Raw genomic sequence first — 57,671 nt, forward strand, 5'->3', positions numbered from 1 at the left:
GCGACTTTAACAAACTGGCCGAGCCGAGTGAAAACAACCCGGTTGAGTACTTCTCCAGTGTCAAACCGAATTTGTTCAAAGAGACTATTGCCAAATTCATGGGTGATATGCACATGCACAAGGGCGCAGAAGCTTCGGCGCACAAGGGCATGGACATGAGCCAGGGTATGGACATGGGTGAACATGCTCACGCCGGAGCCGAGGAATAAACAGATGTTGGGAAAATTAACACTTGATGCGGTTCCGATTCATGAACCTATTGTCATGGTCACCGTTGCTGCCATTATCGTTGGTGGCTTGGCGCTGCTGGCGCTGATCACCTATCTCGGCAAATGGAAGTGGCTGTGGAGCGAATGGCTGACTTCTGTCGACCATAAAAAAATCGGTATCATGTACATCATCGTGGCTATGGTTATGCTGCTACGTGGTTTTGCTGATGCCATCATGATGCGTAGTCAGCAGGCGCTTGCGTCTGCCGGTGAGGCCGGATTCCTGCCGCCGCACCACTACGATCAGATCTTTACCGCGCACGGCGTTATCATGATCTTCTTCATGGCGATGCCTTTCGTGGTAGGTCTGATGAACGTGGTGGTGCCGTTGCAAATCGGTGCGCGCGACGTTGCCTTCCCGTTCCTGAACTCCCTGAGCTTCTGGTTCTTCGTGGTCGGCGTGGTCTTGATCAACATCTCTCTGGGTGTCGGTGAATTCGCACAAACCGGCTGGTTGGCCTATCCACCGTTGTCGGGTAAGGAATACAGCCCTGGCGTCGGGGTCGATTACTGGATCTGGAGTCTGCAGATTTCCGGTCTGGGTACCCTGTTGACCGGTGTGAACTTCTTCGCCACCATCCTGAAGATGCGTGCCCCTGGCATGCCGATGATGAAGATGCCTGTATTCACCTGGGCAGCACTGTGTACCAACGTGCTGATCATTGTCTCCTTCCCAATTCTGACCGTCACCATCGCGTTGCTGACCCTGGATCGCTATCTGGGTACCCATTTCTTTACCAATGATATGGGCGGCAACATGATGATGTACATCAACCTGATTTGGGCCTGGGGTCACCCAGAGGTGTATATCCTGGTCCTGCCAGTGTTCGGTGTGTTCTCTGAAGTCACCGCCACCTTCTCGAAGAAGCGCCTGTTCGGCTATACCTCACTGGTATGGGCAACCATTGCGATCACCGTCCTGTCGTTTATCGTTTGGCTGCACCACTTCTTTACCATGGGGTCCGGTGCCAACGTTAACGCCTTCTTCGGTATTGCCACGATGATCATTTCCATCCCGACCGGGGTGAAAATCTTCAACTGGTTGTTCACCATGTATCAGGGCCGTATTCAGTTCACTTCGCCAATGCTGTGGACCGTGGGCTTCATCATCACCTTCTCCATCGGTGGGATGACCGGCGTACTGCTGGCGGTACCGGGTGCCAACTTCGTGCTGCACAACAGCCTGTTCCTGATTGCCCACTTCCATAACGTGATTATCGGCGGTGTGGTGTTCGGTTGCTTCGCTGGCCTGACCTACTGGTTTCCAAAAGCCTTTGGCTTCCGTCTGAATGAGACCTGGGGTATCCGCGCATTCTGGTTCTGGATCATCGGTTTCTTCGTCGCCTTTATGCCGCTGTACGTATTGGGCTTTATGGGGATGACCCGTCGTATCAGTCAGAATATCGACCCTGAGTTCCACACGTTGCTGCTGGTTGCGGCTGGCGGTGCAGCGCTGATTGCCTGCGGTATCCTGTGCCAAGTGATCCAGGTTTACGTCAGTATCCGCGACCGCGAGCAGAATCGCGATCTGACCGGTGACCCGTGGGGTGCACGTACGCTGGAGTGGTCAACCTCTTCACCACCTCCGTTCTATAACTTCGCCGTAGTGCCGGAAATTCACGATCGTGATGCGTTCTGGGACATGAAAGAAAAAGGTGAAGCCTATAAGAAACCCGCGAAATACGAGCCGATTCATATGCCGAAGAATACCGGCGCCGGTGTGATTATTGCTGGCTTCAGCCTGGTATTTGGTTTCGCGATGATCTGGGATATCTGGTGGATGGCGATTGCTGGCTTCGTCGGCATGATCGTGACCTGGATCGTCAAGAGCTTCGATGAAGATGTTGATTACTATGTGCCGGTTGATGAGATCGAGCGCATTGAAAACCAACACTATGAACAAATCAGCAAAGCAGGCGTGAAACATGTCAACTGATACTCTGACCAACCATAGCGCAGCCCATGCCGAGCATGGGCACCACGATGCAGGAGAAACCAAGGTCTTCGGATTCTGGGTTTACCTGATGAGCGACTGTATTTTGTTTGCGAGCTTGTTCGCAACCTATGCAGTACTGGTGAACGGGACCGCTGGCGGTCCCACTGGGAAAGATATCTTCGACCTGAATTTTGTACTGGTTGAAACTTTCCTCCTGCTGTTCAGCTCCATCACCTACGGTATGGCGATGATCGGCATGAACAAGGGCAAGGTCAGCAGCGTTAACACCTGGCTGTTCCTGACCTTCCTGTTTGGCCTCGGCTTCGTGGCGATGGAGATCTATGAATTCCATCACCTGATCGCCGAAGGTTACGGCCCAGACCGCAGTGCGTTCCTCTCCAGCTTCTTTGCGCTGGTGGGGACTCACGGTCTGCACGTAACCACCGGCCTGATCTGGATCATCATCATGATGATTCAGGTGAGCAAGCGTGGCCTGAACCCAACCAATAAAACCCGTCTGATGTGTCTGAGCCTGTTCTGGCACTTCCTGGACGTGGTCTGGATCTGCGTATTTACCGTTGTCTACCTGCTGGGGGTAATGTAAATGAGCCATTCATCCCATGATACCTCTCACGGCGGCGCAAGCCACGGTAGCGTGAAGTCATATCTGACCGGCTTTATCCTGTCGGTCATCCTGACGGTAATTCCATTTGCGATGGTGATGAGCGGCAGCGCCTCTCACTCCACCATCCTGGCGGTCGTGGTCGGCATGGCGGTTATCCAGGTGATCGTTCACCTGGTTTACTTCCTGCATATGAACACCTCATCGGAAGAGCGCTGGAACCTGGTGGCATTGCTGTTCACCGTTATGATCATCGGTATCGTTGTTGTGGGTTCACTCTGGATTATGTACAACCTCAACATCAACATGATGGTCGATTAAGAGCAGAGCTGGACGTGATGATTAAGCAATACCTGCAAGTAACTAAACCAGGAATTATTTTCGGTAATTTAATTTCTGTCGTCGGGGGATTCCTGCTCGCTTCCAAAGGGAGCATCGACTATCCCCTGTTTCTCGCCACCCTGTTAGGGGTCTCGTTGGTGGTTGCCTCGGGCTGTGTATTTAACAACTACATTGACCGCGACATCGACAAGAAAATGGAGAGAACGAAGAACCGGGTGCTGGTAAAAGGCCTGATCGCGCCGAGTGTGAGCCTGGTTTACGCTACCTTGCTGGGTATTGCTGGTTTTGCACTGCTGTATATCGCAGCCAACCCGCTGGCCATGTGGCTGGCGGTGATGGGCTTTGTGGTTTATGTCGGCGTTTACAGCCTGTACATGAAACGCCACTCGGTATATGGCACGCTTATCGGCAGCCTGTCTGGGGCCGCGCCACCGGTTATTGGCTACTGCGCGGTCACTAACGAGTTTGACGCTGGTGCGTTGATCCTGCTGGCTATCTTTAGCCTGTGGCAGATGCCGCATTCTTATGCGATTGCCATCTTCCGCTTTAAAGATTACCAGGCAGCCAATATCCCGGTGCTGCCGGTGGTGAAAGGCATCTCCGTTGCCAAAAACCATATTACGCTCTACATCCTGGCGTTTATGATCGCCACGCTGATGCTGACCCTGGGCGGTTATGCTGGCTACAAATACCTGATCGTCGCAGCGGCGGTGAGCGTGTGGTGGCTGGGCATGGCGTTACGCGGCTACAAAGCGGAAAATGACAGCGTCTGGGCGCGCAAACTGTTTGTGTTCTCAATCGTGGCCATTACTTCACTTAGCGTAATGATGTCGATCGATTTCAGTGCCAGTGCTACACCAGAAACCCTGTTAACCTACGCTTGGTAAACAGCGGATGCCTGCGAATGGGCCGCTTAGCGGCCCATTTTATTTGTTTCAGAGAAAAGCACGCCAACTGTAATATCTGTTAAACAACATTCGATTTACCCCCCCCTGCCCTTCGCACTAGAATGACGCAACTTTGCCGAGGCTATTCCAACGGGCTAAGTCCCCCCTACTTAGCCCGTTGGAATAGGCTTTACTGAGGTCAAGATGAACGACAATATAATGACGCCCCAAGAACGCCGTGCGACCTGGGGCTTGGGAACCGTATTCTCACTGCGCATGCTTGGCATGTTTATGGTGTTACCGGTACTGACCACCTATGGGATGGCGCTGCACGGTGCCAGCGAGGCACTGATCGGCCTGGCTATCGGTATTTATGGCCTGGCGCAGGCGGTATTCCAGATCCCCTTCGGCCTGATTTCGGACCGCGTTGGCCGTAAGCCACTGATCGTCGGCGGGCTGCTGATCTTCGCCCTTGGCAGCGTGATCGCAGCCTTAAGCGACTCTATCTGGGGCATCATTCTTGGCCGTGCATTGCAGGGTTCCGGGGCGATAGCCGCTGCGGTAATGGCGCTGCTGTCGGATTTAACCCGCGAACAGAACCGTACCAAGGCGATGGCGTTTATCGGCATCAGCTTCGGTATCACCTTTGCTATCGCCATGGTGGTGGGCCCGATAGTGACCCATGCTTTCGGTTTGCATGCGCTGTTCTGGATGATTGCCGTGCTGTCACTGGCTGGTATCGCGATTACCTTACTGGTCGTCCCTTCTGCCGACGAACACGTGCTGAACCGGGAATCGAGCATCGTGCGGGGCAGTTTTAGCAAGGTGCTGAACAATTCGCGGCTGTTGAAACTCAACTTTGGCATCCTGTGCCTGCATATCTTGCTGATGTCCAGCTTCGTTGCCTTACCGTTGGCGATGGAAAAAGCTGGGCTGGCCGCTGCGGACCACTGGAAAGTCTATCTGGTCACCATGCTGGTTTCCTTCATTGCCGTAGTGCCGTTTATCATCTATGCGGAAAAATACCGCCGTATGAAGCAGGTCTTTATGGGCTGCGTGGCGGTACTGTTTTGCGCCGAGGTGGTGCTGTGGTTTTCTGGCCAGCATCTATGGGGCATCATTGCCGGAGTGCAGCTGTTCTTTATGGCGTTTAACGTCATGGAAGCCATCCTGCCTTCGCTGATCAGCAAAGAGTCCCCGGCGGGTTATAAAGGCACGGCGATGGGGGTTTACTCTACCAGCCAGTTTATTGGCGTGGCCATCGGCGGCAGCGTGGGCGGCTGGTTATATGGTTTTCAGGGAGCAGGGTTGGTCTTTATCGCCGGTGCGGTACTAGCCGCCGTCTGGTTTGTGGTCAGCAGCACCATGAAAGAGCCGCCTTACGTCAGCAGCCTGCGTATCACGTTGTCTGAACTGGCGGTAAAAGATTCGGCGTTGCAAAGCCGTTTGCTGGCTCAGCCGGGGGTAGCGGAAGCGGTCGTAGTTCCCGAGGAACGCAGCGCTTACGTGAAGGTAGATACCAAACAGACCAATCGCGGTCAGTTGGAAGCCCTGATCGCAGCGCTTTAAAACAATAGGGCCGGTTTACCGGCCCTGCACAACTTAATCGCGGAAGTTTTTAAACTGGAACGGCTGTCCCAGATCGGCACCACGGATCAGCGCCATCACGCTTTGCAGATCGTCGCGTGCCTTACCGGTAACGCGGATTTCATCACCCTGGATCTGCGCCTGTACCTTCAGCTTGCTGTCTTTGATCAGCTTGACGATCTTCTTCGCCATTGAGCTTTCGATCCCCTGCTTGAGCTTGGCATCCACGCTGTAGGTTTTGCCACTGTGGGTCAGTTCTTCCGGGATTTCCAGCGCACCGCCTTCAATGCTGCGTTTCATCAGTTTTTCGCGCAGGATATCGAGCAATTGCTGCACCTGGAAGTCAGACTCGCTGGCGACCTTAATGCTTTGGTCTTTCTCGTTCAGCTCAAAGCTTGCCGGTACGTTACGGAAATCCCAACGGGTGCTGAGATCGCGGGTAGCGTTATCAACGGCGTTGCGAACTTCCTGCATATCAATTTCGGAAACGATGTCGAAAGATGGCATACTTCTCTTCCTCCTGAATGGGTGCTGTATGATTTCGTTGCCGTGCATGATACCCGCTTTGCGGTTTCAGGCAAAATTCAGATATACGCCTGAACAAGACGTTCAACAACAGAAAAGCCTATAATCAAAAGGATGCATCAGTGGTCTTTCCGAAAACCAGGGAGATGAAATGAAAATAACCATTCTTGGTTGCGGCGCGCTCGGACAACTGTGGCTAGCCAAACTCTATCAGCAGGGCCACGATGTACAGGGATGGTTACGGGTGCCCCAGCCATTTTGTGCGGTCAACGTCATTGAACCCGACGGCACCTCGTTTAACCGTAATTTACCCACCAACGATCCTGAACACCTGCGGCAAAGTGAGTTGCTGCTGGTCACGCTGAAAGCCTGGCAGGTTTCCAGCGCGGTGACGGCATTGCTGCCCAAATTAAACCCTCGCTGTGCCATTTTGCTGCTGCATAACGGCATAGGGACTCAAGAGGAATTGCCACCGCACAGCCAGCCGGTGCTTCAGGGAATTACCACCCATGCCTCACGCCACGATGGTAACACCATTGTGCACGTCGCCAACGGCACCACCCACATCGGCCCAACGACCCAGCAAGCCACCCATCTCAGCCATCTGGCAGAGATCCTGCACCAGGCTCTGCCCGACGTTGCCTGGCATAACAATATTGCTTCTGCCAGTTGGCGCAAGCTGGCGGTCAACTGCGTCATTAACCCGCTAACCGTGCTGTATGACTGCCGTAATGGCGATCTGCAACGCTATCCTGAGCAGATAGAGCTTATCTGTCGTGAAGTGGCTAGCGTGATGGAGATGGAAGGTCACCACACCTCGTGCGAAAGCCTGGTGTTCTATGTGATGCAGGTGATCCAGTCAACGGCGGACAACATCTCCTCAATGCTCCAGGATATCCGTTCTCAAAGGCACACCGAGATCGACTACATTACCGGTTATTTGCTGCGTCGCGGACGCAGCCACGGCATTCCGCTGCCAGAAAATACCCGGCTGTTTGAAATCATTAAACGCAAGGAAAATAGCTATGAGCGCATCGGTATTGGTCTGCCTGGCACCTGGTAGTGAAGAAACCGAGGCCGTAACCACCATCGACCTGCTGGTTCGCGCCGGTGTCAAAGTAACGACCGCCAGCGTTGCCAGTGATGGTGGCCTGACCATCGTCTGCTCACGCGGCGTCAAGCTGCTGGCAGACGCCCCCTTGGTGGCAATTGTTGATGACCACTTTGACGCCATCGTCTTACCTGGCGGTATCAAGGGAGCAGAGTGTTTTCGCGATAGCCCGTTGCTGGTGGAAAAAGTTCGCCAGATGCATCTGCAAGGCAATATTGTCGCCGCCATCTGTGCGGCACCGGCCTTGGTATTGCAGCATCACCAACTGTTCCCGATCGGCAATATGACCGGCTTCCCTGGCCTGAAAGAGCAAATCCCGGAAGAGCAGTGGATGGAAAGACGCGTCGTGTTCGACCCACGCGTCAACCTGCTCACCAGTCAAGGGCCAGGCACCTCGATGGAGTTTGCCCTGAAACTGATCGATTTGCTGTTGGGTAAGGCCAAAGCGGCTGAGATAGCGGCACAGCTGGTACTGATCCCCGGCATGTACGACTTCCGCGATTGAAGCAATATTGGCAGGCCGGCTGGCCTGCCAAGCCAATGGCTTATTCGCTGATGGTAAAGGTCAGCGTTGAAAGCAACACGGATTCATCACATTTCGCCTTATCCACATAAGGCAGTTTATGTTCGGTTTCGACTACCCAATATCCTGCCTTCAGCGGGTAAACGTTGACTTTGCCCTTGCCGTCGGTCTGATTCAAAAAGGCTTTGGCATGACTATGCGTATGCCCGTGGTGCTCGTGTTGGTCGCCAAATCCGGCAAACGTCGCCGTCACATCGGCATTCTTTAGCGGTTTCCCGTCATACAATACCTGTATTGGCAACGGCTGCCCTGGCTTGATGGTGGCCGGGTTGGCTAACGGGATAATCTCCAGCTGCAACCCCTGCGGCTGGCTGATGACTGCGGTCTCTGTCGCCCCATCGATGTTCACAATGGTTTTGCCAAACATGGAAGCCCGCTCGCAATAAAGCGCGTCTGGCATTTCCGTTCTGCTCTGCTGTTGCCATCCCGATTTATTTTTCGACCAATAGGTGGGGTTATAGATAGCGATAGCGGCATAGCTGCCCTTGGCTAACGGTTTTTCCGTCACGAACTGGTAATTCTCTTTACCAGGCTTCAGCATCAGATCCCCATTCTTCCCGATCAGCTGCGCCGGTGCGAAAATGTGCAGGCGATCTTCAGGGATCGCTTCTGCGGTAGGGAACTCATCTCCATAACCAAGCTCTATCGTGCTCTGCCCGCCCGCAGCGGGTAACGCATTAACCCATAACGAATGGGCCTGCGAATGGCTGACAAACCAAAAAGGCAGTATCGCCACCAACTTTTTCAACTGCATTAACCTGCTCCTTTCCCAATCCACACAAAAGATATGTTATAACATAACAACAAATAAACCAAAGTAAGCCACTATGTCAAAGTTATTCGAGGGGAAAGAGAAAAAAAGAGGATCAAGCAGAGGAAGTGGTCAAGGATAGCAACACCAGAGAAACGGCATTGCTACCCTGCAACGCAGATTACGGGCGGTAGACTTTAACGTTAGCGTAGCCCTGCTCCAGCAGGTACAGCGCTTGCAAACGGCTCATTACGCCACGCTCACAGTACAGCAGATAGGTTTTGCTCTGATCGAGATCGGCAAACTGCGTGCCTAACTTGTAGAACGGCAGCTGTTTGACTTCCACCTGCGCCAATTGCAGCGGCTTCTCTTCCTGCTCGTCCACCGAGCGGATATCCAGGATCACTTCGTTAGCGCTGAATTCAGCCACGGTTTCTACTTCGGCGACCTGCTGACTGGTTTCTTCTGCGATAGTGCGGATATCGACGTTACGCGCTTCGCGCACCACGCGATTGAGGATCTCGAAGTCAAAGTGCCCTTCTTCCTCTTCAATCCTGGTTTTGATTGCCTTGACCGTCGGGCTTTTTGAGATCACACCACAATATTCCGGCATGGTCTTGGCAAAGTCTTCAGTGCCGATTTCACGCGCCACGTTGATGATGTGCTCTTTATCATGCGAGATCAGCGGGCGCAGGATCAGGGTATCGGAGGCGTTATCGATCAGACGCAGGTTGGTCAGAGTCTGGCTGGAAACCTGGCCCAGCGCTTCGCCGGTCACCAAAGCCTGCACATCATAACGTTCAGCAACCTGGGAAGCGGCACGTACCATCATGCGTTTGAGCACCACACCCATTTGACCATCGTCGACCTTTTCCAGGATCTCACCGACCACCGGTTCGAAATCGATCGCCACAAAGCGCACCTTGTGTGAGCTGCCGAAGCGGTTCCACAGATAGTAGGCAACCTGCTTGACGCCAATTTCGTGCGCCGCGCCACCCAGATTAAAGAAGCAATAATGTACACGGCAGCCACGGCGCATCAGCATATAACTGGAAACACCAGAGTCAAAACCGCCGGAAATCAGTGACAGCACATCTTCCTGAGTGCCAATCGGGTAGCCGCCAATGCCTTCGCGGCGCGCCTTGACCAACATCAGCTTGTCGTCATCGATCTCCAGATTTACCGTCACCTGAGGGCGAGAAAGTTTGACGCGCGCGCTTTCAATATGCTGGTTCAAACCGCCACCAACGTAACGCTCTACATCCTGCGAGCTGAACTCATGCTTGCCGCGGCGTTTCACCCGCACGCAGAAGGTCTTGCCTTCCAGTTGCTCGCGGTAGGTTTCCAGCGTCTGCTCAAAGATGTGGTGGACATCGGTATAGGCGCGATCTTCCACTTCCAGGATATGGTGAATGCCGGGAATACGCGTCAGGGCATCGGCAATCACCGGGCGCTGATCTTCGTTTTTGGCACGCACCTCGATAAAATCCCAGTGACGGACAACCGCCAGAGTTTCATCATACTGCTTCAGGACGTTACGGATGTTGGTAGTCAGGATCTTAATGAAGCGCAAGCGCACAGATTGACTCTTGATGGTGATTTCCGGGAACAATTTAATGATAAACTTCATGGCGGTCTTTATAGTCTGATGAAAATTAGGCAATACCTCTGCCCTATGGGTTTCAGCGGCCGTGGTTAGCTGCCACTGCAAGGCTATTAGGTATACAATGGCGATAAGATTGATAAAATCGCGGGCTGGCCGAGCTTTTATCAATCTTATCTGGGCGCGAAGTATATCACTATCTGCATGCGCGCCGTGCACAAAACCACATAGACGTGCCATGATTTGCTAATCAAGATCCGCTAGGATAGGCTCGGGCCCCACTGTTCACATGATGATGTAAAAAGAAAACTATGGCGAAAAAACCTGCACAATCAGACAGTAAAGAGCAAAGCATCAGCTTTGAGAATTCTCTGAGCGAACTCGAGAGTATCGTAACCCGGCTGGAATCTGGGGAGTTGCCTCTGGAAGATGCGCTTAATGAGTTTGAGCGTGGCGTCCAATTGGCTCGCCAGGGCCAACAGAAGCTGCAACAGGCGGAGCAGCGAGTACAGATCCTGCTCAACGACCAGAACGACGATGCCGCACTGACCCCTTTTACCCCGGACGCTGAGTAATTACGATGTCTGAGTTCCACGATCAGTTACAGGCCTTCCATCAGCGCAGCGATCGCGCACTGCTTGGCTATATCGCTCCGCTGCCGTTCAATGATGGCAAAATGGTTGAGGCGATGCGTCACGGCGCCTTACTGGGCGGTAAACGACTACGGCCTTTCCTGGTTTACGCCACCGGGCAAATGTTTGGCCTGAGCCTGGAGAATCTGGATGCCCCAGCGGCGGCGGTGGAATGCATCCATGCCTATTCGCTGATCCATGACGATCTGCCAGCGATGGATGACGACGATCTGCGCCGCGGCCAACCAACCTGCCATATCAAATTTGGGGAAGCTAACGCGATTCTGGCGGGCGATGCCCTGCAAACGCTGGCTTTCTCGATCCTGGCTGACGCCGACATGCCCGATGTAACCCTGCGCGATCGGCTGGCGATGATTTCCGAACTGGCCAAAGCCAGCGGCGTTGCCGGTATGTGCGGTGGCCAGTCGCTGGATCTGGAAGCCGAAGGTAAGCAGATCGATCTACAGGCACTAGAACAGATCCACCGCCATAAAACCGGCGCGCTGATCCGTGCCGCGGTTCGCTTGGGGGCTTTGGCCGCCGGTGAGCCGGGCCGTGCTGCACTCCCTGAACTTGACCGTTACGCGGCCGCCATAGGGCTGGCGTTTCAGGTGCAGGACGATATTCTCGACGTCGTGGGCGAAACCGAAAAAATCGGTAAGCGCCAAGGCTCCGACCAACAGCTTGGCAAGAGTACCTACCCTGCACTACTTGGGCTTGACAGCGCCAAGTTAAAAGCGTGGGATCTCTATCAGGAAGCCTTGGCCGCATTAGACTCGTTGGCCACACAATCTTATAACACCGCACCGTTACGTGCATTGGCCAACTTCATTATTGAACGCGACAATTAACTCCTCTGATATGAGTACTGAATGAGTCTTGATATAGCCAAATACCCGACCTTGGCCTTAGCGGAAAATCCTGAAGAGCTCCGCTCATTGCCAAAAGAAAGCCTGCCGAAGTTGTGTGATGAACTGCGGCAATATCTGCTGGACAGCGTCAGCCGCTCCAGTGGCCACTTTGCGTCTGGGCTGGGTACCGTCGAGCTGACGGTGGCACTGCATTACGTCTACAACACTCCTTTCGATCACCTGGTTTGGGACGTTGGCCATCAGGCTTACCCACACAAGATCCTGACCGGTCGGCGTGACCGCATCTCGACCATCCGCCAGAAAAACGGCCTGCACCCTTTCCCGTGGCGCGCCGAAAGTGAATATGACGTGTTGTCCGTTGGCCACTCTTCAACCTCGATCAGCGCGGGTCTTGGTATGGCCGTGGCCGCCGTGCGTGAGGGCAAAAACCGCCGTACCGTCTGCGTGATAGGCGACGGTGCCATCACCGCAGGCATGGCGTTCGAAGCCATGAACCACGCTGGCGACATCACCCCGGATATGCTGGTGGTGCTGAACGATAATGAAATGTCGATCTCCGAAAACGTCGGAGCGTTGAATAATCATCTGGCGCAGCTGCTGTCTGGCAAGCTCTACTCCACGCTACGCGAAGGCGGCAAGAAGGTACTCTCCGGCGTACCGCCGATCAAAGAACTGCTCAAGCGTACCGAAGAACACCTCAAAGGCATGGTGGTCCCCGGCACGCTGTTTGAAGAGCTGGGCTTTAACTACATTGGCCCGGTAGACGGGCATGACGTGCAGGGATTGGCCGCTACGCTAAAAAACATGCGTGACCTGAAAGGCCCGCAGTTACTGCATATCATGACCAAGAAAGGCCGTGGCTATGCTCCGGCAGAAAAGGATCCGATCAGCTTCCACGCGGTGCCAAAATTCGATCCGGCCAGCGGCACCCTGCCAAAAAGCGCTGGCGGCCTGCCAACCTATTCCAAGATCTTTGGTGAATGGCTGTGTGAAACGGCGGCCAAAGACAGCCAACTGATGGCGATCACGCCAGCCATGCGCGAAGGTTCCGGCATGGTGCAGTTCTCTCGTGACTATCCGCAGCAATATTTCGACGTGGCGATCGCCGAGCAGCATGCGGTGACTTTCGCCGCCGGATTGGCGATCGGCGGTTACAAGCCGGTGGTGGCGATTTACTCTACCTTCCTGCAGCGCGCCTACGATCAGGTGATCCACGACGTAGCGATCCAGGAGCTGCCGGTGATGTTTGCCATCGACCGCGGTGGGATTGTCGGTGCAGATGGCCAGACCCACCAGGGCGCCTTTGATCTTTCGTTCCTGCGCTGCATCCCTAACATGGTGATCATGACGCCAAGTGATGAAAACGAATGCCGCCAGATGCTGTACACCGGTTATCACCATAACACGGGCCCAAGTGCGGTACGCTACCCACGGGGCAACGGTACGGGTGTAACGCTGGAACCTCTGGCCCCATTGCCGCTCGGTAAGGGCATCGTGCGTCGCGAAGGGGAAAAGATTGCCATCCTCAACTTTGGTACCCTGTTGGCGGAAGCCGCTCAGGTCGCCGAAGCGATGAACGCTACGCTGGTAGACATGCGTTTTGTCAAACCACTGGACGAACAGCTGGTGCTGGAAATGGCCGCCAGCCACGAAGTGTTGGTGACGCTGGAAGAGAACGCCATTATGGGCGGCGCTGGCAGCGGGGTTAACGAACTGCTGATGGCCAAACGTCGTGTCGTGCCCGTACTGAATATTGGCCTGCCGGATGAATTTATCCCACAGGGCGGCCAGGAAGAGATCCGCAGCGATCTGGGCCTGGATGCGGCCGGTATTCAGCGCCAGATCGAAACCTGGTTGGCATGATTTAACCAAAAGGGCGTCCCACTGGGCGCCCTTATCAATCCCACCCTTCAACGCCACGCCCATCATTTCTGCATCATTTTCCGCTACAGTTATTTTTTGAACGGTACACAGGAGAGAGGCATGAAATATCTAAAGTTAGGTAACACCGATCTCAACATTTCCCGCATCTGTTTGGGTTGTATGACCTATGGAGAACCCTCACGTGGCAACCACGCCTGGACGCTGCCAGAGGAAAGCAGCCGCCCGTTGATCAAGCAGGCGCTGGATGCGGGCATCAACTTCTTTGATACCTCCAACAACTATTCCGATGGTAGCAGCGAGGAGATCGTTGGCCGGGCAATGCGCGACTTTGCTCGCCGCGACGAGGTGGTGATTGCCACCAAAGTCTATAACGCCATGAGCAACCTGGAGCGCGGCCTGTCACGCCCCAAGATCATGCAGTCGATCGACGACAGCCTGCGGCGTTTGGGTACCGACTACGTCGATTTACTGCAAATCCACCGTTGGGACTATGAAACCCCGATCGAAGAAACGCTGGAAGCCCTGCATGACGTAGTAAAAGCGGGTAAAGCACGCTATATCGGGGCCTCTTCGATGTACGCCTGGCAGTTTGCCAAGGCGCTGTACACCGCCGATCTGCACGGCTGGACACGTTTTGTCAGCATGCAGGATCAGTACAACCTGATCCAACGGGAAGAAGAGCGCGAAATGCACCCGCTATGCGCCGCCGAAGGGATTGCCGTACTTCCCTGGAGCCCGCTGGCTCGTGGCAGACTCACACGCCCCTGGGGCGAAACTACAGCGCGTCTGGTCAGCGACCTATATGGCAAAACCTTGTATGACGCTACCGAAGGGGTTGATGCCCTGATTGCCGAGCGCGTAGCCACTATTGCTGAAGAGCGCAGCGTTTCGCGAGCGCAAATCGCCCTGGCATGGCTGCTGAGTAAACCAGTGGTTACCGCGCCGATTATTGGTGCCTCACGCAGCGAACACTTGGTCGATGCCTTAGCCGCCGTTGATCTGGAGCTAACATCGCAAGAGATTGCAGAGTTAGAAACGGCCTATGTGCCGCATCATGTGGTCGGCTTTGAATAGCAGCAGAGGCGTAAACCAAAATGCAAAAACCCGACTGGTGAGGTCGGGTTTTTGCGTTTCGGCCGATACTCTGACCAGGGTAGAACTATCCCTAACTAACAGTCTCAGTATGAGACCAAAGAGACTCATACCGCAATACTAATGGCTATTGAGCGGCACCGAAGTGATCGTAACCACTCCAAGGCAGTTCAACCTCTTGCTGATCGCGGTAGAACTTCATCCCTTCAGACTGCGGGCCGATCTGGCCAATACAGGTGTAATCCGCACCTAAATGGCTTAATGCCACTTCCAGCGCACCCCGATTGATCTCTGGCACGGTGAAGCACAGTTCATAATCTTCACCGCCGGTCAGCGCCCAGCGCAACGCCTGATCTTCATCGGTATTGCTGGTCAGCGTCTGCGACAGCGGCAACTCATCCAACTCGATACGGGCACCGCACTCAGAGGCGTTCAGCACGTGTCTCAGATCGGAAATCAGACCGTCGGAGATATCGATCGCCGAGCTGGCCAAATCACGCAGCGCCTGGCCTTGCAGCACACGCGGATGCGGGCGCAGATGGCGCGCCAACAGATATTGTTGAGCAGCCCGATCGCTCACTTGCAAACGATCCTGCAGGATTGCCAGCCCGGCGGCGCTGTCGCCCAGCGTACCGGTCACGTAAATCCAGTCGCCAATACGCGCGCCGCTGCGGGTTAGCGCCCGCCCGACCGGGATATGGCCGTGGATCGTCAACGTCATGCTCAGCGGGCCACGGGTAGTGTCGCCGCCAATCAGTTGCATGCCGTAGTAATTCATCTGTTCGAACAGGCTATCGCTGAACGCCTTGAGCCACTCTTCGTTCACTTCCGGCAACGTCAACGCCAGCGATAGCCACGCGGGATCGGCGCCCATTGCTGCCAGGTCACTCAGGTTAACCGCCAGGGCTTTATAACCGAGATCGGCGGGATCGATATCCGCCAGGAAGTGAATACCCGAAACCAGGGTATCGGTACTGATGGCTAAAAGCTGTTTTTCCGGCACTGTAAGCAGTGCGCAGTCATCGCCGATGCCGAGCTGTACGTCGCGACGCACACTTTTGAACCGGTCAAAATAGCGGGCAATGAGATCAAATTCGCCACATGCCATAATTCGTCTTCCAAAGAAGTAAGGCCGGTTTCCCGGCCTTATATTTTATTTTTTCCTACGGATGCTGGGGGCTGCTTTATCCAGCACGCCATTGACAAACTTGTGGCTATCTTCTGCGCCGAAGGTTTTCGCAAGTTCGATCGCTTCGTTGATGGCCACTTTGTAAGGGACGTCTTCACGCATTTTCAGCTCGAACAGCGCAATGCGCAGTACGGCTCTTTCCACCTGGCCCAATTCTTCGAGCTGGCGCGACAGGAAGGGGGCCATCAGGCCATCCAGCATACCTGCGTTGACTGCCACACCGGACAGCAGCTCACGAAAATAGGCGACGTCAACATCTTTGACATCCTGCTCCGTCAGGAACTGGTGTTCAACATCGGCAATGTCATTTTTAGACAACTGCCAAGAGTAAATCGCTTGAACAGCGCACTCACGAGCGCGACGACGAGCAGCAGGTTTCACGGAATTCCCCTTAAACTAAATTCAGGCTTTAATAGCTTTGATTACATTAATCATTTCAAGTGCGGTCAGGGCGGCTTCTGCGCCTTTGTTGCCCGCTTTGGTGCCGGCACGCTCGATCGCTTGTTCGATGCTTTCGGTGGTCAACACGCCAAAGGCAACCGGGATCTCGGTATTCATAGAGACTTGGCCCAGACCGGAGCTGGCTTCGCCCGCCACATATTCGAAGTGCGCGGTGCCCCCACGGATCACCGTACCCAGAGCAATCACCGCATCATATTTGCCGGTGTTAGCCAGCACGCGTGCGGTTAATGGCAGCTCGTAAGCGCCTGGGACCCAAACAACGGTGATGTTGTCATCAGCAACCTGGCCGATACGCTTCAGTGCATCAATGGCACCTTGCAATAGGCTGTCGTTGATGAAATTGTTAAAACGTGCAATTGCGATCGCCACACGGGCATTTGGAGTAGCAACAACACCTTCGATAACTTTCATGGGCTTTCCTTAAAAATGGGTTCAATACCCCGCAGGGGGGCGGATTCTATCATATTCTTTGCCCGCCTGCGCGGCGCTTTTGTAAAACGCGGCTGCACCGGCAGGTAAAGGTTATATTCTCTATTTGGCGGTTAAGCGCAGGCGCAGATCGGGGCCAATCTGGCGCACCTCGCTAAAGACAAACTCCGGCGCATCGGCCAACTGCGTCAAACCCGGCAGTTGGCACAGCCCGCGGGCATTATCCCCCAATAATTTGGGCGCGATGTACACAATGAGCTCATCCACCAGCCCGGCCTGCAGCAGCGCACCGGCAAGCTGTGCGCCCGCCTCGACCCAGATGCTGTTCACCTGGCGTTTGGCCAATTGCATCATCATCACCACCAGATCGATACCGCCGCCGTGCAGTGGGAAGGTTAATTGCTCCACGCCCGCAGGCCAAACCCGATCGTCTGGCTGCTGGCGTGCCAACCAGGTCATCCCCGGTTGCTGCACGACCCGGTGCTGCGGCGTAACCCGATTCTGGCTGTCTAGAATAATCCGCAGCGGCTGACGTAGGTTGTCACGCGGGTAAATCTGCTGGGTTTCACTGCTCAGTTCATCCCAGCGCACCGTCAGCGCGGGATCGTCGGCCAACACGGTCGCGCTGGTGCCGAGGATCGCCGAACTGGCCGCCCGCAGCTCCTGTACATCCCGCCGGGCCTGTGGTGAGGTGATCCATTGGCTTTCACCCGAGGCCATCGCCGTGCGGCCATCCAGTGAAGCGCCCAGCTTGAGCTGTACATAGGGAAACCCGGTGCGCATACGCTTGAGGAACCCCAGATTGACCGCTTCCGCCTCTGCCAGCATTACGCCGTGGCGCACTTCGATACCCGCCTGTTGCAGCTTGTATAGCCCACGCCCGGCAACCTGCGGGTTGGGATCTTGCATGGCGGCAACCACGCGGCTGACTCCCGCGGCAATCAAAGCATCTGCACAAGGTGGCGTACGGCCATGGTGGCTACAAGGTTCCAGCGTGACATAGGCCGTGGCCCCCCGCGCCTTTTCCCCCGCCATGCGCAAAGCGTGCACTTCCGCATGCGGCTCACCGGCCCGCAAATGGAAACCTTCACCCACAATGCTGCCATCGCGCACGATCACGCAGCCCACGTTCGGGTTCGGCGTGGTGGTAAAACGCCCCAGGCGCGCCAGCTCAAAGGCGCGCGCCATATAGAATTCGTCGTTTTGCATGCGGATCCTGTTAATCCTGCAGTTTGGCGATCTCTTCGCCGAATTCGCGAATGTCTTCAAAACTGCGATATACCGAAGCGAAGCGGATATACGCGACCTTATCCAGCTTCTTCAACGCATCCATCACCAGGTTGCCGACCATTTTGGTGGGCACTTCACGCTCGCCGGTAGCACGCAGCTGGGATTTGATGTGGTTGATGGCGTTTTCGACGTCGTCGGAGCTGACCGGGCGCTTTTCCAGCGCTTTCAGCATGCCACGGCGCAGTTTATCTTCGTTGAACGGTTCGCGAACCTCATCACTTTTGATCACTCGTGGCATTACCAGTTCGGCCACTTCAAAAGTGGTAAAACGTTCATTACACACCAGACATTGGCGACGACGGCGCACCTGCGATCCATCACCCACCAGGCGGGAATCAATCACTTTGGTATCAACGGCAGCGCAGAAAGGGCAATGCATAACTCGTCCTGATAAGCGTTTACATAGTTGAGCACAGTTTACCCCGAACTAACGCCACAACAAAGACCGCCGGGCATTTGTTGCGAATTGCGTCCATCATTGAGTAATAAAGCAACCCTAAAAGGCACTGGACATGACTTTGGCCAGCGATCGGTCTAAGCTGGTAGCCAGTGTGATTGAAGAGGAAATTGCCGTTATGACAATCCGTTATCGTCAGGTTTGTCTGCTCACCGCCATGATCCTGCTGGCCGGTTGTGCACAGAACCGCGAAGTGCCGAAACTCACCAACCAGGTGGTTGAGCTGAAACAGGTGCTGGGGGAGTTGACCGAGCAGGCGACCGCCCTGGAGCGCCAAAATCGGCTTAACCAAAGCTCAACCAGCGGCGTCTACCTGCTACCAGCCGCCAATAATGCCGCCAGATTACACAGCAGCGTGGGTGAGCTTAGCCTGTCGCTCAACTATGTGAAGAGCGAGGCCAACGGCAGCCAGGCAATACTGTATGTGCGTACGCTCTCAGGCCAATATCTGCCAGGCTTTACCGCTACGTTGGAGTGGGGCCAGCTGGATGCCGCAACCGGTATGCCTCTGACCGCGCAGGCGCAGTCGCAACAAATTCAGAGCGCCAGTTCGCTGCTGCCAAAAACCGAGCAAATCTTTGAACTGCGCCTGAGTGGCGTAACGCCATCGCAACTGGGCTATATCCGTGTGCATAGCATAGAGCCCATTGCTCAACGTTGATACGACGAGTCACCCAATCCCCGTTGTTCACGGGGATTGGGCCAGCAAGATTAACCCAAACGCTGCAGCTTTGCTGGTAACCCCTGCCGCACCGCCGCCCCGCTGACCCAGTCCAGCCAGCTATTACCGACTTCGCGAGTCGGATCGGCCAGCCCCAGATCGTTGAGGTTGATTCCTGCGGCAATGCGTGGATCCGATGCCAATGCCTGCCCATCCAGCGAATGAACCCGAGCCCCCATTTCACGATGCCCATAACCGTGTTCAATGGCAATCACGCCCGGCATGACCCCGTCGAGCAAGCTGATTTGCGCTTCCACGCTGCCGCCCGGCGTCTGCAACCTGACCCGGTCGCCATGTTGTAACCCATAGCGCTCGGCATCTAGCGGGTTGAGCGCGACCAGATTAACCGCCTTCAAGGCCCGCAAACGCTCGATAGGAGCAGTTGAGCTGCTCATCAGGTGCGACTTGAACGACATCAGCCGGAACGGCCACGCCTCGCTCGGGTAGTGCTGCGCCACGTCGGAGCCGTCGGCAAAACGTGGTGGATAATAGGTTGGGCAGCCGCTATAGCGCTCCCCGGTCATGGCATGGCGATGGCGTGCCACCTCTTCATTCCAGATATTCAGCCCCTGCTTCCACTGCGGACCGGTCGCCTCCCCTTGCCAAGCCTGCTCATGGGGCGCGAAACGGCCACCACGCGCCAGCACATAGCCCACCCGCAGCCGCTCGTCCGGTTTCAACACCTGATTCAGCGCCGGTTGCAGACGATCAACGCCGGTCAGGCGCAGCTCGCTCTCCGTCGCCTCAGGCACTGGCTCACCGGCAAACGCCACGTTGGCCGCTGCACGCAGGTAGTAATCTTCGGCACAATGCAGCCCGCAAGGGTTACCTTGCGCATCCTGCAACGCCCCGTCGCCGAATCCCGGCAGCCCCATGGCCTTCGAGAGCGCAATAACAAAGCTCTCCAGCGCGATCGGCTGCCCATCCGCCGTCTTGGCTGTTCGCGCAGGCACCACTGGCCAACGGGCGGTACTGGCCTTGACCATTACGCCAGACCAAGGGGAGGTAAATCCCCAGCTTTCAAAGTTATGCGTATCCGGCACGATATAGTCCGCCAACGCGCTGGTTTCGTTAATAAAGGCGTCGACGGAAATGAACAGCGGCAGATGCTGCGGATCCTTCAGCCTGCTCTCCACCACGTCGCGCAACCCAGCTACACCATAGAGCGGGTTGCCCATGTGATTGATCCAGGCTTTCAGCGGATAAGGGTATCCCATCAGCGCCGGAGCTAGCTGCTCGGTAAACTGACCAGCCACAAAGGGATACCACGGCCCCCGCGCCGGATAAGGATTGACACCTTGTTCCACCTTGCGGCGATATTCATCTGACTTTTCGTACGCCTGCTTACTGCGCGACAACACCAATCCTTTCGGCTTCACCATCTCAGGGAAAGTGGCGAGATTGTAGCGTGGCCCTTCGGCAAACTCCTTGAACTTGCCGCCGCCTACTGAAACGCCCCCCTTGAGATTAAGGTTACCGATCAGCGCATTGAGCATCATCACCGCCCAGCTGCTATAGAAACCGTTGCCGCTCATCATACCGCCATGGGAGATCACTGCCGCCTGCCGCTGATAGGACGTAAACTCCTTGGCCAACGCCGCAATGGTTTCAGCGCTAACGCCACACTGGGCGCTGTATTCAGCCAGCGTAAAGCGTTGCGCCGCCAATTGCAGACAACGGAAGCTGGAGCGCACCCGTACCGATGAGCCATCGGCCAGTTGAACCTGCTGCTCAACCAGCAGTTGTCCACGCATGGCCTCGGTGGCGGGTATTGGTTCGTTTCGCTGTGCGTCCCACACCAAGGCAGGGCTTTCCTCATCACCGCCAGCCCCACCTACCAGATGTGACTTACGCAGGAACTGGCCGCACAGGGGATGCTCCTCATCGATCACCACCAGATGCGTGGCATTCGACCAGCTTTTTTCACCAGCCGCCTGCATGGCCGCCTCTGCGGGTAACGCCAGATAATCGGCGTTATAACGCTCCTGGTCGATAATCCAACGGATCATGCCCATCGCTAGCGCTGAGTCCGTCCCCGGCAATACCGGCACCCAGCGGTTATGATCGTTGGCCAGCGTGGTGGTTAACGGCAGCGCCGGGGCTACCACCACGTAGCGGAACTCATCGCGCAGGCGGGCATTGGCTAACTGACGCCCCTGCCGTTTGAACGGGTTACCGGACTGTGCGGGTGACGTCCCCAGAAACAGTGCAAAGCGCAGATGATCCCAGTCGGGTTTCACATGGGCGTTTTTGTCCAGATCGCCCATCAGCGCTCCGGAACCTGCCCGGTAGGCTAGACCACAGTAAGCGCCATGATGGCCGAAGTTACGCGTGCCAAAGGCGTTTTGTGCAAAGCGTTTGATAAAGGTATCCCGCCCCTCATCACCTGCGTTGGTGACCAGCAGTTGGTTAGCCTTCGGCCCAAGCGTTGGCTGTGCCCGATCGAGCGGCGTTTGCAGATCGCGGATGGCCCGTAATCCCTCCACTGGCCCTTCACCAAACAGATCGCCGCCTTCAACCACTTCCTTGATCAGTTGTTCAAAACTGATGCGCTGCCACTGCCCGCCACCGCGCGGCCCTACCCGTTTCATCGGTTCCAGCACCCGGTAGGGGCTGGTCAGCCCTTCCAGCAGAGTAGCTCCGCGAGCACAAGCGGTTGAGCGCTGTTCCAGACCAGCATCACCGCCTAGCCGATTGAGCGCATCACTCACGGGCAAACGATAAGGAAAATGATGATCGTGCGACAGCGGATGATAAGGGTTACCCGCTACGCGCAGTATCTGATTGCTGTCACGATCGACCCGCACCCGTAGGCCGCACAGCGTCCAGCAGCCAAAACATTGCGTCATGGAAACGGCCTGCTGCGGATTGGCCTGCCAGCCTTCGGGATGCTGGCGGCCTTCTGGCGGTAACGCATTGGCACTGATCCGGTCCAGCGTCAGTTTTCCACTGCTGCCGTCACGCAGGCCGGTAAACACCTTTTGCACCATTTCGCTGTAGCTGGCACCAAACACGGCCAGCCCACCCAAAGCGAGCCCGCCTTTCAACCACTGACGACGCGTTGACTTAGCCATAGCGTTTTTTCTCCATCAACCCATGCTGTAATTCACGAACCCCGATGATCAATGCCAGCCACAGCCCGAAGGTACCGAGGATGGCCAATAACCCCTCGCTGCCGAGCGGTAACACATAGGGGTTGAGCAATATATTGAACTTGGGCAGCGTCTGGGTTTGCATCAGCAGCATCCAGCGCACGCCCCAACAGAGCAACAACGCTGCCACGCATTGTGCTAACAGACCTGCCGTCCCTAGCGCCCGATGACGCGATCGCCAAGCCGAAACCAGCAATAGCAGGATCAAGACGGCAAATGTGCTGCCAACCCATGACCAAGCGCTCCCCTGGGTGGGTAACTGACGCAACGCAGCGGCGGAGTCACTACCGTCCAACCACCAGCCCAGGCTGGAGAGACAAAGCAACAATAGGGAAAACCCTTGATAGCGCGCCAATCGAGGCTGCCACTGAGGTTCGTGACGTAACCAATAGGCCAGCATTGGCGGAACGGCCTGCATAGCGGTGAGCAGCAATAACCAAGGCAACCACAGGCTGTACCACAACGGTTGTGAACGCAGCACGGACACTTCGCGGCCGGTATAGAGCAAGATACTGACGGCTGAAAGCAACGTGGCCAAGGCTATCCAGCGCAACCATTTCTCTTCTTGCCAAGCGGGCCAGATCTGTAACCAGCGCGCCCAAAATGGCAGGGCTTTTGCCCTCAGTTGGCAACGCAGCAGCAAAATGAAATAGGCCATTACCAGCAAGGTAAACAGCGGCAAAAACACCGAGCCAAGAGACATCCACGACCAAGGTGCAAAATGGGCATAGAAGTGCCAGATTCGAGCGGGCTGATGTAAATCCGCACTCAGAGCCAACGGAGCGACGGTGCCGCTCACCACCGCCAACGAAACGGCGGTCAACTCCAGCCGAGATACCTCAGACGCTGAACGCCAGCGTAGCCAGGCCGCAATGGCAATGCTGCTACATGCCAGGCCGATGAAAAAGAAATACTGTACTGCCCAGGGCAACCAGGCGATCTCCTGCGGGCGAGCCATCACTTCGCGGATCATGAGTGTACCTCCTGCCACAGCGCCGGTTGTCCCCGGACATGGCTGACAAAAGCCTCATCCAGCCCCAGATAAAACACCTGTGGGTGCGTCCCCTGCTCGGGTTTCAGCACCTTTAGCTCCCCTCGATGCTGTTCCAGCGTGCGCCTTAAAGTGCCTTGTTCATCGTTGAGATCGCCAATCATGCGCGCACCGCCGACGCAGGATTCCACGCAGGCAGGCAACAGTCCGGCATCCAGGCGGTGGACGCAGAAGGTGCATTTATCCGCGGTTTGGGTTTCATGGTTGATAAAGCGCGCCTCATAGGGGCAGGCTTGCACACAGTAGGCGCAGCCGACACAGCGCGTGTTATCAATCACCACAATGCCGTCCTCACGCTGGAAGGTCGCCTGTACCGGGCAGACCGGCACGCATGGCGGGTTATCACAATGATTGCACAGGCGCGGTAGCAGCACGTTGGTGGGGATACGCTGGCTATCCGTGACGACCTGATACTGCAGCACACTGGTGCGAAACTGCCCCTGCGGCAGCTGATTTTCTATCGCGCAGCTAACCGTGCAGGCCTGGCAGCCAATACAGCGGCGCAGATCGATCAACATTGCCATACGCTTTTTGCCGTCGCCTTCACGCCGCTCGGGTTGCAGCTGCCAGCCGGAGTGCGCCAGCGGTACCAATGCGGCTCCTGCGGTCAGGACACCGAGGCGTTGTAAAAATTGCCGTTTTCCACTATCCATTGATTTCTCCCAAAAAGTATCAACCGGGGAGCTGATACAAAGGAGTGTAAAAGTGGCGTACGACCGCCCATATTGTGGTTTACCACATTCCCTACTGCGGCTTGATCCAGGACAATTCCTGCTGGCGATCGAGATCATAAAAATGGAGATGATGTGAAAAAGGCAGTACTGATGATCTTGCTATGCGGCTGGTTGAGCCCGGTCTGGGCGGGGCAATGGACCATCGCCGTGCTGGCATTACGCGGCGATACACATGCGCTGGCCCAATGGCAGCCGTTAATTAACCATCTCAACCGTCAGTTCCCAGACGAAAGCTTTCAACTGTTGCCGCTGAACCTGGCCGATATGGGGGAAGCCGTCAGCAACGGCCAGGTCGATTTTCTGCTCACCAACCCGGCGCAGTATATTCAGTTGGACAATAGTTATCCGTTACGCTGGTTGGTGTCCTTACGCTCCGGGAAAAATCAGCAGAACGCTTCAAACAACGTAATAGGCAGCGTGATATTGGTACGCCGCGATAGCCCAGTAATCAACGCCGATCAGCTCACCGGAAAAAAAGTGGGCGCGGTCTCCCCTGACGCCTTTGGCGGCTATCTTCTGGGCTATAAGGAACTGTTGGCCGCCGGCGTACATCCGGAAAAAGATCTGCAACTGCACTTCAGCGGTTATCCGGTGGACGCCCTGCTTTATCTGCTGCGCGATCGGGCACTGGACGCGGCCATCGTGCCGGTTTGTCTGCTGGAAGAGATGGAGAAAGAGGGATTACTCAAAGCCAATGATTATCGTGCCCTGCTGGCCAAACCCAGCGCACAGCCCTGCCTGACCAGTAGCGTGCTTTATCCCAACTGGTCGTTTGCCGCCTTGAACCACGTACCCGATCCCCTGGTCGACGAGCTGACCCGCCAACTGTTGCAAATGGATACCCCAGGTCTCCCTGCCTGGGGCGCTCCCGCCTCATCTCGCCAGGTAGATCAATTGCTGCGCGATCTGGATCGCCATCCGGCACAGCGTTCACTCTGGCAAGAGATACACAGTTGGGCATTGCAACATCTGCTCCTGCTTGGCGCGCTCGCCGGGGGCATGCTACTGCTTGGCACTAACCACCTGTGGATCGGCCACTTGGTACGCCAGCGTGGGCGCGAGCTAGAACAAATGCATCTGACGCTGCGGGCCAGAGAAGCGGCGCTAGCCCGGGCGCAACGTCTCAGCACTCTGGGTGAGATGGCCTCCGGCTTTGCTCACGAACTTAACCAGCCTCTGGCGGCAATACGTCACTATGCCGAAGGCTGCCGTATTCGCCTTGAACGCAGCGATCCGCAGCACGAGCTGTTGCCGATCCTCGAACAGATTGGCCAACAGGCGCAGCGCGGGGCAGAAATCATCGTCAATCTGCGCCAATGGGTCAGCAAAACGCCACACCATGAGAGCGCACAATGGCTAACGCTGCGCCCCCTGGTGGAAAACGTCATCAAGCTGATGCGAATCGAACAGCATTACCCTCAGTGCCAGTTGGCCATCATCATCGCCCCGAAAAGCCAGTTGTATAGCCAAGCCACGCTGTTGGAGCAGGTGCTCACCAACTTGTTAAGTAACAGCCTGCAGGCCGGTTCACAGCAGATCACCCTGAGGCTGGAAACCGATGGCGATCGCCAGGCGCTGATACTGGAAGACGATGGCGGCGGCCTCAGCGCCGAACAGTTAGCACAGCCGTTCGTGCCTTTTCGCAGCACTAAATCTGAAGGTCTTGGCCTGGGGCTGGTGATCTGCCAGCGGCTGCTAAGGAGCCAGCAGGGGGAGCTGACGCTGGAAAATTATTCGATATCGCCACAACGGCAGGGGCTACGCGTTACCCTGCTCTTCCCTGGGATCAAAAAGGAAACACGCCATGGCGCTGATACATCTGGTCGATGACGATCTGGCAGTCACCGACGCCAGCCGCTTTTTACTCGAAGGGTTGGATTACCGGGTGAAGATCTGGAACGACAGCCAAAGCTTTATCGACCAAGTCGACCCTTACCAATGCGGCGTCGTGATGCTGGATATTCGCATGCCGGGGATCGATGGGCAGCAAATCCATCAGCGGCTACGCGAGCGGGAAAGTACGCTGGCAGTAGTGATCGTTACCGGCCATGGCGATATCGCCATGGCGGTAGCAGAGATGAAATTGGGGGCGTTGGATTTCCTGCAAAAGCCGATTGCCACCGCACCGCTGATCGCCGCGTTGGAACGGGGGATCGCCCATTCTCAACGCCAAGTGGAGCGCTACCAGTTGCAGCAGCGTTACAGTACGCTAACCTCACGTGAGCGTGATATCGCTAGCGGCGTTGCCGCCGGAATGACCAACAAGGCCATCGCCGATCGTTACTTCGTTGCCGTACGCACCGTCGAGGTACACCGCTCTAAAGTGATGGAGAAGATGCAGGCCACCAGCCTGGCGGAATTGGTGAGCTCGCTGAACCTGCTGGCTGCACAGGAGCAAAAAAAATGCCGGTCAGCGTAAACTGACCGGCATCGGGTTCAGACGGTGCGTGGCTTACTCAGCCACATACCGGGCAATCACGGCAGGATCGAAGGCTGATCGGCGCCCTCTTTCTCCACTTTCTGCTGCAGCATGTGTTCGCGTTTCATACCCAGTTTCAACGCCAACGCAGAGGCGACGTAGATAGAGGATATGGTACCGATAGACACACCGATCAGCATGGTCAGGGAGAAGCCCTGCAGCATCGCGCCGCCGAAGATGTACAGCATCAGAACCACCATCAGCGTAGTGGCGGAGGTCATGATGGTACGGCTCAGCGTCTGCGTCAGCGAGACGTTCATGATTTCGTAAGGCGTACCGCGACGGATCTTGCGGAAGTTCTCACGAATACGGTCAGATACCACGATACTGTCGTTCAGCGAGTAACCGATCACCGACATCAAGGATGCCACGATGGTCAGGTCAATCTCGATATGGAACAGCGACAGCACGCCCATGGTGATGACCACGTCGTGCGCCAGGGCGATAACGGCCCCCGCGGCCAAACGCCATTCAAAACGGAAGCCCACGTAAATCAGGATACAGATCAACGCCACCAGCAGCGCCATGCCGCCGGTTTGTGCCAGTTCTGCCCCTACGCTCGGGCCAACGAATTCAATACGCTTGACGGACGCATTCTTATCGACCGATTCGTTGATCACGCCAATAACTTTGTTACCCAGTTCCTGGCCTGCAGTACCGACCGCCGGTGGCATACGCACCATTACGTCACGGCTGCTGCCAAAGTTCTGGATAATCGGGTCCTGGAACCCGGCTTTTTCCAACGTATCGCGCATCAGGTCCAGATTCGCGGGTTGTTCCAGAGTAATTTCAATCACCGTACCACCGGTGAAATCCAGACCCCAGTTAAACCCACGCACGGACATGGTGGCGATCGACGCTACCAACAGCACCAAAGAGATGCCGAAGGCCACGTAATCCCAGCGCATAAAGTCATAGACTTTACGGCCGTAGTTGAGTTGTTCAACAGTATAATCCTGTGCCACAACGCACTCCTCAGATAGACAGCTTGTTAATGCGCTTGCCGCCGTAAAGCAGGTTGACGATGGCACGGGTACCGACAATCGCGGTGAACATGGACGTCGCCACACCGATTGCGGTGGTAATTGCAAAGCCCTTGATCGAACCGGTACCGACTGCGTACAGAATGATCGCGGTGATCAACGTCGTAACGTTGGCATCAACGATACTGGAGAACGCGCCTTTATAGCCCTCATGGATCGCCTGCTGAATGGATCGCCCATTCTTCAGCTCTTCCTTGATACGTTCGTTTATCAGTACGTTGGCGTCAACCGCCACCGCGAGCGTCAGCACGATCCCGGCAATCCCCGGCATGGTTAGCGTCGCCCCTGGTAACAGAGACATCACGCCAACGATCAGCACCAGGTTAGCCATCAACGCGGTAGAGGCGATCAGGCCAAACTTGCGGTACCAGACCACCATAAAGACGATCGAAGCCACCAGGCCCCACAGGCAAGCTTCCAGGCCCTGGGTGATGTTCTGTTGCCCCAAGGTTGGACCTATGGTCCGCTCTTCCACGATCTGGATAGGCGCAATCAACGCACCGGCACGCAGCAGCAGCGACAGCTGACGTGCTTCGTTCGGGTTGCTGATACCGGTGATACGGAAGCTGTTACCCAGACGTGACTGAATGTTCGCCACGTTGATCACTTCCTCCTGCTTCACCAGCACGGAACGGCCGTTGGCATCTTTCTTGCCGCTGTCTTTATACTCCACGAACAGCGTCGCCATTGGCTTGCCAATGCTGTCTTTGGTGAAGTTGGACATGGCAGTACCACCAGCGCTGTCCAGTGAGATATTTACCTGCGGCTGGTTGTACTCATCGGTGCTGGAGGTGGAGTCTGTAATGTGGTCACCGGTCAGGATGACGCGCTTGTACAGCACAACCGGTTGGCCTTCACGGGTGTATTTCACCTCGGAGTCACCCGGCACACGGCCATTGGCCGCAGCGGTCGCATCCGCGTTGGTGTTCACCAGACGGAATTCCAGCGTAGCGGTCGCACCCAAAATTTCTTTGGCGCGCGCGGTATCCTGGATACCCGGCAACTCAACGACGATGCGATCGGCACCCTGGCGCTGTACCAACGGTTCGGCAACGCCGAGCTGGTTAACACGATTACGCAGGATGGTAATGTTCTGCTGCACCGCATACTCACGCGCTTCGCTCAGGCGAGCGTCGGTCATCGTTGCTTTCAGGGTGTTGGTGCCGTTGGCAGAAAGCACCAGATCGCGCTGACGTGGCGTCATGTAGCTGATGGCTTGATCGCGAGCGGCATTGTCACGGAAGCGGACTTCCACGCCGTTGTTGTCCAACTTGCGTATCGCAGCGTAAGGAATGCCCTTTTCACGCAGTTCGCTGCGCAGGGTATCCATGGTTTGTTCTTGCAACTTGCTCAGCGCGGTGTCCATGTCGACTTCCATCAGGAAGTGCACGCCACCACGTAAATCCAGACCCAGCTTCATCGGCTCGGCGTTGAGCATCGCCAGCCAGGCAGGCGTTGCCGGGGCAAGGTTCAATGCGACGACATATTTGTCACCCAGCTCCGCCATCAAGGCTTCACGGGCGCGCAGCTGAACGTCAGGATCTTTAAAGCGAGCCAGGATGGCGCCGTTTTCCAGCGCAATCGACTTGCTCGCAATATTGTCTTTTTCTAATACAGAACGGACTTGGTCCAGCGTAGTTTCACTGGCGGCGACTCCGCGCGCGCCAGTGATCTGTACGGCCGGATCCTCTCCGTAAATGTTGGGAAGCGCATATAGCAGTCCGACGAGGATCACCACGATCAACATCAGATACTTCCACAGAGGATAACGGTTTAGCACGGCAGTTCCCTTAGGGAAAACAAAATTACAGGGCCTTCATAGTACCTTTCGGCAGAACGGCCGCCACGAAGTCACGCTTGATCATCACTTCCGTGGTGTCATTCAGCGCGATGGCAATGATACCGGTATCTGCCACTTTAGTGACACGGCCAATCAGGCCACCGGTGGTCAACACTTCATCACCCTTGCCGATGGAGTCCATCAGTTTTTTGTGCTCTTTAGCACGTTTCTGCTGTGGGCGCAGGATCATGAAATAGAAAATCAGGCCAAACACCACCAGCATAATGATCAAAGAGTACGGGCTACCCTGAGATGGAGCCCCTGCTGCTGCCACTGCATCGGAAATGAAAAAGCTCATTAAAATTCCCTCATTAAATTTTCAATTATTAATTCAAGCGTTTAAAGGTGGTATCGGTTTACCGATCCGACCATAAAAATCCGCCACAAACAGCTCTAATTTACCCTCTTCAATGGCCTGGCGTAAACCCGCCATCAAACGTTGGTAATAGCGCAAGTTATGGATGGTGTTCAATCGGGCACCGAGAATTTCGTTGCAGCGATCGAGATGATGCAAATAGGCACGACTATAATGGCGACAAGTATAGCAGTCACACTCACTGTCCAGCGTGGAGGTATCATCCTTGTGCTTGGCATTACGGATTTTTACCACACCGTCCGTCACGAACAAATGGCCGTTACGGGCATTACGCGTTGGCATCACGCAGTCGAACATGTCGATGCCGCGACGCACGCCTTCAACCAGATCTTCCGGCTTGCCAACCCCCATCAGATAGCGTGGCTTATCTTCTGGAATTTGTGGGCAAACGTGTTCAAGAATGCGATGCATATCCTCTTTTGGCTCACCTACCGCCAAACCGCCCACAGCGTAACCATCAAAGCCGATCTCCACCAGCCCTTTTACCGATACATCACGTAAATCTTCGTAAACGCCGCCTTGGATAATACCGAATAACGCATTGTTGTTATTCAGTTCATCAAAACGCTGGCGGCTGCGCTGCGCCCAACGCAGAGACATTTCCATCGAACGCTTGGCATAGTCCCAATCCGCCGGGTAAGGCGTGCATTCGTCGAAAATCATCACGATGTCAGACCCCAGGTCGTACTGGATCTCCATCGATTTTTCCGGGCTGAGGAACACCTTATCGCCGTTGATTGGGTTACGGAAATAAACGCCTTCCTCTTTAATCTTGCGCATCGCCCCCAGGCTGAACACCTGGAAACCACCGGAGTCGGTCAGGATCGGCCCGTGCCACTGCATAAAGTCATGCAGATCGCCGTGCAGCTTCATGATCTCCTGCCCTGGGCGCAGCCACAGGTGGAAGGTGTTACCCAACAGGATCTGCGCACCGGTGTCTTTCACTTCTTCCGGCGTCATACCTTTGACCGTGCCATAAGTCCCCACCGGCATAAAGGCCGGGGTTTCCACTACGCCACGCTCAAAGACCAGGCGGCCGCGACGAGCACGGCCATCGGTTGTCTGTAATTCGTACTTCACAAAACCTCCAGCGTCAGAGATACAGTCTGACGTCATTAAAACAGGACCACGCAGTGTGCGTAGCCCGGGAATTTACTCCCCGACGGATTCGCTTTCCGCCAGTGGATTACGGCTGATAAACATCGCATCGCCGTAGCTGAAGAAACGGTACTGCTCGGCCACCGCCTGATGATAGGCGTTCATGGTGTTTTTATAGCCGGCAAACGCCGAGACCAGCATGATCAGGGTGGATTCTGGCAGGTGGAAGTTGGTTACCAGCGCATCGATCACCTGATAGTGATATCCCGGATAGATAAAGATGCTGGTATCGCCGAAGAAGGGCGCGATCAGCGCATCCTGGCAGGCATTGGCCGCGCTTTCCAGCGAACGCACCGACGTGGTGCCCACGGCAACCACCCTTTTGCCCCGCGCCTTACAGGCTAATACCGCATCCACTACATCCTGCGGCACTTCGGCGTATTCCGCATGCATCACATGCTCTTCAATGGTTTCTACCCGCACCGGCTGGAAGGTGCCAGCGCCAACGTGCAAGGTGACAAACGCCATCTCAATGCCCTTGGCGCGCAGCGCAGCCAACAGCGGCTCATCAAAATGCAGGCCAGCAGTCGGGGCCGCTACGGCACCTGGCTTTTCGCTGTAGACGGTCTGATACAGTTCGCGGTCGGCGTCTTCATCCGGACGATCGATATACGGCGGCAGCGGCATATGGCCCACCGCGTTGAGGATGGTGAACACGTCACGATCGTCGTTAAAGCGCAGTTCGAACAGCGTGTCATGGCGCGCGACCATGGTGGCGGCAATGCTTTCGTCATCGCCCAGCAGCAGTTCGGTACCCGGCTTGGGGGATTTAGAGGCACGCACATGGGCCAGCACCCGATGATCGTCCAACACCCGCTCGACCAGCACTTCTATCTTGCCGCCGCTGACCTTGCGGCCAAACAGGCGCGCCGGGATCACGCGGGTATTGTTGAACACCAGCAGATCGCCCGCTTCCAGGTTATCCAGCAGATCGGTGAACACGCCGTGCGTCAGGCCTCCGCTTGGCCCGTCCAGCTGCAGCAAACGGCAACCGCTGCGCTCAGGCTGTGGATAGCGGGCAATTAAAGACTCGGGGAGCTCAAAAGAAAAATCGGCGACGCGCATGGGTATTCACTTCTTCAGCTAGCTAATTGGGAAAAAACAGGCGGTACAGTCTAAAGCCGCGGGCGACAAGCAGCAAGGAATAAGGAGGAATTGCATGACTTGGGTTATAGTTGGCAGATGAATTTTCTCGCTCATCTCCATTTGGCCCAGCTTGCGGAAAGCTCGCTGCTTGGCAACCTGCTCGCCGATTTCGTGCGCGGCAACCCCGCAGGTGATTACGATCCGGCGGTCGTGGCTGGCATCATGATGCATCGGCGCGTCGATGTTCTGACCGATATTCAGCCGGAAGTCAAAGCCTGCCGTGACTTTTTCAGCCCGCAATTCCGCCGCGTAGCCCCTATTACGCTCGACGTGGTCTGGGATCACTTTCTGGCTCGCCACTGGCAACAGCTTGAGCCAACCTGCAGCTTACGTACCTTCACCCAACAAGCTCGCAGCGTGATTGTGCCGCACCTGCCGCAAACGCCGCAGCGTTTCCAGAACCTGAACAGCTATCTTTGGCCCGAACGCTGGCTGGAACGTTACGCCGAGCTGCCGTTTATCAGCGATGTATTGGCAGGCATGGCTAGCCGCCGCCCACGGCTGGCCGCATTGGCTGGCTCCTTTGCCGACGTGGAACGCCAGTATCATCAGCTTGAAACACAGTTCTGGCAGTTTTATCCTCGTATGATGGAACAGGCCAGAAACAAGTCATTGTGATCGCCGGATAAAAAACCCTATTACTCATCCATTTAACGGAATGTGGCTTTTTGTCCTTGCCCTTTTGTACGAAAAGGTTATTTTGAAAGACTGCTGAATTTATTCTCTCGGTTTGATAGGTGGAAGCTATCTCATTGATTGGTCTTTCACCCTTCCCTCACCGAGTGGTGGCCCTTATACTGGCCCCTGCTTTTACATCAACCCATTGAACTACTATTACAGGAGTAATTATGGTCCTGGTAACTCGTCAAGCCCCTGACTTCACCGCTGCAGCCGTTTTAGGCAATGGCGAAATCGTAGAAAACTTCAACCTGAAGAAGCACCTGAACGGCAAACCAGCCGTACTGTTCTTCTGGCCGATGGACTTCACCTTCGTATGTCCTTCTGAGCTGATCGCTTTCGATCACCGCTATGAAGAGTTCCAGAAGCGCGGCGTTGAAGTTGTAGGCGTTTCCTTCGACTCAGAATTCGTCCATAACGCATGGCGTAAAACCCCTGTCGACAAAGGCGGCATCGGTGAAGTGAAATACGCAATGGTTGCTGACGTTAAGCGCGAAATTCAGAAAGCTTACGGCATCGAACACCCAGAAGCGGGCGTTGCCCTGCGTGGTTCTTTCCTGATCGACAAGAACGGCGTTGTTCGTTCTCAGATCGTGAACGACCTGCCAATCGGCCGTAACATCGACGAAATGATCCGTACCGTTGACGCGCTGCAATTCCACGAAGAGCACGGCGAAGTGTGCCCAGCTCAGTGGGAAAAAGGCAAAGCAGGTATGGGCGCATCTCCAGACGGCGTAGCTAAATACCTGTCTGAGAACGCTTCCAAGCTGTAATTTCAGCCTGTAAGTGTCAGAACCGGTCAGCCCTGCTGGCCGGTTTTTTTTATGCCCAAAATCGGTGCAACCGCCCCCCTCCTGTGCAATATTCCCCTGTTTCGCTTCACATTTTTCACTCTGCCGACCGCCGCATCGCCTATTCGTAGCTACTCTTCATAGGTTGGCCTGCGCTTTGCAGCACCTGCGGGACAAATAATAAAACAGGGATCAACACAGGAGTCGTTATGTTTTTACAAAAATGGAGTCAACCGCTGACCTTGGCAGCCTTGCTGGTCAGCAGCCAACTGTATGCCGCATCAACCCCGGCGGTGGAAGCGCAAAATGGCATGGTGGTCACCTCGCAGCATCTGGCCTCTCAGGTCGGCGTCGATATTCTCAAGATGGGGGGCAACGCGGTGGATGCGGCGGTCGCGGTCGGCTATGCCCAGGCGGTGGTTAACCCCTGCTGTGGCAATATCGGCGGCGGCGGTTTCATGACCCTGCACCTGGCCGATGGCACCGATACCTTTATCAACTTCCGTGAAACCGCTCCGGCGGCGGCCAGTGCCGATATGTATCTGGATGCGCAAGGCAAGGTGAAAAAAGACGCCAGCCTGTACGGTTATCTGGCCGCTGGCGTGCCGGGAACGGTGCTGGGGATGGAGACCGCACGTAAAAAGTACGGCAAGCTGAGCCGTGAACAGGTGATGGAACCGGCTATCAGGCTGGCCCGTGAGGGCTTTATCCTGACGCGGGCCGATACCGATATTCTCGACACCACCGTCGCACGCTTCAAACAAGACCCGGAGTCGGCCAAAATCTTCCTGCGTAAAGACGGTTCTGCGCTACAACCGGGCGATCGCCTGGTGCAAACCGACTTGGCTAACACGCTGGAAGCCATTGCCAAAGAAGGCCCCTCCGCATTCTATCAGGGCAAAATCCCGCAGGCGGTTGAAGCCGCCGCCAAACAGGGGGGAGGCATCCTCACCGCCGCCGACTTCGCCAACTACCAAGTGACCGAGGCTACGCCGATAACCTGTAGCTATCGCGGTTATAAATTCGTTTCTGCGCCACCACCTAGCTCCGGCGGCGTCACGCTGTGCGAGATCCTCAATATCGTTGAGGGTTACGATCTGAAAAACATGGGCTTTAACTCGGCTGCGACGATACATACCATGACAGAGGCGATGCGCCATGCCTATATGGATCGCAATACTTATCTCGGCGACCCCGAGTTTATCAAGAATCCGATCGATCGGCTGGTGAGCAAAAGCTACGCCGATGAGATCCGTAAGAAAATCGTCGCCAATCAGGCTACGCCTTCTGCCAATGTACAACCGGGGATGGAGCCGCACGAAAAGCCGGAAACCACCCACTATTCGATTGTCGATCATGAAGGGAATGCGGTGTCGACCACCTATACCGTCAACGGCCGTTTTGGTGCCGTGGTGATCGCACCGGGTACCGGCTTCTTCCTTAACGATGAAATGGATGACTTTACCGTCAAGGTTGGCGAGAAAAACCTCTATGGTTTAGTGCAGGGCACAGCCAACGCCATCGCCCCCGGTAAGCGCCCACTATCCTCCATGAGCCCTACGCTGGTGACCAAAGACAACAAAATCTTTATGGTACTCGGCTCGCCAGGCGGTTCACGCATCATTACCATCACGCTGCAGACCGCGCTGAACGTGATCGATCATGGCATGGCGCCGCAGGAAGCGGTGGATGCGCCAAGGATCCATCATCAATGGTTGCCGGATGAGGTCTATTACGAGCAGCGCGGTGTCTCTGCCGATACGCTAAAAATCCTCAAAGAGATGGGCTACAAGATGGTTGAGCAAACCCCTTGGGGCGCTGCGGAGCTGATTCTGGTGGGATTACCGGGTGCAGCGGGGGTCAGCCCGGCCAACTCGGGTAACGACTCTGCCGTTTCTGGACGCGTACGTGAGGGCTACCTGTACGGAGCCAACGACGTACGCCGCCCGGCAGGATCTGCAGTGGGATACTGACGGATCGGGTTTACCCGCCAATTGGCGGGTAAACCTTTAGCCAACTTTAACCACGTAGCCGCCACACGCTGGCCGACTCGGTCGCTAGCTGCAACCACAGGCCACCTTCCTGTGCAATAAGTTCACCTTCCCCTTCCACAAGCTGCCATTTCCCCTCTCGCAACAGCGGGCTATAAGGCAGTTCGACTTCTCCGCTATCACTTCGCTGCAACGCCACCAGCACCTGCTCCCGCTGGTAAGTACGCACAAACACCAGCGTCTCCCCCTGCGCATACAGCACCTGGCAGCCGCCACGCCGTAACGCCTTGCTCTGCTTACGCAGTGCCGTCAGGCGGCTGAACAAGGCCAACAGCGGCCGATCCCATTGGCTTTCATCCCAAGGGAACGTCTTGCGGCAGAAGGGATCGTTGCCGCCATCCAGACCAATCTCATCACCGTAATACAGACAAGGCACGCCAATCCACGCTAGCAGCCACACCGCCGCCATCTGCATCCGGCGCGGATTGTTATCCAGCAAGGTCAAGAAACGCGCCGTGTCATGGCTATCCAACTGATTGAACTGGATCAGTTGGCGGTTATGGGGCAATCCGGCCCGGTAACCGTCCATCCAGTGCGCACAGTCTGCCGCATCCAGCAGTACCGGATGATAAGCCACGTCGACACCGGCCAGAAACGCCCTAACCGGCAAGGCGAAGCCCATATAGTTCATGGCAGCGTCTTCAACTCCGGCATGCAGCCAGCGGCGCGCGTCGCCAAAATGTTCGCCCAGCACATAGGCAGCCGGGTTCTCTTGCTTGATTGCCTGATACATTCCGGCCAGGTGATGGAGGTTTCCCGCTGCACCGCCGTTTTCCCCCAGCATATGCACCACGTCCAAGCGCCAGCCGTCGATGCTGTACGGTGGGCGTAACCAATGGCGTACCACGCTGTTGTCCGCCCGATAAATAGTATCGACCACCTGCGGTTCGGCAAAGTTGAGCTTGGGCAGATTGGTATTACCCTTCCAGCTCAGCACGTTACCGTCCGGATAGAAGTTGAACCAGCTACGATACGGGGAATCGGGATGATGGCATGCACCACCCTCTGCCTGTTGATAACGATCGAACCACGGATGGGAGTCTCCGGTATGGTTGAATACGCCGTCCAGCACCAGTTTCATTCCCACCTTGTGAGTGCTTACTCGCAAACGCAGCAAGGCGTCGTTACCGCCGAAGTAGGGATCGACCTGATAGTAATCTTCGGTATCGTACTTATGGACGCTGGGTGAGGTGAATATCGGGTTCAGATACAGGGCGGTGACGCCAAGCCGCTGCAAGTAGGGCAGCTTCTCGCTGATGCCGTCCAGATCGCCACCGTAAAAGGTCGAGGCAGCATCTTCATCTGCCAACGGGTGTTGCCAGTCACGACGTATCACGTCACTTCCGGCAGCATGATGGTGATAACTGCCATTCTGGATACCATGCTCCCCACCGCTGCTGGCAAAGCGATCGGGGAAGATCTGATAAAACACCTGATCGGCTACCCAACCTGGGCTGCTATCTGGCTCATCCACGGCAAACTGAGCCAGTTGCCCCGGCGGGGTCAGCGACCAGCCCTGCGGGCCAAACCACTGCTGACGATCGGCCCATAGCAGTTTAAAACAGTAGCGCCGTACCGGCTCCCCTTCGTGCAGCGTCAGGCTGGCCTGATAGCGCCAGAGCCCGTCTACCGCCTTCGGCTTCATGATCAACAGCCACTCTTCATTGTCTGGCTCGACGCGTAGAAAGACCTGTTCGGGCAACTCGTCACTTTGTAACCACAAAGCGATCTCCAGACGCTGCCCCTTATTCACCATGAAAGGTGGAACCGGCTGATGCCAGGCATTTAGCATGAATTTTCTCCTGATGTAGCAAACCCAATCGACGACGAATGCAATGCCACGCACCATGCCACGTTGAGCACCGTTCTCCCTCATCTTTGAGTGATAAACTCGGGGATGAGCCGAGGGGTGGAGATACTGATTTACAATGTACAAGTGGGTAAACAGACACATATCATGCCCGATAACCTTTAGGCTAACGGGTTTTAGATTTATTGGATGTTTTTTAAGTACTTTGGAGGGAGCGAGCATGCAACAACAAATAAGGCACTGGTTGGAAAGTATTGGGCTGGAATTCACCGACATGATGTCACTGGCGATGGTGCTTGGGCTGATTGCATTGATTTCCGTGGTGATCCATCTGGTGCTGCACCGCGTGGTGCTGACCGCTATCCAGCGCCGTGGCCAGCATTCACAGCATCTCTGGCAGCAGGCCATCACCCAACATAAACTCTTCCAGCGCGCCGCCCTGCTGCTGCAAGGGGTGATCATCAACGTGCAGGCGGTACTGTGGCTGCATAATGGCAGCCAGACTCAGGCAATTATCGTTACTGCGGCGCAGGTGTGGATCCTGTTATTCTCACTGCTGACATTGTTCTCACTACTCGACACGCTGTTGGCTCTGATGCGCCAAAGCCAGCTTGCCAATCAGCTCCCGCTGCGTGGCATCTTCCAGGGCGTGAAACTGGTCGCCGCGATCTTTATTGGCATCATGATCATCTCACTGCTGATGGGCCGCTCACCGCTGCTGTTACTCAGCGGTTTGGGAGCCATGACGGCCGTCTTGATGTTGGTGTTTAAAGATCCCATTCTCGGCCTGGTCGCCGGGATCCAGCTTTCCGCCAACGATATGTTGAAAATCGGCGATTGGCTGGAGATGCCTAAATACGGTGCCGATGGCGCGGTGACCGACATCGGCTTGACCACGGTCAAGGTCAGAAACTGGGACAACACCGTCACCACCATTCCCACCTACGCACTGATCTCTGATTCGTTCAAGAACTGGCGTTCAATGTCTGAATCCGGTGGCCGCCGCATCAAGCGCAGCATCAATATCGACACCACCAGCGTCCACTTCCTGACGTCAGAGGAGCAGGAACGCCTCAACCGTAACCCCCTGTTGCAACGCTATCTGAACGATAAAACCCAGGAGCTGGGTAAGTACAATCAACAGAGCGAGGTGGATCTCAGTTCGCCGCTCAACGGCCGCCGCCTGACTAATGTCGGTACTTTGCGTGCCTATTTGGTGGCTTATTTACGTTCGCACCCGGGGATCCACCAGAATATGACGCTGATGGTGCGCCAATTGGCCCCAACGCCGGAAGGGTTACCGCTGGAGATTTACGCCTTTACCAACACCACTGTGTGGGCAGAGTACGAAGGAATTCAATCGGATATCTTCGATCATCTGCTGGCGGTGATCGGCGAATTCGATCTGCGCATCCATCAGACACCAAGCAGCAACGACATGCGCAGCATGCTGGCAAACCTGCAGCCCGCGCCCAACAATTCCTAACGTAGCCTGACGAAATTATTTCTGTTGGTAATTATCTTCAACCGATTGCCAACAGATATCTCCTCTGACTTTCTTTCTGCCGCCGAATGGCTATTAATACTCACACGCCATTTTACCGTTCGGAGCAGGCATCTTGTTAACATCGTCAAAACACCGTCTGATCACCCTATTGGCCACGCTGATGTTTGCTGGCTACTTGCACAGCGCCACGCTGGATGAAAGCCAGATGAGCCGCACATTGCAACCGGCGCTCAGTGCCTTGAGCAGCAATATGATGGATATTCGTGAAGCACTGGCGCGCTGTGTCAGAGAAGGGAAGGAAGAACGGTTATGCGAAAGCAACCTGGTGATGGAGGCCAGGGCCACCGGAGGGGAAGATCCCGAGGAACACAGTTAAAAAAACACCGGTTCAAGGCCGGTGTCCGCTTGCTGACAAAGTCGCAATATAAGGGCGCAGCATGCTGCGCCCCCTAAATGAGTCTCGTTCAGTCCTGCTGCGTCAGCACGACCTGCTTTTTCTGGCGGTTCACCTTGATGTAGTAGCCCAGCAGCAGCACCGCGACCCATACCAGCCCGGCATACAGGGAAATACGCGTCGTTGGGAAGTAACCGATCAGGCCGATGATAAACACCAGGAAGATGATGGCAACCACCGAGGTGAATACCCCACCGCGCAGTGGAAACGCCAGCTTGCTAACCTGATCCTTGCTCAAGCTGCGGCGGAAAGCGATCTGCGAGAACAGGATCATGATCCACACCCACACGGTGGCAAAGGTCGCCAGTGAGGCAATCACCAGGAACACGCTTTCCGGCATGATGTAGTTGAGATACACGGCGATCAGCATGGCCGCCATCATCACCACTACAGTCACCCACGGAATACCGCGTTTGGAGATTTTGCTGAATACCTGCGGGGCATGCCCCTGCTCCGCCAACCCATGCATCATACGGCCAACGCCGAATACATCGCTGTTAATCGCCGACAATGAAGCGGTGATCACTACGAAGTTAAGAATACCAGCCGCAATGGTGATCCCCATATGCTGGAAGGTCAGCACAAACGGGCTACCGTTGGTCCCCACCTGGTTCCACGGATAGATGGACATGATGACGAACAGCGTCCCGACGTAGAACACCAGGATACGCCAAGGCACCGAGTTGATGGCTTTAGGGATCGACACTTTAGGATCTTTGGCTTCACCGGCGGTAATGCCAATGATTTCAATCCCACCGTAGGCGAACATCACCAGCTGTAGCGACAGGATCATGCCAATAAAGCCGTTACTGAAGAAGCCGCCGTTGACCCACAGGTTATGTATCCCGGTCGGTTGCCCTCCGTTGCCGATGCCCCAGAAGATGATGCCGATACCGGCGACGATCATGATGATAATGGTCGCCACCTTGAAGAACGAGAACCAAAACTCCAGCTCACCGAACACCTTCACGCTCATCAGGTTGATGGCACCGATGATCAGCACCACGCTCAACACCCAGATCCAATGCGGCACTTCCGGGAACCAGACGCCCATGTAGATGCCGAAGGCCGTCACGTCGGCAATGGCAACGATCAAGATCTCAAAGCAATAGGTCCAACCGGTAATGTAACCTGCCATTGGGCCGAGATAATCCTGGGCATAGCGCGAGAACGAGCTAGCCTGCGGATTATTCACCGACATTTCGCCCAGTGCGCGCATGATGATAAAGGCAATGATACCGCCGATCAGGTAAGCCAGCAGGACGCTGGGGCCAGCCATTCTGATGGCCTCTGCGGAGCCGTAAAACAGACCGGTACCAATGGCCGAACCCAGGGCCATAAAACGAATGTGGCGCGTGCTGAGGCCACGCTTGAGCTTATTGGCTGGAGCTGCGGTGGGTGACTGTTGTTGCATGAAAATGACCCGTCTTTATTTAAACGTAAAAAAGCCACGGACAAGTCCGTGGCCTAAAATTCAGACCGTAGGTTTAAGGGTGAGCAGTCACTTGGCTGCGTGCAAAAACCCGATCATAAATCGCGACCAGTACCAGCATCAGCAGCGAAGGTGGCAACCATGCCAGCCCCTGCGCCGCCAGCGGCAGGTGATTGGTCCATTCTGGCATCAAATGCTGGAAGTTGGACGCTTTCACCGCATCAAGGATACCAAACAACAGGCTGACTAACATCACCGGCGCAACAATACGTGATGCACTGGTCCACCAACGCAGGGTGAAACTCAGCAGCACCAACACGATGCAAGGTGGATAGATCGCGGTCAGCACCGGGATCGAAATCTGGATCAGGTGGCTCAGGCCGAGGTTGGAAACCACCATCGAGAACAGGCCGAGAATGAATACCAGCGTCTTGTATGAGAACGGCAGGTATTGCTCAAAGAACTCCGCACAGGCACAGGTCAGGCCCACCGCGGTCACCATACAGGCGATGAAGATCAGTGCCGCCAGGAAGAAGCTGCCCAGGCCGCCGAAGGTATTTTGCACGTAGGCATGCAGCACTACCGCACCATTGGTGGCATCTGGCGTCAGCACGCCGCTGCCGGAGCCCAGTTTGAACAGGCTCAGGTAGACCAGCGTCAGGCCCACACCGGCGATCAAACCGGCCAGGATGGTATAACGGGTCAGCAGACCAGCGTCCTTCACCCCACGAGAACGTGCGGCGTTAACGATAACGATACCGAACACCATGGCGCCCAGCGTATCCATCGTCAGATAGCCGTTAACAAAACCGGAAGAGAACGGCACGGTTTGGTAGGCATCCACCGCCGGGATCGGCGTCCCAGCAGGCCACAACACTGCGGCAATACCCAGCACGGCCAACGCCACAATCTTCAGCGGAGCCAGAATATGGCCCACGGTGTCAAGCAAGCGGCCTGGATAGAGCGAGATGCCAATCACCAGTGCGAAATAGACCAGGCTGTAGATAAACAGCGGCATGGCACCGTCACCGGTCAACGGCGCAATACCCACTTCAAAGGAAACGGTCGCGGTGCGCGGGGTGGCAAACAGCGGGCCAACGGCAAGGTAGCACACCGTTGCCAGTAGCAGACCAGCGCTACGGCCAATCGGTGAGCTTAATGCATCAACGCCTCCGCCAACGCGAGCCAAGGCAATCACGGTGAGAACAGGTAGACCCACTGCGGTGATCAGAAAACCAATTGCCGCGGTCCAGACGTGTTCGCCAGACTGCAAACCCACCATCGGCGGGAAGATGATGTTCCCGGCTCCGACGAATAAGGCAAAGGTCATAAAACCCAAAGCCAGAATATCTTTTGACGCTAAACGATGACTCATAATCTGTTGTGCTGCCTGTTGAAATAAAAAATTGCCGATAAGCATGGTGGCAAAAGTGCCCCACTTCGGTTCGGTTGCCGGCCTGCTCTCTCATCGTAATACTCATGGGCAACAGACAGCGCGCAATAGCGGCGTCTGACCTTGATAAAGGCGAATACGCATGATGACGAGCAGATTTTTAGACGTTTTTTCCCGTGCTGAATTCCAGGCCGCAATCACCGCGGAATGCTGAGGAAAATGGAGGTTTAGTCCGGCAATAGGGGGATAGTTAAACGTTTATAGTGCCAAAAGGCAATACGCAGGACAGAAAGCAGAGTGATCGTCCAGATAATATTGCTCATCCAGTCGAACATAGGGGTTATCAATAAATATGCACTACATGATTTGTATTATTTTTAAGCACATCACTCACGAAATGTGAAACAAATGGTTACATAGTGCGTGAAAACACCAATAACCAGACACTAAACGCGTGTCATGTGCTCATTTTACTGGCGTTTACCAGACCGACGCTGCGATATTGACCACGCTACGCAGCTTATCCCACTGCTGCTGCTCACTCAGGCTGTTGCCCTCTTCGGTAGAGGCAAAGCCACACTGCGTGCTCAAGCATAGCTGTTTGATATCGACGAACTGCGTTGCTTCCTTGATGCGTTGTTGCACTACCGCCCGATCTTCCAGCTCACCGGTCTTGGTGGTGATCAACCCTAGTACCACCTGCTGTTTGCCCGGCCTGATAAAACGCAGTGGCTCAAAACCGCCAGATCGTTCGTTATCATATTCCAGGAAGAAGGCATCAATATTGACCTGGCCAAACAGGATTTCCGCTACTGGCTCGTAACCGCCTTCCGAGATCCAGGTGGAACGGAAGTTACCACGGCAAACATGCAGACCAATGGTCAAGTCTTCCGGTTTACCGGCGATGGCTTTATTCAGCACCTCTGCGTAGGTTCGGGCCAATTGCTCAGGATCTTCACCCCGCTCACGGATCTGGCGCTTCTGCTCGTCGGAGCACAGATAGGCCCAGACGGTATCGTCAAGCTGCAGGTAGCGGCAGCCAGCGTCGTAAAAGGCTTTGATCGCATCGCGGTAGGTTTGTGCCAGATCGTCAAAGTAGCTATCCAGATCCGGGTAAACCAGCGGGTCGATCGCCTTACGGCCACCACGGAAATGCAGCACGCTCGGGCTCGGGATGGTCATCTTCGGTACAGCATCACCGGCTACGCTTTTCAGAAAACGGAAATCCTCCAGCATCGGATGGTTGCTAAAGCCCAGTTTGCCAGTCACCTTGATGCTGCGGGCCTTGGTTTGCACGCCGTTAAACTGAATGCCCTGCTCCACGTCATAGCCTTCTACACCATCAAGCCCCTCAAGGAAGTCGAAGTGCCACCAGGCACGACGGAACTCGCCATCTGTCACGACCTGTAAGCCTATCTCTTGCTGTTTGCCAACAATATGGCGGATTTGCTCGTTTTCTACTGCGCGCAGCTGAACCGCGTCGATCTCACCATTCTGAAACTGCTGACGGGCCGTTTTCAGCGCCGCAGGGCGCAACAGACTACCGACAACGTCGGCGTGAAAGGCATGGCTGGCTTTGGACATGTTCTGCTCCGATGATGCACTGAGGGCTTACCGCCGTCAGTTCCAATCATTGACAAGTTGAATTATTACGCCGGGTTACAAATGGACATCCAGACGTCTACACTGCTTGAGTGCATCCTTTCATGTCACCGGTCACCCGGCAATGGAGAAATTTTCATTGGTGTTGAATTAAATTCAAGTTGGCCGGACTACTCCAACCCCAATAGAGCGCGGGTTTTGCGCAGCGTATCTGGCGGCAACGGCAGATAGCCGTCGTGATTTACCAGATCCTGTCCCTGCGCAGACAGTACACGGTCGAGGAATGCCGCCGTCAGGGGCTCCAGCGGCTGGTTGGGAGCTTTGTTGATGTAGATATACAGATAGCGCGCCAACGGATAGCTACCGTTACGCACGTTGGTTTCGCTAGGTTCAATATAACGGTCACCCGTTTCTGCCAGGGGCAACAGCCGCACACCGCTGGCACGAAAACCGATGCTGGCATAGCCAATGCCGTTTAACGATCCGGCCACCGCCTGCACCACCGAGGCCGACCCCGGCAGTTCATTCACCCGCGCCATAAAATCACCACCGCATAACGCACGCAGCTTGAAATACCCATAGGTACCCGAGGCGGAGTTGCGGCCAAAACGTTGCAAGGCACGCTGCTGCCAGCCGCCCTGCAGCCCCAGCTCTCCCCAGCGATTAATCGGCGTGTTTTCCCCGCAGCGGCGGGTAGCGGAAAAGATTTGATCCAGCTGTTGCAGATTCAACCCACGTAACGGATTGTCCTGATGCACCAGCACCACCAGCGCATCAACCGCGACCGGCACCGCCAGCGGAGCATAGCCATAGCGGTGCTCAAATGCCGACACCTCCGCCGCCTTCATTGGCCTGCTCATTGGCCCAAGCTGCGCCGCTCCTGCCGCCAATGCGGTGGGTGCCGTCGAAGAACCGGCAGCCTGCAGTTGCAGGTTCACGTTGGGATAGTGTCGGCTGAAATCCTGCCCCCACAGCGCCATCAGGTTGGCCAGGGTGTCGGAACCTACGCTAGACAGGTTACCGGAAAGCATGCCGTCCGGAGCAGCCACGGCCTCGCGGCCAACCGACAGCAGCAGGCAAAGCAGCAAAGCTTGGGTAAATCGATTCATGGCGGGCTACCTGTTAATTTTTCACCGCATTCTCTGCTAAAGCCGCGGGAACAATCAACCGGTTAGGCAAGGTAAAGATAAAACGGGTGCCGATGCCTGGCTCGCTGAGGATCTCCAGCCGTGAATCATGATGGCTGAGCGCATGCTTCACGATCGCCAACCCGAGCCCACTGCCGCCGGTCTGGCGCGAACGTGCTTTATCCACGCGATAGAAACGCTCGGTCAGGCGTGGGATATGCTCGGCACCGATGCCCGGCCCGTTATCGCTGACCTGGAACTGAGCCCCGTGCGGCGTCTGCTGCCAGCTCACTTCGATGTTGGTACCCGCCGGAGTATGGTTGACAGCGTTGTACACCAGATTGGAAACCGCGCTGCGCAGCTGATCCTCATTACCGAACACCTGCAGATTTTCATTCACCCGGAAATTGATCTGGTGATTACCACTGCTGAGCGACTGCGCCTCACGCTGCAATACCCGCAGCATTAACGGAATATCAACCTTCTCGTTCATATCCACGTTTGGCGCGGCCTCTATCCTGGAAAGCGTGAGCAACTGCTTTACCAACCCATCCATGCGTTTGGTCTGCTCTTGCATGGTGCCCAAGGCTTTGCCACGCAGCGAACCATCCAGCTCTTCATCGCTCATCATCTCCAGATAGCCTTGCAGCACCGTTAGCGGCGTACGCAGCTCATGACTGACGTTGGCAAAGAAGTTGCGTCTGGCCCCCTCCAGTTGACGCATCTGGGTCACATCACGGGCCACCATCAGCAATTGGCCTTCGGAGTACGGCATGATACGGAATTCGACAAAGTGCTCGTTATTCAGCTGTAGCGTCAGCGGCCGGGTAAATTCTTGCTGTTGCAGATAATGGCTGAATTCCGGATAGCGCAGCAGGTTGAGAATGTGTTGGCCGTTATCTTCCGGCCAGCGAAAGCCCAGCAGATGCTGTGCCAGGCCGTTACACCAGAAGATATTACCCTCAACGGTGGTCATCACCACCGCATCCGGTAAGGATTCGGCCCCACTACGGAAGCGTTTGATCAACAACGCAAGCTCACGGCGCCGACGGCGATTACGCTGCTGCATCTGGTACAGACCATAGAACAGCGGCTCCCAGCTCCAGCGGCCAGGCGGCGGCGTCATGCTGCGGTCCACCCACAGCCAATGGGAGAGTTTGAGTTGGTTATAGAAGTTCCAGGCCAGGGCAGCCAGCACCGAAACCAACAGCAGCCAGGGCAGATAACCGAAAATCAGCCCCAGCAATAAGGCGGGCAGGCAAAAAAGGGCCAGCTCCAGCGCCAGCCTCTTCCACGATAAACGTTCTAGCACGGTAACCTCTCCAGCGCTGTGCGATCAGTAGCGCGTTGAGAACCGATAACCGGTACCGCGAACGGTTTGAACCATCTTGTCATGACCACTGGTCTCCAGCGCCTTACGCAGCCGGCGGATATGCACATCAACGGTGCGGTCTTCCACATAAACGTTAGTGCCCCAGACGTGATTAAGCAACTGTTCGCGGCTATAAACACGCTCCGGATGAGTCATAAAGAAGTGCAGCAGCTTGAACTCTGTCGGCCCCATCTCCAGCGCCTGCTCATTGGCCATCACCCGGTGTGAGGAAGGATCCAGGCTTAGCCCCTGCATTTCAATCACTTCTTCTACTGCCATTGGTGAAATACGGCGCATTACCGCCTTGATACGTGCCACCAGCTCCTTGGGGGAGAAAGGTTTGGTGATGTAATCATCCGCCCCAACTTCCAGGCCACGTACCCGATCTTCTTCTTCACCGCGCGCGGTCAGCATCATTACCGGGATATCCCGGGTCATCGCCTCACGCTTCATATGCTTGATAAACTGAATGCCGGAACCTCCCGGTAACATCCAGTCCAGTAACACCAAATCAGGGAACGGCTCAGACAGGCGCGTGACGGCACTGTCATAATCCTCGGCTTCCAACGGTTGGTAACCATTCTGTTCCAACACAAAGCACACCATCTCACGGATCGGCGCTTCGTCTTCCACCACCAGTATGCGTCTTGCCATCGTCAATCCTGCCAATGTGTTAGCGATCTCAGTTGATTGCGGTCGCCATTATGCGTCAGTTTTGTGACACTTTTATGAAAAAAAAGCCCCATTAATGGCAGTAAGCATAGCGATTATTTCTGACGGCAAACAAAAATCATTCGGCCCCCTGCTTGATTGAGCCACGACAGGAGAGATCCCCCCCTTTATAATCGTCGCCATTATGTTGTCGCCCTGGGAGTTTTATGCGCCTGATCCATACCTCCGACTGGCATTTGGGCCAGTACTTTTTCACCAAAAGCCGCGCCGCCGAGCATCAGGCCTTCTTACGTTGGCTGATAGAACAGGTGGAACAGCAGCGGGTGGATGCGCTGATCGTCGCAGGCGATTTGTTCGATACCGGCTCCCCACCCAGCTACGCCCGCGAGCTGTACAACCGCTTTGTGGTGGAGCTGCAACGCACCGGCTGCCAACTGGTGGTGCTGGGCGGCAACCACGACTCCGTGGCCACGCTGAATGAATCGCGTGAGCTGCTTTCCTGCCTGAACACCACCGTGATTGCCAACGCGCAAAGCGAGCTTGAGCAGCAAATTGTGGTGCTCAACCAGCTTGATGGCCAACCTGGTGCGGTGCTCTGCGCCATCCCGTTCCTGCGCCCACGGGATCTGCTCACCAGCCGCGCCGGTGAGTCTGGCAACCAAAAGCAGCAGGCCCTGCAAGAAGCCATCGCCGAACATTACCAAAACCTGTATCAGGCAGCTTGTGCGCGCCGCGATGCCTTGGGTTTGCCACTGCCGATCGTCGCCACAGGCCATTTAACCACCGTGGGCGTCACCACCTCGGATTCGGTACGGGATATCTATATCGGCACGCTGGACGCTTTCCCAGCTCAGGTGTTCCCTCCTGCCGATTACATTGCGTTGGGGCATATCCATCGTGCGCAGAACGTCGCCAAATCCGAGCATATCCGTTACAGCGGCTCGCCAATCCCACTGAGCTTTGACGAGTTAGGCAAAGCCAAAAGCGTGTTTATGGTCGATTTTGCCGACGGAGCATTGCAACAGATCACGCCACTGGAGATCCCCACCTTCCAGCCCATGCAGCTGATCAAAGGTGATTTGCAGCAAATCGAGGCCCAATTACAGCAGTTTGCCGATTATCAGGGTGAACTTCCGGTTTGGCTGGATATCGAAGTGGCCACCCAGGATTACCTCAGCGATATTCAGCGCCGCATCCAACAGTTGGCGGAAGATTTACCGGTTGAAGTGGTGCTGCTGCGGCGCAGTAAAGAGCAACGTAGCCAGACCCTTGCCCAGCAGGATAAAGAAACCTTGAATGAATTAAGCGTGGGCGAAGTCTTCGAGCGCCGGTTGGCGTTGGAAGCCGAGATGGCCGAACCGCGCCAACAGCAGATGCGGCAGATGTTCCAGCAGGTGGTAGAAACCTTGCATCACCATGAGGAGCCATCAGCATGAAGATCCTGAGCCTAAGGCTGAAAAACCTGAACTCGCTACAGGGCGAGTGGAAAATCGACTTCACGGCGGAACCCTTCGCCAGCAACGGTCTGTTTGCCATCACCGGCCCCACCGGAGCGGGTAAAACCACCCTGCTGGACGCCATCTGCCTGGCCCTCTATCACCAGACACCACGCCTGGAAGTTAGCGCCAGCCAGAACGAATTGATGACCCGCCACACCGCCGAATCGCTGGCCGAAGTGGAGTTTGAGGTCAAAGGCGTCGGCTATCGCGCCTTCTGGAGCCAACGCCGGGCGAAAAACGATCCGGACGGCAACCTGCAGGCTCCCAAGGTGGAGCTGGCACTGCGGGCAGACGGCAAAATCCTGGCGGATAAAATTTCCGATAAAAAAGAGCTGATTGCCGCGATCACCGGGCTGGATTTTGGCCGCTTCACCAAATCGATGATGCTGTCACAGGGCCAGTTCGCCGCCTTCCTGAACGCCAAGGCCAACGAACGTGCCGAACTGTTGGAAGAACTGACCGGCACCGAGATTTATGGACGGCTATCGGCACAGGTATTCGAACAGCACAAACAGGCGAAAAGCGATCTGGACGCTTTGCACCACCGTGCCAGTGGGATTGAACTGCTTAATGATGAGCAGCGCCAGGCGTTGGAAAACCAGCTCAACGAGCTCGGCGCTGAAGAGCAACTTCTCAGCCAACAATCACAGCGGCAACAACATCAGTTGAGCTGGCTGCAACGCTGGCACGCCATCCAGCAACAGACTCAGGATTATCAGCAACAGCTGTCTGGCGTGCAGCAGGAGTATCAACTGGCCGAACCGCAGTTGCAGCAATTAGCTCGCAGTGAGCCCGCCGAGAAACTGCGCCCGTTGCTCAATGAGCGTAATCGTTGTCAGCAGGATCGTTTGGCGTTACAGCAACAGATCGAACAGTTGGCTCAGCAGCAAGAGCGTCAATTGGCCGAACTGACTCCGTTACAACAGCAGTTGGAGCAGGCGCAAAAGGCCAGACAGGCCCAGGCGGAACATCAGCAACAGCAGCAGACGCTGATGGATGACAAGGTGTTGCCGCTCGATCATCAGATTGCTCAGTTACAAAACCAACTGGCAGAAGCGCATAAACAGCATGCAGAGAGCCAGCGGCAGAGCGATGAGCTGCGGCGCACGCTGGAACAACTCACCGAAAGACGCGGCCAACTGGCTACCCTGGCGGGTCAATATCAGACCAGACAGCTTGAACTCACGGCAGCGCTGGATAGCCAACTCCAGCAGCAAGCCACGTTAGAGGCGCAATCCCCACTGGAGAAACTGCGTCACCGCCAGGCCGAACTGAGTGGCTTGCGCCCGGCTCGCCAGCAGTTGTCGAAACTGACCTTACTATTCCAGCAGAACCAGCAGCGCCTTGAGCAACAGCGGCTCGAATTCACTTCGCGCCAAAAACAGCTGACCGAAGTAGAAACCCAGCTCGATGCGGTACGCCAGCAGTATAAACAGCAAAAAGCGCACCTGACAGACATTGAGAAGACGCTCGAACTGGAAAAACGCATCGTCAGTCTGGAAGCCGAACGGGCGCGTCTGCAAACCGATGCCCCCTGCCCGCTGTGCGGCTCCACGCACCATCCGGCGATCGAGCAATATCAGGCTGTCAAACCGTCAGAAACGGAGCAGCGCGTCGCTCAATTGCGCGCCCAAACCGAAGAGCTGCACACTAAAGGAACAGAGCTGCGTGCACGCAGTGAAAGCCTGAAAGAGCAGCAGCAACGCCTGCAAACGCAGTTGAACCAGGAACTCGAGCAGCAGGAAAGCTATCTGCAAAACTGGCAAACCCTCAGCGCGCCCTTGGCCTTCGACTTTACGCTGCAAGACAGCGCCCGGTTAACCGCCTGGCTGGAGGCTTGCGATAGTGAGGAACAGGCCGGTCAGCAACTGCTGTTGCAACACGAACGGCTCGCCAAGGCCGTGCAGCTTGCGAAGGATGCCCTGAATGCCCTGCAAAACGAACAGCAGAGTTCGCAACAGGAAGCGGCACGGTTGAATGAGCGCTTTGAACTGCTGCAGAAAAACCAGCAGGAAACTCAACGCCAATTGGCGCAGTGGCAACAGCAGTGCCTGACGAATGAAACTCAGCTGCTGGCACAGCGTAACGAACGCATCGCACTGTTTGGTGAGCGAACGGTGGCTGAAGCCCGTGAGCAGTTACGCACGGCACAAATCGCCGCAGAGCACGCCTTGCAGCAGGCCACGGAGCAATTGCACAAAGCGCAGGAGCAGCGCGATCGCCTGGCTGGCCAGTGGGTCGGTTTGCAGCAACAGCAACAACAGCAAGCCGAACGGGGGCAACAGGCCGAGCAGCAATGGCAGCAGGCCTTGGCCAGCAGCACCTTCGACGATGAGGCCGCATTCAACGCCGCACTACTGGATGACGACGTACGCCAGCGCTTACAGCAGCACAAAGAGCAGTTGCAGGAGCGTCAGGTGCGGGCCACAACGCTGTTGGCGCAGGCCGTACAAGCTCTGGAACAGCACCGTCTGGAACGCCCTGCGGATCTGGATGAAAGCCAGGTCAATATTGAGCAACTCACCACCGCGCTCAGCGAACTGGCAGAGCGGCTGAAAACATTACAGCTGCGCCAGGGCGAGGTACGTAACCAGCTGAGCAGCGATGCCGAGCGCCGCCTGAATCAACAGTCCCTGTTCGAACAGATCGCCCAAAGCCAGCAGCAGTACGACGATTGGAGCCTACTCAACCAGCTTATCGGTTCCAAAGAGGGCGACAAGTTCCGCAAGTTCGCTCAAGGTCTGACCCTTGATCATCTGGTGTACTTGGCCAACAACCAGCTTGGCCGCCTGCACGGGCGCTATCTGTTGCAGCGCAAAACCAGTGATGCGCTGGAGCTACAGGTGGTTGATACCTGGCAGGCCGATGCCTTGCGCGATACCCGTACCCTTTCCGGCGGTGAAAGCTTCCTGGTAAGTCTGGCGCTAGCGCTGGCCTTGTCCGATCTGGTCAGCCACAAGACCAGCATCGATTCGCTGTTCCTGGATGAGGGCTTCGGCACGCTGGACGCCGAGACGCTGGATACCGCGCTAGACGCCTTGGACAGCCTTAACGCCACCGGCAAAACCATCGGCGTGATCAGCCACGTTGAGGCGATGAAGGAACGCATCCCGGTGCAGATTAAGGTGAGAAAGGTCAATGGGCTAGGGGTCAGCCGGTTGGACGCACAGTTTCGCATCGAATAACTGCGACTGAAGTTTACGTCAAGAGGTAACTACGGCCAGAAGTGTGATCGCGGCTACAGTACAAGCTGAAAAGCATTGAGCCCGCGCCGACAACGGTTATCATGATAATGATTACAGGATTGTCACTGTGCATACAGGCAAAACCTGACCTCCGGGATCGCTCCTGGGCGTCGGGTTTTTTCGTTTTCAGCGGGCCGGGAATAGCCATGAAAATCGCTAAAATACTCAATAATAACGTAGTGATTACGCTGAATGACCATCAGGAAGAAACGGTGGTTATGGGGCGTGGCATTGGCTTTCAAAAGAAAGCCGGGGAAAGTGTGGATGAAAGCCTGATCGAAAAGGTGTTCACCCTCAACAGTGGCGAAATGAGCGAACGCTACAAAGAACTGCTGGCGGAGATCCCGCTGGCGTGTGTCACCACTGCCGACAAAATCATCACCCTCGCCCGCGAGCGGCTGCCGGGGAAACTGCATAACATTGTCTACATCACGTTGACCGACCATATCCATTTTGCGCTGCAACGCCACGCGCAAGGGTTGGATATCAAGAACGCGCTGCTGTGGGAGATCAAAAAACTCTATCCAAACGAGTTTGCCATCGGGCTTGAGGCGCTGACCATCATCGCCCAGCGTCTGGAAACCACGCTGCCGGAAGACGAGGCCGGATTTATTGCCTTGCACCTGGTCAACGCGCAGCTCAATGACGAAATGCACAACACCCTGCATATCACCCGCGTGATGCAGGAGATCCTCAATATCGTCAAATACCATTTCCGTTTTGACTACAACGAGGAGTCGCTCAGCTACCATCGCTTTGTCACCCACCTGAAATTCTTTGCCCAGCGCCTGTTAGGCAAGAATTACGTCAACAGCGAGGACGATTCGCTATATCAGGTGGTGAAGGAGAAATACCGCGAGTCATTCGCCTGTGCCGGCAAGATCAACCAGCACATCGAGAAGAGCTACCAGCACCAGTTGACCAGCGAAGAAATGCTGTTTCTGACCATCCATATCGAGCGGGTACGCAGCGAAAGCGAAAAGGATTACACGCCGAAGGAGTGAAGCTGGGGATCACAACGGGCACTGCATGCAGTGCCCCTACGAAGGTATGTTACACCTGAGGCCAGAGCCAGGCGGCACCGCGCACACCGCTCGAATCACCGTGAATTGCCTTACGGATTGGCGTTTCGCACTCGCCGCCAAATACCCAAGGTTTTACCAGTGACGGCACCGTTTGATACAGCCGTTCCACGTTGCTCATCCCGCCTCCCAGGACAATCACATCGGGATCAAAGAGATTGATCACGTGCGCCAGAGACTTTGCCAGCCGCATTTCGTAACGCTGAATAGCCAACTCTGCCACCGCATCCTGTTGTGCAGCCAGCGCCATAATTTCGTGACCTTTTCGCGCCTGACCACTCAGCCGCGCATAGTCGGTGGCGAAACCGGTCCCGGAGATAAAGGTTTCAATACAGCCTGGCTTACCACAGTAACAGGGCACCTCGGAGCGAAAACGCAGTTCATCCTCATCCAGCCACGGCAACGGGTTGTGTCCCCACTCGCCGGAAATGCCGTTGCCCCCGGCATGCACCTGTCCGTTTATCGCAACTCCAGCCCCACAGCCGGTGCCAATGATCACCGCAAACACGGTTTTTTTTCCGGCAGCGGCCCCATCCGTGGCTTCCGATACCGCCAGACAGTTGGCATCGTTGGCTAGCCGCACTTCGCGCTGCAGCATGGCAGAAAGATCTTTATCCATCGGCTGGCCATTCAGCCAGGTAGAGTTGGCGTTTTTTACCAGGCCGGTAAAGGGCGACAACGTGCCTGGGATCCCCACGCCCACCGAGCCTTGCTGGCCTGTTTTTTCCTCCGCCAGTGTCACCAGCCCGCAGATAGCCTCCAACGTCAGCTGATAATCATGACGAGGGGTGGCAATGCGATGACGGAACAGTTCTGCCCCATCGTTAGCCAACGCAATCACTTCAATTTTGGTGCCACCCAGATCGATACCAATACGCACAATTTCTCTCCCCAATTCAGCACGACAACAAACTTGCCGCCCAGTGTAGCGCATAGCCCGGCTCACGCCACGCTCACCGAATGTGACACCAATGGCAATTCCCCTATCTGGCTGTATGAAACGCGGCAGCGGACGCAAATCAACGGGAATGAGGCGATTTTTCAGCGTCAATTCGTTATTATGCCGCCCTGCTTTTGATGAATCTGCGTGCCAAATGCACGCCCAGCCTGGGATAACATTATGCTGTGGTTTAAGAATTTGATGGTTTACCGTTTGAGCCGCGACGTTGCGCTAACTGCGGATGAAATGGAAAAACAGCTCAGCGCCTTTGCCTTCACCCCGTGTGGCAGCCAGGACATGGCGAAAACCGGCTGGGTTTCCCCGATGGGCTCTCACAGCGACGCACTGACGCATGCGGTTAACGGCCAGATCATGATTTGCGCCCGTAAAGAAGAGAAGATCCTGCCCTCTCCGGTACTGAAACAAGAGCTGCAGGCCAAGATCGAAAAGCTGGAAGGCGAACAGCATCGCAAGCTGAAAAAAACCGAGAAAGACTCCCTGAAAGATGAAGTGCTGCATAGCCTGCTGCCACGCGCCTTCAGCCGCTTCAACCAGACCTATATGTGGATCGATACCGTTAACGATCTGATTATGGTCGATGCCGCCAGCGCCAAGCGCGCCGAAGATATGCTGGCGCTGCTGCGCAAGAGCCTGGGTTCTCTGCCGGTAGTACCTTTGACCATGGAAAGCCCGATCGAGCTGACGCTGACCGAATGGGTCCGCTCCGGCGAACTGCCAGCCGGCTTTATCATTCAGGATGAGGCCGAACTGAAAGCCATTCTGGAAGAAGGCGGGGTGATCCGCTGTAAGAAACAGAACCTGATCAGCGACGAGATTGCCGTGCATATCGAAGCGGGCAAGCTAGTGACCAAGTTGGCGGTAGATTGGCAGGAACGCATTCAACTGGTGCTGGCCGACGACGGCTCACTCAAGCGCCTGAAGTTTGCCGATACCCTGCGCGATCAGAACGATGATATCGATCGTGAAGATTTTGCCCAGCGTTTCGACGCCGACTTCATTCTGATGACCAGCGAACTGGCGGCCTTGATCAGCAATACCATCGAAGCCTTGGGTGGCGAAGCACAGCGCTAATAAACAAAAGGGGCGCAACGTTGCGCCCTCTGGGGAATGCCGGGGAAAATCTTCATCCCCGGCCAAACAACACTGATTACTTACTCAGATAACGACACAGGTAGGCCGTCGCATCGGCAACCTGAACGTTGAATTCACTCTGCGCAGGCACGAAGAACTTCTCGCCTGGCGTAAACACCTGCCAATCCGGTGCGCCCGGTAACAGCACTTTCAATGCCCCGGTGATCACCGTCATCTCTTCCGGCTGTGCGGTACCGAAGGTGTATTCACCCTCTTCCATCACCCCGACGCTGGTACGACCGATGCTGCTACTATCGTAACCGATAGACTTCACTTTCCCGGCAAAATACTCGTTCACTTTCAGCATAGACTGGCACCTGCGTAATCATCTTTGAGGGATCTCCATATTGGGGGATGAAACCGGGTCTGTCACTGGTTTTTGATGCGAAATGCGATCGTTACGCATGGCAAAACATGAGCGGGATCAAACAATGGGTTCGGCGGCCAACGTTCGGCGTTCTATTGCTCATTCCATCTGGCGGACATCACGGTTATTTCCGCTGTTGAAAATGGCTCAGGCTGCCATAAAGCGCCAGCAGACGGTCATATTCAGCAGGATCGTAGAAACTGCAGGTACCACGCCCAAACTCTTTGGCCACTTCCACGGCAAACTTCACCGCCAGCGCGATATCCACCTCATGGCTGGCACCGGTGCCACAACCCGGCACTACCGATTCAGTACAGATTGCCACACCTACTACTGGCGATGCCGTAGCAGTTGAGGGTTGCAGGATACTGTTGAGGTGATGAACGTCATTACCATAGGGCGTAATGTCCTGCATGGTGATCGGGAAGGTCACTGCCGGGCGGCCACTGGTCATTTCCATGATACGCAAAAGGTCTTCCGACACCCGCAGGATGTAGCCCTGTTTCACCGTCGGTGATAGTGCATAGCCCTTGTGGTTGATAATACGATTGCCCTTGGTGGTATCGATCGACAAAATGGCATCGGCTTGCGGCACCACTTCGTTATCATTCATCGTGACGTCATCGATGGGCGAATCCATAAAATCGACCGGATCGTGTGGGCGAGTGGGTGCGTTCGGGCAAATATGCGTAGTGATCACCACGTCACCAGGCAGAACGTCACCTTTGCGCTGCATTTCTGCCAGCTTTAGCGCACTGGCGATCGCCGCAATCGCCCCATCACCGTCTGACACCAATCCTATACGCGTGGGGCGAGCTCCAATGCCGCCCAACCGGCCAATAATTCCCAAGGTTGGCGCATCACCACCGGATTGCTTGCCTGCACTGCCAGGGATCTCGATGCGGACAAAATCCGTGGTGCCCTTCTCACCGCTGACACGATGAGTGCTGGCCTTGACCGACGGGTAGTGGGCAAACATATCGACCACGTCCTGCCCTTTGACATAGGCATTATCAATCAGCTCAAAGACCTGCAGCGTTTGTTGCAAACTCATGTTAATCCCTCGCAAATGTTGCCTGATAGGTTTATGCCTCCCGCAATTGCAGGCACGGCGTTACTTTCCCTTGCTGGAAAAGATCGAATTGAAGAAGTTGTATAGCGCATCACCGGCAATAAACCCGGCAGCCATGATCTCCATCGGCGCGCGACCTTTATCCCCCCAACGTTTGATGATCAGAATGCGCAACGCGATACCGGCAAGCACCGCCCATCCTGCCAAGGCATTATTAATCAGCAAACCTGTCGCAAGCAGCACGCCGAGCTGGCGTTTAGGCCCGCCAATAAACTGCACTATCGCGCCTGGTATGGCCCAAATCAGCAGGCTGGACGCAATACCGGGCTGGGCTCCTGCCTCAATGGTTTTGGCGTATACCCGGGCCACCGGTGGGATCAACTCCTGCAGGAAATAGCTGGTGTAAGAGAGATAAACCACGGGAATGGCGATCACAAAAGCAATCATGGCGGCAATCAGTTGAATACGCCGCCCCAGCAGTTCCTGCTGTAAATCCTTACCGTAACCCCGCAGGATAAAACCGGCTTTCAGGTCAAACCCCATATCGGCAAACGCCGGCCCGGTCGCTGCGGTAAAACCGGTCAGAATGCACAGCGCCAGAGGAGGGAAACCAAGCATGATCCCCACGATCAGCGTGATCAACGCCACCGCAAACGCCGGAAACCAGCCGGAATGCATCGCCGCAATGCCGACGATCAATTCATGTACAAAGGCAGCAAACGCGGCATAGATAACAAACAGCACCAGCATGGTCAGCGACATTTCGCTGTATAGCCCGCCCCCCAAAGCCAGCATCCCGGCAATCACGACATATCCGACAGCCCCCAGCCCCAAGGCCTTGCGTACTTCGCTGTCAGGTTGGGTATAGGTAGAGGTCGAACTTTGATTTTTGTTGCGGATCACCTGCACCACCTGGATCAATGCCACCAGCCCGGCACCGACCATCACGCCATGCGGAATATAGTGCGCATTGATGTCGACACCGGTCAGCGGCTGACCATAGGCACGCAACAGCAGGCCAACACCGAACATGCTCAGCGCCCAGATATTGCCAATAAATGCGGTACCGAAGGCCGCCATAGGGATCTTCAACATGGAGCCTGCAATCCCCACAACAACGCCGACAACCAGTAACCAGGCCTGTTTACCACCACGGTCACCGGCCTTGATAGCCTCCGCCGCCGCGACTCCCGGGGGCCAGG

Annotated in this window: 51 protein-coding genes (2 of these 51 running past the window's edge); 24 read left to right on the plus strand and 27 right to left on the minus strand. The window is 55.6% G+C overall.

Going from position 1 to position 57,671, the window contains the following annotated elements; genetic code table 11:
* The 6 genes from cyoA to ACMV5H_RS06190 all read left to right on the plus strand — a co-directional run.
* Positions 1 to 209 carry the 3' portion of a cytochrome o ubiquinol oxidase subunit II gene (cyoA, locus tag ACMV5H_RS06165; RefSeq protein WP_414821600.1) on the plus strand. Its footprint begins 745 nt before the window's first position, so the window shows 209 of its 954 coding nt (coding positions 746-954); the start codon falls outside the window, past its left edge; the stop codon is at positions 207 to 209.
* Between the two features lie 4 nt (positions 210 to 213).
* The gene (gene cyoB / locus ACMV5H_RS06170; protein WP_115158614.1) at positions 214 to 2,205 is read left to right on the plus strand and encodes a cytochrome o ubiquinol oxidase subunit I; all 1,992 of its coding nucleotides are present in this window, start codon (positions 214 to 216) and stop codon (positions 2,203 to 2,205) included.
* Entirely contained in the window at positions 2,195 to 2,809 is a 615-nt protein-coding gene (locus tag ACMV5H_RS06175) for a cytochrome o ubiquinol oxidase subunit III (RefSeq protein WP_071683015.1), read from the plus strand. Before cyoB ends, ACMV5H_RS06175 begins: the two co-directional genes overlap by 11 nt.
* Positions 2,810 to 3,148: a cytochrome o ubiquinol oxidase subunit IV gene (locus tag ACMV5H_RS06180; protein ID WP_021180176.1), complete on the plus strand. Its 339-nt coding sequence runs from the start codon at positions 2,810 to 2,812 to the stop codon at positions 3,146 to 3,148.
* Positions 3,149 to 3,165: 17 nt separating this feature from the next.
* Positions 3,166 to 4,056 carry a heme o synthase gene (gene cyoE, locus ACMV5H_RS06185; RefSeq protein WP_021180177.1) on the plus strand — a complete coding sequence of 297 codons (891 nt, stop codon included), beginning with the start codon at positions 3,166 to 3,168 and terminating at the stop codon, positions 4,054 to 4,056.
* Between the two features lie 204 nt (positions 4,057 to 4,260).
* On the plus strand, positions 4,261 to 5,625 hold the full coding sequence (locus ACMV5H_RS06190) for an MFS transporter (protein ID WP_024483938.1): 1,365 nt from the start codon (positions 4,261 to 4,263) through the stop codon (positions 5,623 to 5,625).
* 33 nt (positions 5,626 to 5,658) lie between these two features.
* Here the strand turns inward: ACMV5H_RS06190 and ACMV5H_RS06195 are convergent, their stop codons facing one another.
* A complete protein-coding gene (locus ACMV5H_RS06195) occupies positions 5,659 to 6,150 on the minus strand; it encodes a YajQ family cyclic di-GMP-binding protein (protein ID WP_021180179.1) in 492 nt (163 codons plus the stop codon).
* A gap of 169 nt (positions 6,151 to 6,319) precedes the next feature.
* Here ACMV5H_RS06195 and panE point away from each other — a divergent pair, with 169 nt between their 5' ends.
* A complete protein-coding gene (gene panE / locus ACMV5H_RS06200; protein WP_414821601.1) occupies positions 6,320 to 7,231 on the plus strand; it encodes a 2-dehydropantoate 2-reductase in 912 nt (303 codons plus the stop codon).
* Complete coding sequence (gene yajL, locus ACMV5H_RS06205) at positions 7,194 to 7,784, plus strand: protein deglycase YajL (RefSeq protein WP_021180181.1); 591 nt, start codon at positions 7,194 to 7,196, stop codon at positions 7,782 to 7,784. The genes panE and yajL overlap by 38 nt, the downstream gene beginning before the upstream one ends.
* Positions 7,785 to 7,824: 40 nt before the next feature.
* Here the strand turns inward: yajL and ACMV5H_RS06210 are convergent, their stop codons facing one another.
* Entirely contained in the window at positions 7,825 to 8,616 is a 792-nt protein-coding gene (locus ACMV5H_RS06210) for a DUF4198 domain-containing protein (protein ID WP_414821602.1), read from the minus strand.
* 178 nt (positions 8,617 to 8,794) lie between these two features.
* Positions 8,795 to 10,243, minus strand: coding sequence for a tRNA uracil 4-sulfurtransferase ThiI (gene thiI, locus ACMV5H_RS06215; RefSeq protein WP_414821603.1), 1,449 nt, complete (start codon positions 10,241 to 10,243; stop codon positions 8,795 to 8,797).
* 284 nt (positions 10,244 to 10,527) lie between these two features.
* Here thiI and xseB point away from each other — a divergent pair, with 284 nt between their 5' ends.
* The 4 genes from xseB to ACMV5H_RS06235 all read left to right on the plus strand — a co-directional run bounded on the left by xseB (position 10,528) and on the right by ACMV5H_RS06235 (position 14,678).
* On the plus strand, positions 10,528 to 10,791 hold the full coding sequence (gene xseB / locus ACMV5H_RS06220; RefSeq protein WP_024483932.1) for an exodeoxyribonuclease VII small subunit: 264 nt from the start codon (positions 10,528 to 10,530) through the stop codon (positions 10,789 to 10,791).
* Between the two features lie 5 nt (positions 10,792 to 10,796).
* The gene (gene ispA, locus ACMV5H_RS06225; RefSeq protein WP_115158613.1) at positions 10,797 to 11,699 is read left to right on the plus strand and encodes a (2E,6E)-farnesyl diphosphate synthase; all 903 of its coding nucleotides are present in this window, start codon (positions 10,797 to 10,799) and stop codon (positions 11,697 to 11,699) included.
* A gap of 21 nt (positions 11,700 to 11,720) precedes the next feature.
* On the plus strand, positions 11,721 to 13,583 hold the full coding sequence (gene dxs, locus ACMV5H_RS06230) for a 1-deoxy-D-xylulose-5-phosphate synthase (RefSeq protein ID WP_115158612.1): 1,863 nt from the start codon (positions 11,721 to 11,723) through the stop codon (positions 13,581 to 13,583).
* Positions 13,584 to 13,703: 120 nt separating this feature from the next.
* The gene (locus tag ACMV5H_RS06235; protein WP_094981202.1) at positions 13,704 to 14,678 is read left to right on the plus strand and encodes an aldo/keto reductase; all 975 of its coding nucleotides are present in this window, start codon (positions 13,704 to 13,706) and stop codon (positions 14,676 to 14,678) included.
* A gap of 145 nt (positions 14,679 to 14,823) precedes the next feature.
* Here ACMV5H_RS06235 and thiL read toward each other — a convergent pair whose 3' ends face one another.
* The 5 genes from thiL to nrdR all read right to left on the minus strand — a co-directional run bounded on the left by thiL (position 14,824) and on the right by nrdR (position 18,445).
* On the minus strand, positions 14,824 to 15,804 hold the full coding sequence (thiL, locus tag ACMV5H_RS06240; RefSeq protein ID WP_021805494.1) for a thiamine-phosphate kinase: 981 nt from the start codon (positions 15,802 to 15,804) through the stop codon (positions 14,824 to 14,826).
* Between the two features lie 45 nt (positions 15,805 to 15,849).
* Positions 15,850 to 16,266 carry a transcription antitermination factor NusB gene (nusB, locus tag ACMV5H_RS06245; protein ID WP_021180188.1) on the minus strand — a complete coding sequence of 139 codons (417 nt, stop codon included), beginning with the start codon at positions 16,264 to 16,266 and terminating at the stop codon, positions 15,850 to 15,852.
* A gap of 21 nt (positions 16,267 to 16,287) precedes the next feature.
* Positions 16,288 to 16,758, minus strand: coding sequence for a 6,7-dimethyl-8-ribityllumazine synthase (gene ribE, locus ACMV5H_RS06250; protein ID WP_021805495.1), 471 nt, complete (start codon positions 16,756 to 16,758; stop codon positions 16,288 to 16,290).
* Between the two features lie 120 nt (positions 16,759 to 16,878).
* On the minus strand, positions 16,879 to 17,985 hold the full coding sequence (gene ribD, locus ACMV5H_RS06255; RefSeq protein ID WP_115158611.1) for a bifunctional diaminohydroxyphosphoribosylaminopyrimidine deaminase/5-amino-6-(5-phosphoribosylamino)uracil reductase RibD: 1,107 nt from the start codon (positions 17,983 to 17,985) through the stop codon (positions 16,879 to 16,881).
* 10 nt (positions 17,986 to 17,995) lie between these two features.
* On the minus strand, positions 17,996 to 18,445 hold the full coding sequence (gene nrdR, locus ACMV5H_RS06260; RefSeq protein ID WP_021180191.1) for a transcriptional regulator NrdR: 450 nt from the start codon (positions 18,443 to 18,445) through the stop codon (positions 17,996 to 17,998).
* Between the two features lie 196 nt (positions 18,446 to 18,641).
* Between nrdR and ACMV5H_RS06265 the strand changes: the two genes are divergently transcribed.
* Positions 18,642 to 19,184: a DUF3251 domain-containing protein gene (locus ACMV5H_RS06265; RefSeq protein WP_037375327.1), complete on the plus strand. Its 543-nt coding sequence runs from the start codon at positions 18,642 to 18,644 to the stop codon at positions 19,182 to 19,184.
* Positions 19,185 to 19,234: 50 nt separating this feature from the next.
* On the opposite strand, the gene ttrA is transcribed toward ACMV5H_RS06265, so the two are convergent.
* Genes ttrA through ttrB form a run of 3 tightly spaced genes read right to left on the minus strand, consistent with a single transcriptional unit; the run spans position 19,235 to position 24,100 of the window.
* Positions 19,235 to 22,318: a tetrathionate reductase subunit TtrA gene (gene ttrA / locus ACMV5H_RS06270; RefSeq protein ID WP_115158610.1), complete on the minus strand. Its 3,084-nt coding sequence runs from the start codon at positions 22,316 to 22,318 to the stop codon at positions 19,235 to 19,237.
* Positions 22,311 to 23,369: a tetrathionate reductase subunit TtrC gene (gene ttrC, locus ACMV5H_RS06275; RefSeq protein WP_115158609.1), complete on the minus strand. Its 1,059-nt coding sequence runs from the start codon at positions 23,367 to 23,369 to the stop codon at positions 22,311 to 22,313. The genes ttrA and ttrC overlap by 8 nt, the downstream gene beginning before the upstream one ends.
* A complete protein-coding gene (gene ttrB, locus ACMV5H_RS06280; RefSeq protein WP_071683025.1) occupies positions 23,366 to 24,100 on the minus strand; it encodes a tetrathionate reductase subunit TtrB in 735 nt (244 codons plus the stop codon). The genes ttrC and ttrB overlap by 4 nt, the downstream gene beginning before the upstream one ends.
* 171 nt (positions 24,101 to 24,271) lie before the next feature.
* Between ttrB and ttrS the strand changes: the two genes are divergently transcribed.
* On the plus strand, positions 24,272 to 26,011 hold the full coding sequence (gene ttrS, locus ACMV5H_RS06285) for a tetrathionate respiration histidine kinase TtrS (protein WP_179256324.1): 1,740 nt from the start codon (positions 24,272 to 24,274) through the stop codon (positions 26,009 to 26,011).
* Entirely contained in the window at positions 25,986 to 26,600 is a 615-nt protein-coding gene (gene ttrR, locus ACMV5H_RS06290) for a tetrathionate respiration response regulator TtrR (protein WP_021180197.1), read from the plus strand. Before ttrS ends, ttrR begins: the two co-directional genes overlap by 26 nt.
* A gap of 56 nt (positions 26,601 to 26,656) precedes the next feature.
* Here ttrR and secF read toward each other — a convergent pair whose 3' ends face one another.
* The 5 genes from secF to queA all read right to left on the minus strand — a co-directional run bounded on the left by secF (position 26,657) and on the right by queA (position 32,142).
* Positions 26,657 to 27,625, minus strand: a complete 969-nt coding sequence (gene secF / locus ACMV5H_RS06295; RefSeq protein ID WP_024483920.1) for a protein translocase subunit SecF — start codon at positions 27,623 to 27,625, stop codon at positions 26,657 to 26,659.
* 10 nt (positions 27,626 to 27,635) lie between these two features.
* The gene (gene secD, locus ACMV5H_RS06300; RefSeq protein ID WP_071683027.1) at positions 27,636 to 29,483 is read right to left on the minus strand and encodes a protein translocase subunit SecD; all 1,848 of its coding nucleotides are present in this window, start codon (positions 29,481 to 29,483) and stop codon (positions 27,636 to 27,638) included.
* 25 nt (positions 29,484 to 29,508) lie between these two features.
* On the minus strand, positions 29,509 to 29,841 hold the full coding sequence (yajC, locus tag ACMV5H_RS06305) for a preprotein translocase subunit YajC (RefSeq protein ID WP_021180200.1): 333 nt from the start codon (positions 29,839 to 29,841) through the stop codon (positions 29,509 to 29,511).
* 33 nt (positions 29,842 to 29,874) lie between these two features.
* Complete coding sequence (gene tgt / locus ACMV5H_RS06310; protein WP_021805505.1) at positions 29,875 to 30,999, minus strand: tRNA guanosine(34) transglycosylase Tgt; 1,125 nt, start codon at positions 30,997 to 30,999, stop codon at positions 29,875 to 29,877.
* 72 nt (positions 31,000 to 31,071) lie between these two features.
* The gene (gene queA, locus ACMV5H_RS06315; RefSeq protein ID WP_021805506.1) at positions 31,072 to 32,142 is read right to left on the minus strand and encodes a tRNA preQ1(34) S-adenosylmethionine ribosyltransferase-isomerase QueA; all 1,071 of its coding nucleotides are present in this window, start codon (positions 32,140 to 32,142) and stop codon (positions 31,072 to 31,074) included.
* A 117-nt stretch (positions 32,143 to 32,259) separates the two neighbouring features.
* Between queA and ACMV5H_RS06320 the strand changes: the two genes are divergently transcribed.
* The 3 genes from ACMV5H_RS06320 to ggt all read left to right on the plus strand — a co-directional run bounded on the left by ACMV5H_RS06320 (position 32,260) and on the right by ggt (position 35,665).
* The gene (locus tag ACMV5H_RS06320; protein WP_037375264.1) at positions 32,260 to 32,841 is read left to right on the plus strand and encodes an ACP phosphodiesterase; all 582 of its coding nucleotides are present in this window, start codon (positions 32,260 to 32,262) and stop codon (positions 32,839 to 32,841) included.
* Positions 32,842 to 33,071: 230 nt separating this feature from the next.
* Entirely contained in the window at positions 33,072 to 33,674 is a 603-nt protein-coding gene (locus ACMV5H_RS06325) for a peroxiredoxin C (RefSeq protein WP_037375265.1), read from the plus strand.
* Between the two features lie 227 nt (positions 33,675 to 33,901).
* The gene (gene ggt / locus ACMV5H_RS06330; protein ID WP_021805508.1) at positions 33,902 to 35,665 is read left to right on the plus strand and encodes a gamma-glutamyltransferase; all 1,764 of its coding nucleotides are present in this window, start codon (positions 33,902 to 33,904) and stop codon (positions 35,663 to 35,665) included.
* A 46-nt stretch (positions 35,666 to 35,711) separates the two neighbouring features.
* Here the strand turns inward: ggt and malZ are convergent, their stop codons facing one another.
* Positions 35,712 to 37,535 carry a maltodextrin glucosidase gene (gene malZ / locus ACMV5H_RS06335; protein ID WP_021805509.1) on the minus strand — a complete coding sequence of 608 codons (1,824 nt, stop codon included), beginning with the start codon at positions 37,533 to 37,535 and terminating at the stop codon, positions 35,712 to 35,714.
* A 238-nt stretch (positions 37,536 to 37,773) separates the two neighbouring features.
* Between malZ and ACMV5H_RS06340 the strand changes: the two genes are divergently transcribed.
* Together ACMV5H_RS06340 and ACMV5H_RS06345 are read left to right on the plus strand one after the other, a co-directional pair.
* Positions 37,774 to 39,039: a mechanosensitive ion channel family protein gene (locus tag ACMV5H_RS06340; protein WP_021805510.1), complete on the plus strand. Its 1,266-nt coding sequence runs from the start codon at positions 37,774 to 37,776 to the stop codon at positions 39,037 to 39,039.
* 133 nt (positions 39,040 to 39,172) lie between these two features.
* Positions 39,173 to 39,436 (plus strand): hypothetical protein, encoded by a 264-nt coding sequence (locus tag ACMV5H_RS06345; RefSeq protein WP_021805511.1) that lies wholly within the window; start codon positions 39,173 to 39,175, stop codon positions 39,434 to 39,436.
* Between the two features lie 88 nt (positions 39,437 to 39,524).
* Here ACMV5H_RS06345 and proY read toward each other — a convergent pair whose 3' ends face one another.
* The 6 genes from proY to phoB form a co-directional block, all read right to left on the minus strand.
* On the minus strand, positions 39,525 to 40,928 hold the full coding sequence (gene proY, locus ACMV5H_RS06350) for a proline-specific permease ProY (protein WP_021805512.1): 1,404 nt from the start codon (positions 40,926 to 40,928) through the stop codon (positions 39,525 to 39,527).
* 73 nt (positions 40,929 to 41,001) lie between these two features.
* The gene (brnQ, locus tag ACMV5H_RS06355; RefSeq protein WP_037375329.1) at positions 41,002 to 42,321 is read right to left on the minus strand and encodes a branched-chain amino acid transport system II carrier protein; all 1,320 of its coding nucleotides are present in this window, start codon (positions 42,319 to 42,321) and stop codon (positions 41,002 to 41,004) included.
* Positions 42,322 to 42,819: 498 nt separating this feature from the next.
* Positions 42,820 to 43,923 carry a cobalamin-independent methionine synthase II family protein gene (locus ACMV5H_RS06360; RefSeq protein WP_179252245.1) on the minus strand — a complete coding sequence of 368 codons (1,104 nt, stop codon included), beginning with the start codon at positions 43,921 to 43,923 and terminating at the stop codon, positions 42,820 to 42,822.
* Between the two features lie 188 nt (positions 43,924 to 44,111).
* Positions 44,112 to 45,050, minus strand: a complete 939-nt coding sequence (locus tag ACMV5H_RS06365; protein WP_179252246.1) for a PstS family phosphate ABC transporter substrate-binding protein — start codon at positions 45,048 to 45,050, stop codon at positions 44,112 to 44,114.
* Between the two features lie 13 nt (positions 45,051 to 45,063).
* Positions 45,064 to 46,380: a phosphate regulon sensor histidine kinase PhoR gene (phoR, locus tag ACMV5H_RS06370; protein ID WP_115158601.1), complete on the minus strand. Its 1,317-nt coding sequence runs from the start codon at positions 46,378 to 46,380 to the stop codon at positions 45,064 to 45,066.
* Between the two features lie 24 nt (positions 46,381 to 46,404).
* Complete coding sequence (phoB, locus tag ACMV5H_RS06375; RefSeq protein WP_021180214.1) at positions 46,405 to 47,094, minus strand: phosphate response regulator transcription factor PhoB; 690 nt, start codon at positions 47,092 to 47,094, stop codon at positions 46,405 to 46,407.
* Positions 47,095 to 47,318: 224 nt separating this feature from the next.
* Here phoB and sbcD point away from each other — a divergent pair, with 224 nt between their 5' ends.
* The 3 genes from sbcD (at position 47,319) to licT (ending at position 52,860) form a co-directional block, all read left to right on the plus strand.
* Positions 47,319 to 48,548: an exonuclease subunit SbcD gene (gene sbcD, locus ACMV5H_RS06380; RefSeq protein WP_414821604.1), complete on the plus strand. Its 1,230-nt coding sequence runs from the start codon at positions 47,319 to 47,321 to the stop codon at positions 48,546 to 48,548.
* Positions 48,545 to 51,796: an exonuclease subunit SbcC gene (gene sbcC / locus ACMV5H_RS06385; protein ID WP_115158600.1), complete on the plus strand. Its 3,252-nt coding sequence runs from the start codon at positions 48,545 to 48,547 to the stop codon at positions 51,794 to 51,796. Before sbcD ends, sbcC begins: the two co-directional genes overlap by 4 nt.
* A gap of 206 nt (positions 51,797 to 52,002) precedes the next feature.
* The gene (gene licT / locus ACMV5H_RS06390) at positions 52,003 to 52,860 is read left to right on the plus strand and encodes a BglG family transcription antiterminator LicT (RefSeq protein WP_024483904.1); all 858 of its coding nucleotides are present in this window, start codon (positions 52,003 to 52,005) and stop codon (positions 52,858 to 52,860) included.
* Positions 52,861 to 52,909: 49 nt separating this feature from the next.
* Here licT and mak read toward each other — a convergent pair whose 3' ends face one another.
* Positions 52,910 to 53,818 carry a fructokinase gene (mak, locus tag ACMV5H_RS06395; RefSeq protein ID WP_115158599.1) on the minus strand — a complete coding sequence of 303 codons (909 nt, stop codon included), beginning with the start codon at positions 53,816 to 53,818 and terminating at the stop codon, positions 52,910 to 52,912.
* A gap of 240 nt (positions 53,819 to 54,058) precedes the next feature.
* Here mak and rdgC point away from each other — a divergent pair, with 240 nt between their 5' ends.
* Positions 54,059 to 54,970, plus strand: coding sequence for a recombination-associated protein RdgC (gene rdgC, locus ACMV5H_RS06400; RefSeq protein WP_021805520.1), 912 nt, complete (start codon positions 54,059 to 54,061; stop codon positions 54,968 to 54,970).
* A 76-nt stretch (positions 54,971 to 55,046) separates the two neighbouring features.
* Here the strand turns inward: rdgC and ppnP are convergent, their stop codons facing one another.
* From ppnP to ACMV5H_RS06415, 3 genes are all read right to left on the minus strand, one after another.
* Entirely contained in the window at positions 55,047 to 55,337 is a 291-nt protein-coding gene (gene ppnP / locus ACMV5H_RS06405; protein WP_021180225.1) for a pyrimidine/purine nucleoside phosphorylase, read from the minus strand.
* A gap of 184 nt (positions 55,338 to 55,521) precedes the next feature.
* The gene (locus ACMV5H_RS06410; RefSeq protein ID WP_414821605.1) at positions 55,522 to 56,451 is read right to left on the minus strand and encodes a DUF1177 domain-containing protein; all 930 of its coding nucleotides are present in this window, start codon (positions 56,449 to 56,451) and stop codon (positions 55,522 to 55,524) included.
* A gap of 60 nt (positions 56,452 to 56,511) precedes the next feature.
* Positions 56,512 to 57,671, minus strand: the 3' portion of a protein-coding gene (locus ACMV5H_RS06415; RefSeq protein ID WP_021805522.1) for an OPT/YSL family transporter. Its footprint extends 409 nt past the window's final position; only the last 1,160 of its 1,569 coding nucleotides appear in the window; its start codon lies beyond the right edge, outside the window — the gene reads right to left on this strand; it ends in the stop codon at positions 56,512 to 56,514.

Source organism: Serratia sp. N21D137 (genome assembly GCF_047530005.1).
GTDB classification, from domain to species: Bacteria; Pseudomonadota; Gammaproteobacteria; order Enterobacterales; family Enterobacteriaceae; genus Chania; species Chania fonticola_B.

Excerpts from the sequence above, each read along its gene's own strand:
- cyoB (WP_115158614.1), top strand. The coding sequence starts at position 214 with ATGTTGGGAAAATTAACACTTGATGCGGTTCCGATTCATGAACCTATT.
- ACMV5H_RS06175 (WP_071683015.1), top strand. The coding sequence starts at position 2,195 with ATGTCAACTGATACTCTGACCAACCATAGCGCAGCCCATGCCGAGCAT.
- ACMV5H_RS06180 (WP_021180176.1), top strand. The coding sequence starts at position 2,810 with ATGAGCCATTCATCCCATGATACCTCTCACGGCGGCGCAAGCCACGGT.
- cyoE (WP_021180177.1), top strand. The coding sequence starts at position 3,166 with ATGATTAAGCAATACCTGCAAGTAACTAAACCAGGAATTATTTTCGGT.
- ACMV5H_RS06190 (WP_024483938.1), top strand. The coding sequence starts at position 4,261 with ATGAACGACAATATAATGACGCCCCAAGAACGCCGTGCGACCTGGGGC.
- ACMV5H_RS06195 (WP_021180179.1), bottom strand. The coding sequence starts at position 6,150 with ATGCCATCTTTCGACATCGTTTCCGAAATTGATATGCAGGAAGTTCGC.
- panE (WP_414821601.1), top strand. The coding sequence starts at position 6,320 with ATGAAAATAACCATTCTTGGTTGCGGCGCGCTCGGACAACTGTGGCTA.
- yajL (WP_021180181.1), top strand. The coding sequence starts at position 7,194 with ATGAGCGCATCGGTATTGGTCTGCCTGGCACCTGGTAGTGAAGAAACC.
- ACMV5H_RS06210 (WP_414821602.1), bottom strand. The coding sequence starts at position 8,616 with ATGCAGTTGAAAAAGTTGGTGGCGATACTGCCTTTTTGGTTTGTCAGC.
- thiI (WP_414821603.1), bottom strand. The coding sequence starts at position 10,243 with ATGAAGTTTATCATTAAATTGTTCCCGGAAATCACCATCAAGAGTCAA.
- xseB (WP_024483932.1), top strand. The coding sequence starts at position 10,528 with ATGGCGAAAAAACCTGCACAATCAGACAGTAAAGAGCAAAGCATCAGC.
- ispA (WP_115158613.1), top strand. The coding sequence starts at position 10,797 with ATGTCTGAGTTCCACGATCAGTTACAGGCCTTCCATCAGCGCAGCGAT.
- dxs (WP_115158612.1), top strand. The coding sequence starts at position 11,721 with ATGAGTCTTGATATAGCCAAATACCCGACCTTGGCCTTAGCGGAAAAT.
- ACMV5H_RS06235 (WP_094981202.1), top strand. The coding sequence starts at position 13,704 with ATGAAATATCTAAAGTTAGGTAACACCGATCTCAACATTTCCCGCATC.
- thiL (WP_021805494.1), bottom strand. The coding sequence starts at position 15,804 with ATGGCATGTGGCGAATTTGATCTCATTGCCCGCTATTTTGACCGGTTC.
- ribE (WP_021805495.1), bottom strand. The coding sequence starts at position 16,758 with ATGAAAGTTATCGAAGGTGTTGTTGCTACTCCAAATGCCCGTGTGGCG.
- ribD (WP_115158611.1), bottom strand. The coding sequence starts at position 17,985 with ATGCAAAACGACGAATTCTATATGGCGCGCGCCTTTGAGCTGGCGCGC.
- nrdR (WP_021180191.1), bottom strand. The coding sequence starts at position 18,445 with ATGCATTGCCCTTTCTGCGCTGCCGTTGATACCAAAGTGATTGATTCC.
- ACMV5H_RS06265 (WP_037375327.1), top strand. The coding sequence starts at position 18,642 with ATGACAATCCGTTATCGTCAGGTTTGTCTGCTCACCGCCATGATCCTG.
- ttrA (WP_115158610.1), bottom strand. The coding sequence starts at position 22,318 with ATGGCTAAGTCAACGCGTCGTCAGTGGTTGAAAGGCGGGCTCGCTTTG.
- ttrC (WP_115158609.1), bottom strand. The coding sequence starts at position 23,369 with ATGATCCGCGAAGTGATGGCTCGCCCGCAGGAGATCGCCTGGTTGCCC.
- ttrB (WP_071683025.1), bottom strand. The coding sequence starts at position 24,100 with ATGGATAGTGGAAAACGGCAATTTTTACAACGCCTCGGTGTCCTGACC.
- ttrS (WP_179256324.1), top strand. The coding sequence starts at position 24,272 with ATGATCTTGCTATGCGGCTGGTTGAGCCCGGTCTGGGCGGGGCAATGG.
- ttrR (WP_021180197.1), top strand. The coding sequence starts at position 25,986 with ATGGCGCTGATACATCTGGTCGATGACGATCTGGCAGTCACCGACGCC.
- yajC (WP_021180200.1), bottom strand. The coding sequence starts at position 29,841 with ATGAGCTTTTTCATTTCCGATGCAGTGGCAGCAGCAGGGGCTCCATCT.
- queA (WP_021805506.1), bottom strand. The coding sequence starts at position 32,142 with ATGCGCGTCGCCGATTTTTCTTTTGAGCTCCCCGAGTCTTTAATTGCC.
- ACMV5H_RS06320 (WP_037375264.1), top strand. The coding sequence starts at position 32,260 with ATGAATTTTCTCGCTCATCTCCATTTGGCCCAGCTTGCGGAAAGCTCG.
- ACMV5H_RS06325 (WP_037375265.1), top strand. The coding sequence starts at position 33,072 with ATGGTCCTGGTAACTCGTCAAGCCCCTGACTTCACCGCTGCAGCCGTT.
- ggt (WP_021805508.1), top strand. The coding sequence starts at position 33,902 with ATGTTTTTACAAAAATGGAGTCAACCGCTGACCTTGGCAGCCTTGCTG.
- malZ (WP_021805509.1), bottom strand. The coding sequence starts at position 37,535 with ATGCTAAATGCCTGGCATCAGCCGGTTCCACCTTTCATGGTGAATAAG.
- ACMV5H_RS06340 (WP_021805510.1), top strand. The coding sequence starts at position 37,774 with ATGCAACAACAAATAAGGCACTGGTTGGAAAGTATTGGGCTGGAATTC.
- proY (WP_021805512.1), bottom strand. The coding sequence starts at position 40,928 with ATGCAACAACAGTCACCCACCGCAGCTCCAGCCAATAAGCTCAAGCGT.
- brnQ (WP_037375329.1), bottom strand. The coding sequence starts at position 42,321 with ATGAGTCATCGTTTAGCGTCAAAAGATATTCTGGCTTTGGGTTTTATG.
- ACMV5H_RS06360 (WP_179252245.1), bottom strand. The coding sequence starts at position 43,923 with ATGTCCAAAGCCAGCCATGCCTTTCACGCCGACGTTGTCGGTAGTCTG.
- ACMV5H_RS06365 (WP_179252246.1), bottom strand. The coding sequence starts at position 45,050 with ATGAATCGATTTACCCAAGCTTTGCTGCTTTGCCTGCTGCTGTCGGTT.
- phoB (WP_021180214.1), bottom strand. The coding sequence starts at position 47,094 with ATGGCAAGACGCATACTGGTGGTGGAAGACGAAGCGCCGATCCGTGAG.
- sbcD (WP_414821604.1), top strand. The coding sequence starts at position 47,319 with ATGCGCCTGATCCATACCTCCGACTGGCATTTGGGCCAGTACTTTTTC.
- sbcC (WP_115158600.1), top strand. The coding sequence starts at position 48,545 with ATGAAGATCCTGAGCCTAAGGCTGAAAAACCTGAACTCGCTACAGGGC.
- licT (WP_024483904.1), top strand. The coding sequence starts at position 52,003 with ATGAAAATCGCTAAAATACTCAATAATAACGTAGTGATTACGCTGAAT.
- rdgC (WP_021805520.1), top strand. The coding sequence starts at position 54,059 with ATGCTGTGGTTTAAGAATTTGATGGTTTACCGTTTGAGCCGCGACGTT.
- ppnP (WP_021180225.1), bottom strand. The coding sequence starts at position 55,337 with ATGCTGAAAGTGAACGAGTATTTTGCCGGGAAAGTGAAGTCTATCGGT.
- ACMV5H_RS06410 (WP_414821605.1), bottom strand. The coding sequence starts at position 56,451 with ATGAGTTTGCAACAAACGCTGCAGGTCTTTGAGCTGATTGATAATGCC.